Source organism: Enterococcus sp. AZ156 (genome assembly GCF_051714165.1).
Lineage (GTDB): Bacteria > Bacillota > Bacilli > Lactobacillales > Enterococcaceae > Enterococcus_B > Enterococcus_B pernyi.
The window spans coordinates 285,627-343,297 of the sequence record NZ_JBIORI010000001.1 but is presented as its reverse complement, the minus strand read 5'-3'; the positions used below and the strand labels follow the sequence as shown (position 1 = coordinate 343,297).

The 57,671-nt window shown below is 36.2% G+C and carries 55 protein-coding genes and 2 tRNA genes (2 of these 57 cut by a window edge); 7 read left to right on the top strand and 50 right to left on the bottom strand.

Annotated features, from left to right (window positions below; all coding sequences use genetic code 11):
* From IGJ95_RS01755 to fdrA, 6 genes are all read right to left on the bottom strand, one after another.
* Positions 1 to 1,831 carry the 5' portion of a beta-glucoside-specific PTS transporter subunit IIABC gene (locus IGJ95_RS01755; protein ID WP_153829948.1) on the bottom strand. The gene continues 11 nt to the left of window position 1, outside the view, so only the first 1,831 of its 1,842 coding nucleotides appear in the window; the start codon lies at positions 1,829 to 1,831; the stop codon falls past the left edge of the window.
* Positions 1,832 to 2,034: 203 nt separating this feature from the next.
* Positions 2,035 to 3,249: a dicarboxylate/amino acid:cation symporter gene (locus IGJ95_RS01750; RefSeq protein ID WP_010736497.1), complete on the bottom strand. Its 1,215-nt coding sequence runs from the start codon at positions 3,247 to 3,249 to the stop codon at positions 2,035 to 2,037.
* 6 nt (positions 3,250 to 3,255) lie between these two features.
* Positions 3,256 to 4,194: a carbamate kinase gene (arcC, locus tag IGJ95_RS01745; RefSeq protein WP_077151204.1), complete on the bottom strand. Its 939-nt coding sequence runs from the start codon at positions 4,192 to 4,194 to the stop codon at positions 3,256 to 3,258.
* A 22-nt stretch (positions 4,195 to 4,216) separates the two neighbouring features.
* A complete protein-coding gene (locus tag IGJ95_RS01740) occupies positions 4,217 to 5,461 on the bottom strand; it encodes an MFS transporter (protein ID WP_023519001.1) in 1,245 nt (414 codons plus the stop codon).
* Positions 5,431 to 6,306 carry a DUF2877 domain-containing protein gene (locus IGJ95_RS01735; RefSeq protein ID WP_010736500.1) on the bottom strand — a complete coding sequence of 292 codons (876 nt, stop codon included), beginning with the start codon at positions 6,304 to 6,306 and terminating at the stop codon, positions 5,431 to 5,433. The genes IGJ95_RS01740 and IGJ95_RS01735 overlap by 31 nt, the downstream gene beginning before the upstream one ends.
* On the bottom strand, positions 6,299 to 9,310 hold the full coding sequence (gene fdrA / locus IGJ95_RS01730) for a DUF1116 domain-containing protein (RefSeq protein WP_153829949.1): 3,012 nt from the start codon (positions 9,308 to 9,310) through the stop codon (positions 6,299 to 6,301). The genes IGJ95_RS01735 and fdrA overlap by 8 nt, the downstream gene beginning before the upstream one ends.
* A gap of 121 nt (positions 9,311 to 9,431) precedes the next feature.
* Between fdrA and IGJ95_RS01725 the strand changes: the two genes are divergently transcribed.
* Positions 9,432 to 11,027 carry a PucR family transcriptional regulator gene (locus IGJ95_RS01725; protein WP_438761356.1) on the top strand — a complete coding sequence of 532 codons (1,596 nt, stop codon included), beginning with the start codon at positions 9,432 to 9,434 and terminating at the stop codon, positions 11,025 to 11,027.
* A complete protein-coding gene (locus IGJ95_RS01720; RefSeq protein ID WP_153829950.1) occupies positions 10,999 to 11,823 on the top strand; it encodes an alpha/beta hydrolase in 825 nt (274 codons plus the stop codon). Before IGJ95_RS01725 ends, IGJ95_RS01720 begins: the two co-directional genes overlap by 29 nt.
* Before the next feature lie 120 nt (positions 11,824 to 11,943).
* Here IGJ95_RS01720 and IGJ95_RS01715 read toward each other — a convergent pair whose 3' ends face one another.
* The 19 genes from IGJ95_RS01715 to rlmH form a co-directional block, all read right to left on the bottom strand.
* A complete protein-coding gene (locus IGJ95_RS01715) occupies positions 11,944 to 12,564 on the bottom strand; it encodes an AAA family ATPase (protein ID WP_041684352.1) in 621 nt (206 codons plus the stop codon).
* 1 nt (position 12,565) lies between these two features.
* The gene (locus IGJ95_RS01710; RefSeq protein ID WP_023518997.1) at positions 12,566 to 13,435 is read right to left on the bottom strand and encodes a class II fructose-bisphosphate aldolase; all 870 of its coding nucleotides are present in this window, start codon (positions 13,433 to 13,435) and stop codon (positions 12,566 to 12,568) included.
* A 23-nt stretch (positions 13,436 to 13,458) separates the two neighbouring features.
* A complete protein-coding gene (locus IGJ95_RS01705) occupies positions 13,459 to 13,851 on the bottom strand; it encodes a hypothetical protein (protein ID WP_023518996.1) in 393 nt (130 codons plus the stop codon).
* A gap of 19 nt (positions 13,852 to 13,870) precedes the next feature.
* On the bottom strand, positions 13,871 to 15,160 hold the full coding sequence (locus tag IGJ95_RS01700; RefSeq protein ID WP_023518995.1) for a PTS sugar transporter subunit IIC: 1,290 nt from the start codon (positions 15,158 to 15,160) through the stop codon (positions 13,871 to 13,873).
* Positions 15,161 to 15,185: 25 nt separating this feature from the next.
* Positions 15,186 to 15,488 (bottom strand): PTS sugar transporter subunit IIB, encoded by a 303-nt coding sequence (locus IGJ95_RS01695; protein WP_010736508.1) that lies wholly within the window; start codon positions 15,486 to 15,488, stop codon positions 15,186 to 15,188.
* Positions 15,489 to 15,506: 18 nt separating this feature from the next.
* Positions 15,507 to 17,588: a BglG family transcription antiterminator gene (locus IGJ95_RS01690; protein WP_062805823.1), complete on the bottom strand. Its 2,082-nt coding sequence runs from the start codon at positions 17,586 to 17,588 to the stop codon at positions 15,507 to 15,509.
* A 276-nt stretch (positions 17,589 to 17,864) separates the two neighbouring features.
* A complete protein-coding gene (locus IGJ95_RS01685) occupies positions 17,865 to 18,509 on the bottom strand; it encodes a DUF998 domain-containing protein (RefSeq protein WP_023518993.1) in 645 nt (214 codons plus the stop codon).
* A 191-nt stretch (positions 18,510 to 18,700) separates the two neighbouring features.
* Positions 18,701 to 19,441 (bottom strand): sugar isomerase domain-containing protein, encoded by a 741-nt coding sequence (locus IGJ95_RS01680; RefSeq protein WP_010736512.1) that lies wholly within the window; start codon positions 19,439 to 19,441, stop codon positions 18,701 to 18,703.
* Positions 19,442 to 20,683, bottom strand: coding sequence for a PTS ascorbate transporter subunit IIC (locus tag IGJ95_RS01675; RefSeq protein WP_153829951.1), 1,242 nt, complete (start codon positions 20,681 to 20,683; stop codon positions 19,442 to 19,444). It abuts the gene before it with no gap.
* A gap of 4 nt (positions 20,684 to 20,687) precedes the next feature.
* Positions 20,688 to 20,969: a PTS sugar transporter subunit IIB gene (locus IGJ95_RS01670; RefSeq protein WP_010736514.1), complete on the bottom strand. Its 282-nt coding sequence runs from the start codon at positions 20,967 to 20,969 to the stop codon at positions 20,688 to 20,690.
* Between the two features lie 12 nt (positions 20,970 to 20,981).
* The gene (locus tag IGJ95_RS01665) at positions 20,982 to 21,413 is read right to left on the bottom strand and encodes a PTS sugar transporter subunit IIA (RefSeq protein WP_010736515.1); all 432 of its coding nucleotides are present in this window, start codon (positions 21,411 to 21,413) and stop codon (positions 20,982 to 20,984) included.
* Positions 21,410 to 23,050 (bottom strand): BglG family transcription antiterminator, encoded by a 1,641-nt coding sequence (locus IGJ95_RS01660; protein WP_010736516.1) that lies wholly within the window; start codon positions 23,048 to 23,050, stop codon positions 21,410 to 21,412. The genes IGJ95_RS01665 and IGJ95_RS01660 overlap by 4 nt, the downstream gene beginning before the upstream one ends.
* Before the next feature lie 229 nt (positions 23,051 to 23,279).
* Complete coding sequence (gene sstT / locus IGJ95_RS01655; protein ID WP_034691300.1) at positions 23,280 to 24,515, bottom strand: serine/threonine transporter SstT; 1,236 nt, start codon at positions 24,513 to 24,515, stop codon at positions 23,280 to 23,282.
* A gap of 492 nt (positions 24,516 to 25,007) precedes the next feature.
* Positions 25,008 to 25,601 carry a hypothetical protein gene (locus IGJ95_RS01650; protein WP_010736518.1) on the bottom strand — a complete coding sequence of 198 codons (594 nt, stop codon included), beginning with the start codon at positions 25,599 to 25,601 and terminating at the stop codon, positions 25,008 to 25,010.
* A gap of 200 nt (positions 25,602 to 25,801) precedes the next feature.
* A complete protein-coding gene (locus IGJ95_RS01645) occupies positions 25,802 to 26,140 on the bottom strand; it encodes a DUF4176 domain-containing protein (RefSeq protein ID WP_010736519.1) in 339 nt (112 codons plus the stop codon).
* A 19-nt stretch (positions 26,141 to 26,159) separates the two neighbouring features.
* Positions 26,160 to 26,726, bottom strand: a complete 567-nt coding sequence (locus IGJ95_RS01640) for a hypothetical protein (protein WP_153829953.1) — start codon at positions 26,724 to 26,726, stop codon at positions 26,160 to 26,162.
* Positions 26,723 to 28,030: a hypothetical protein gene (locus IGJ95_RS01635; protein WP_194179650.1), complete on the bottom strand. Its 1,308-nt coding sequence runs from the start codon at positions 28,028 to 28,030 to the stop codon at positions 26,723 to 26,725. The genes IGJ95_RS01640 and IGJ95_RS01635 overlap by 4 nt, the downstream gene beginning before the upstream one ends.
* Positions 27,960 to 28,355: a hypothetical protein gene (locus IGJ95_RS01630; RefSeq protein WP_153829955.1), complete on the bottom strand. Its 396-nt coding sequence runs from the start codon at positions 28,353 to 28,355 to the stop codon at positions 27,960 to 27,962. The genes IGJ95_RS01635 and IGJ95_RS01630 overlap by 71 nt, the downstream gene beginning before the upstream one ends.
* Before the next feature lie 355 nt (positions 28,356 to 28,710).
* A complete protein-coding gene (rlmH, locus tag IGJ95_RS01625; RefSeq protein WP_010736523.1) occupies positions 28,711 to 29,190 on the bottom strand; it encodes a 23S rRNA (pseudouridine(1915)-N(3))-methyltransferase RlmH in 480 nt (159 codons plus the stop codon).
* Positions 29,191 to 29,618: 428 nt separating this feature from the next.
* Here rlmH and IGJ95_RS01620 point away from each other — a divergent pair, with 428 nt between their 5' ends.
* Positions 29,619 to 30,923: a S1C family serine protease gene (locus tag IGJ95_RS01620; RefSeq protein ID WP_010736524.1), complete on the top strand. Its 1,305-nt coding sequence runs from the start codon at positions 29,619 to 29,621 to the stop codon at positions 30,921 to 30,923.
* A gap of 49 nt (positions 30,924 to 30,972) precedes the next feature.
* Here IGJ95_RS01620 and ytpR read toward each other — a convergent pair whose 3' ends face one another.
* The 5 genes from ytpR to pepA form a co-directional block, all read right to left on the bottom strand.
* Positions 30,973 to 31,578 (bottom strand): YtpR family tRNA-binding protein, encoded by a 606-nt coding sequence (gene ytpR / locus IGJ95_RS01615; protein WP_010736525.1) that lies wholly within the window; start codon positions 31,576 to 31,578, stop codon positions 30,973 to 30,975.
* The gene (locus IGJ95_RS01610) at positions 31,575 to 31,796 is read right to left on the bottom strand and encodes a hypothetical protein (protein WP_010736526.1); all 222 of its coding nucleotides are present in this window, start codon (positions 31,794 to 31,796) and stop codon (positions 31,575 to 31,577) included. The genes ytpR and IGJ95_RS01610 overlap by 4 nt, the downstream gene beginning before the upstream one ends.
* Before the next feature lie 51 nt (positions 31,797 to 31,847).
* Positions 31,848 to 32,303 (bottom strand): universal stress protein, encoded by a 456-nt coding sequence (locus tag IGJ95_RS01605; RefSeq protein WP_010736527.1) that lies wholly within the window; start codon positions 32,301 to 32,303, stop codon positions 31,848 to 31,850.
* A 21-nt stretch (positions 32,304 to 32,324) separates the two neighbouring features.
* The gene (locus IGJ95_RS01600) at positions 32,325 to 32,645 is read right to left on the bottom strand and encodes a thioredoxin family protein (protein ID WP_023518982.1); all 321 of its coding nucleotides are present in this window, start codon (positions 32,643 to 32,645) and stop codon (positions 32,325 to 32,327) included.
* A gap of 123 nt (positions 32,646 to 32,768) precedes the next feature.
* Positions 32,769 to 33,848 (bottom strand): glutamyl aminopeptidase, encoded by a 1,080-nt coding sequence (gene pepA / locus IGJ95_RS01595; RefSeq protein ID WP_023518981.1) that lies wholly within the window; start codon positions 33,846 to 33,848, stop codon positions 32,769 to 32,771.
* Between the two features lie 201 nt (positions 33,849 to 34,049).
* Here pepA and IGJ95_RS01590 point away from each other — a divergent pair, with 201 nt between their 5' ends.
* A complete protein-coding gene (locus IGJ95_RS01590; RefSeq protein WP_019724280.1) occupies positions 34,050 to 34,400 on the top strand; it encodes a PepSY domain-containing protein in 351 nt (116 codons plus the stop codon).
* 138 nt (positions 34,401 to 34,538) lie between these two features.
* The gene (locus tag IGJ95_RS01585; RefSeq protein ID WP_062805833.1) at positions 34,539 to 35,498 is read left to right on the top strand and encodes a glycosyltransferase family 2 protein; all 960 of its coding nucleotides are present in this window, start codon (positions 34,539 to 34,541) and stop codon (positions 35,496 to 35,498) included.
* 38 nt (positions 35,499 to 35,536) lie between these two features.
* Here the strand turns inward: IGJ95_RS01585 and IGJ95_RS01580 are convergent, their stop codons facing one another.
* Entirely contained in the window at positions 35,537 to 36,994 is a 1,458-nt protein-coding gene (locus tag IGJ95_RS01580; protein WP_010736532.1) for an NAD-dependent succinate-semialdehyde dehydrogenase, read from the bottom strand.
* Between the two features lie 214 nt (positions 36,995 to 37,208).
* On the opposite strand from IGJ95_RS01580, the gene IGJ95_RS01575 reads away from it, so the two are divergent.
* Entirely contained in the window at positions 37,209 to 37,589 is a 381-nt protein-coding gene (locus tag IGJ95_RS01575) for a PH domain-containing protein (RefSeq protein ID WP_010736533.1), read from the top strand.
* Between the two features lie 98 nt (positions 37,590 to 37,687).
* Here IGJ95_RS01575 and IGJ95_RS01570 read toward each other — a convergent pair whose 3' ends face one another.
* From IGJ95_RS01570 to bsh, 9 genes are all read right to left on the bottom strand, one after another.
* Entirely contained in the window at positions 37,688 to 37,888 is a 201-nt protein-coding gene (locus IGJ95_RS01570) for a hypothetical protein (RefSeq protein WP_010736534.1), read from the bottom strand.
* Between the two features lie 135 nt (positions 37,889 to 38,023).
* The gene (locus IGJ95_RS01565; RefSeq protein ID WP_010736535.1) at positions 38,024 to 38,203 is read right to left on the bottom strand and encodes a hypothetical protein; all 180 of its coding nucleotides are present in this window, start codon (positions 38,201 to 38,203) and stop codon (positions 38,024 to 38,026) included.
* A gap of 271 nt (positions 38,204 to 38,474) precedes the next feature.
* The gene (locus tag IGJ95_RS01560; protein ID WP_010736536.1) at positions 38,475 to 39,830 is read right to left on the bottom strand and encodes a glycoside hydrolase family 1 protein; all 1,356 of its coding nucleotides are present in this window, start codon (positions 39,828 to 39,830) and stop codon (positions 38,475 to 38,477) included.
* A 57-nt stretch (positions 39,831 to 39,887) separates the two neighbouring features.
* Positions 39,888 to 41,219 (bottom strand): PTS sugar transporter subunit IIC, encoded by a 1,332-nt coding sequence (locus IGJ95_RS01555; RefSeq protein WP_023518975.1) that lies wholly within the window; start codon positions 41,217 to 41,219, stop codon positions 39,888 to 39,890.
* 170 nt (positions 41,220 to 41,389) lie between these two features.
* Complete coding sequence (locus IGJ95_RS01550) at positions 41,390 to 42,100, bottom strand: GntR family transcriptional regulator (RefSeq protein WP_438726102.1); 711 nt, start codon at positions 42,098 to 42,100, stop codon at positions 41,390 to 41,392.
* Between the two features lie 450 nt (positions 42,101 to 42,550).
* Positions 42,551 to 42,751 (bottom strand): hypothetical protein, encoded by a 201-nt coding sequence (locus IGJ95_RS01545; protein ID WP_438761351.1) that lies wholly within the window; start codon positions 42,749 to 42,751, stop codon positions 42,551 to 42,553.
* Positions 42,752 to 42,973: 222 nt separating this feature from the next.
* The gene (locus tag IGJ95_RS01540; protein WP_438761349.1) at positions 42,974 to 44,269 is read right to left on the bottom strand and encodes a hypothetical protein; all 1,296 of its coding nucleotides are present in this window, start codon (positions 44,267 to 44,269) and stop codon (positions 42,974 to 42,976) included.
* 1,054 nt (positions 44,270 to 45,323) lie between these two features.
* Positions 45,324 to 45,397 (bottom strand) — tRNA-Ile (locus IGJ95_RS01535).
* A gap of 564 nt (positions 45,398 to 45,961) precedes the next feature.
* Positions 45,962 to 46,939: a choloylglycine hydrolase gene (gene bsh / locus IGJ95_RS01530; RefSeq protein ID WP_438761347.1), complete on the bottom strand. Its 978-nt coding sequence runs from the start codon at positions 46,937 to 46,939 to the stop codon at positions 45,962 to 45,964.
* A 162-nt stretch (positions 46,940 to 47,101) separates the two neighbouring features.
* Here bsh and IGJ95_RS01525 point away from each other — a divergent pair, with 162 nt between their 5' ends.
* On the top strand, positions 47,102 to 47,359 hold the full coding sequence (locus IGJ95_RS01525) for a hypothetical protein (RefSeq protein ID WP_438761345.1): 258 nt from the start codon (positions 47,102 to 47,104) through the stop codon (positions 47,357 to 47,359).
* 471 nt (positions 47,360 to 47,830) lie between these two features.
* Here IGJ95_RS01525 and IGJ95_RS01520 read toward each other — a convergent pair whose 3' ends face one another.
* The 10 genes from IGJ95_RS01520 to IGJ95_RS01475 form a co-directional block, all read right to left on the bottom strand.
* Complete coding sequence (locus tag IGJ95_RS01520; RefSeq protein ID WP_438761343.1) at positions 47,831 to 48,589, bottom strand: Panacea domain-containing protein; 759 nt, start codon at positions 48,587 to 48,589, stop codon at positions 47,831 to 47,833.
* On the bottom strand, positions 48,589 to 49,236 hold the full coding sequence (locus IGJ95_RS01515) for a hypothetical protein (protein ID WP_438761341.1): 648 nt from the start codon (positions 49,234 to 49,236) through the stop codon (positions 48,589 to 48,591). Before IGJ95_RS01515 ends, IGJ95_RS01520 begins: the two co-directional genes overlap by 1 nt.
* Before the next feature lie 94 nt (positions 49,237 to 49,330).
* Positions 49,331 to 49,404: transfer RNA gene (locus IGJ95_RS01510), tRNA-Met, on the bottom strand.
* Positions 49,405 to 49,846: 442 nt separating this feature from the next.
* On the bottom strand, positions 49,847 to 50,278 hold the full coding sequence (locus IGJ95_RS01505; protein ID WP_438761339.1) for a DUF4231 domain-containing protein: 432 nt from the start codon (positions 50,276 to 50,278) through the stop codon (positions 49,847 to 49,849).
* A 220-nt stretch (positions 50,279 to 50,498) separates the two neighbouring features.
* Positions 50,499 to 51,503 (bottom strand): N-acetylmuramoyl-L-alanine amidase, encoded by a 1,005-nt coding sequence (locus tag IGJ95_RS01500; RefSeq protein WP_438761337.1) that lies wholly within the window; start codon positions 51,501 to 51,503, stop codon positions 50,499 to 50,501.
* Positions 51,496 to 52,008: a phage holin family protein gene (locus IGJ95_RS01495; protein WP_438762185.1), complete on the bottom strand. Its 513-nt coding sequence runs from the start codon at positions 52,006 to 52,008 to the stop codon at positions 51,496 to 51,498. Before IGJ95_RS01495 ends, IGJ95_RS01500 begins: the two co-directional genes overlap by 8 nt.
* Before the next feature lie 79 nt (positions 52,009 to 52,087).
* On the bottom strand, positions 52,088 to 53,812 hold the full coding sequence (locus IGJ95_RS01490; RefSeq protein WP_438761335.1) for a BppU family phage baseplate upper protein: 1,725 nt from the start codon (positions 53,810 to 53,812) through the stop codon (positions 52,088 to 52,090).
* Positions 53,802 to 56,009 carry a phage tail spike protein gene (locus IGJ95_RS01485; RefSeq protein WP_438761333.1) on the bottom strand — a complete coding sequence of 736 codons (2,208 nt, stop codon included), beginning with the start codon at positions 56,007 to 56,009 and terminating at the stop codon, positions 53,802 to 53,804. The genes IGJ95_RS01490 and IGJ95_RS01485 overlap by 11 nt, the downstream gene beginning before the upstream one ends.
* Positions 56,006 to 56,764: a distal tail protein Dit gene (locus IGJ95_RS01480; RefSeq protein ID WP_146897181.1), complete on the bottom strand. Its 759-nt coding sequence runs from the start codon at positions 56,762 to 56,764 to the stop codon at positions 56,006 to 56,008. Before IGJ95_RS01480 ends, IGJ95_RS01485 begins: the two co-directional genes overlap by 4 nt.
* Positions 56,761 to 57,671: the final stretch of a phage tail protein gene (locus IGJ95_RS01475; protein WP_438761330.1), read on the bottom strand. Its footprint extends 1,210 nt past the window's final position; 911 of the gene's 2,121 nt are visible here — the last part of the coding sequence; the start codon falls outside the window, past its right edge; it ends in the stop codon at positions 56,761 to 56,763. The genes IGJ95_RS01480 and IGJ95_RS01475 overlap by 4 nt, the downstream gene beginning before the upstream one ends.

Genomic DNA, 57,671 nt, shown 5'->3' with positions numbered 1-57,671 from the left:
AAGCAGAAATCATCAATAACTCAGTTTCGGGTGTCACTGATTGATTTTCTACTTGATGATCGATGTGATACTCCTTCTGATTGGTCACGACCACCACAACGACTGGATCAAATCCTGCTTGTTTGATTTTTTCAATATCAAACGCAAGCAAACACTCGCCTGGTTGTACCATCTGACCTTCTTTAACAAAAGCCTGGAAGCCTTCACCTTGTAACTTGACTGTATCGATTCCTACATGAATCAGTAATTCTACTCCGCTCACCGTTCGTAAGCCGATGGCATGACCTGTCTCAAATAGCATGGTCACTTGTGCTTCTTCAGGAGAAAAAACAATACCTTCTTCTGGAATGACTCCGACACCTTCGCCAACCATCCCACTAGAAAAGACATCATCTGGGACTGTTTCAAGAGGAATCACTTGACCTTTGACTGGGCTCACGATACCCCAAGTTCCTCCCCTACGACTCTCGTTCTCTTCTTGTGAAGTTGCTTCTTCTTGATCTTTAAAAAATACCAAGCCACCTACAAACGACACGACAAAAGAAAGAGCTGTACAGACAAATGCCCAGACAAGGTTCATCGGTTGATCTGCACTAGCAAACATCGTGATACTCGCAATCCCTGGTCCAACCAATGCGAAGGCTTCTAAAGCCATGATCCCGGCAAATATCCCGCCGATGAAACTAGAAACCATCACGATACTCAATACCCGTTTGTGTAAGATCGTGACCCCATATAATGCGGGTTCAGTGATACCAAATAAAGCTGAGATTCCTGCAGAGATCGCTGTTTGTCGCAATTTTGTATTTTTTGTCTTTAAACTTACGGCAAAACATGCACCAGATTCAGCGATATTATGTGCCAAAGAAGCCGGTAAATAGAGCATCTCTTTTCCTAACTCTCCCATTGAAGAAACAGCATAAGGAATCATCGCTTTGTGCATGCCAGTAACGACCATCAATGGTAGAACTGCGGCAAGTAAGCCTGTCGCTAACCAGCCTAATCGTTGATATAACTCGACGATCAAATATGAGAATGCGCCACCAACGTTATAGCCTAACGGTCCTAAAATCAGCAGTGCAACTGGGACAGTCACTAATAAAGCAACCATCGGAACAAAGAAAATACGAATCGGCTTCGGAGAAATTTTCGTGACATATTTTTCGACGATACTGTAAAACAACACCGTTAAGATTGCTGGGAAGACTTGAGAAGCATACGCAATATTTTCAATTGAGAACCCTAGAAAGGAGGTTCCGTCTGCTAGAAGGGTTGCCATTTCTGGTAAAAGCAAAGCACTCACTGCTGAAACAGCTACGATTTCATTGACTTTTAGCTTTCTTGCCGTCGTCATCGCAACTAAAATCGGTAAGAAGTAAAGAGGCGCTCCTCCGATCAAATTCAATAGCAGGTAAGTAGATGAGTTTGCATCCATCACACCCAATAAAGATAAGAGCAGTAAAAGTGATTTTAAGACACCGCCACCTGCAATCGCAGGGACCAACGGTTGAAAGACTGAAATGATAAAATCAAGTAAAATTGTTCCAATAGGTTTCTTTTCTTTGTTTATGTTCTGATCTGCCGAAATTTCTCCGATCAGTTTGGCTAATTCGTCATAAACTTCCACTACTTCATTCCCAATGATTACTTGGAATTGAGCATTGCTCCGAACACCAATGACCCCATCTAAGCGTTCTAACTCTTCACGATTTGTTTGTTTGACATCTTTCAACGTAAAACGAAGTCTAGTTGAACAATGTTCCAAATGAATGATATTTTCTTTTCCGCCAACGAATTGTAAAATATGCTTTGCTAAAGTTTGATGATCCATTTTTTCCACTCCTTCTTTCGTTTTTCTTTTTCGCTGCGCAGACAAAAAAGAAAAAAGCAGGCAAGACCATAAGAAATAACAACAAAGGATTCTTTGTGTGTCTTTCTTTAGGTCCTGCCTGCTTTACCAGTCACATGCCTGTTTTATTTACATTTACTATAACAAGTATTTTTTAAAATTGCAACCCCTTTCTTTTTATTCATTTAGCCACGGCTAAAAATCTCATAATCGATTTCATCGACTGATTTCGCCACGAGGATTGCTGAATACACATCAGAATTGACATTCAAAATCGTACGCAACATCCCTACCAACCATTCAACACCGCCAAAAATGGCAATACTTTCAATAGGTAACCCCATTTGCGGCACGATGATGGCTAAAGAAACGAGCCCCGCACCAGGAACTACCGCATTGGCTAAAGAAATAAAAGTGGCTAAAATCGCAAGATAGACCATGGTCGTCCATCGAAACTCTACTTGGTACATCTGGGCGATCGTGATCACCGTCAGTGCCATGTGCATTGCTGAACCATTACTGTTCAATGACATTCCTAATGGTAAGACTAAGTGACTGATTCGCTTACTCAACCCTAATTTATGTTGTGTTTCTTCTAATTCGATTGGTAAAGTGATGGCTGAAGAAGTCGTTGCAAGTGCCATGATCGACATATTCTTCATATTCATGATCAATTTTAACGGATGTAATCGGCCGTATATACTGACAACAACTAACCATCCCAGTAAGAACAATACTGTAGCTAAGCTATACACCAGTAGATATTTTACCATTGGCAGAATGACTTGTGCGCCTAATTGGCTGATACTGCTACTCACCAAGGCAAATATCCCAATAGGGGCAAAATGCATCACATATTTGATGACTTGGATAATCACTTCGTTAAAATCAATGATTAGTTGAAACAACTTCGATTGGGGCTGTTTTTGTCCATATTGATTCAAGGCTAGGCCAAAAAAAATCGCGAAAACAATGATTTGGATAATCGAACCTTGCGTAAGGGATTCAAAAATATTTTTAGGCACAAACTGGAGAAACGTTTCTTGAATCGACAGCTCTTGCGCCTCGATCGTAGGACTTAATCGCTCTATATGTTCCATGCCAGATCCAGGCGTAAACAAAACAGCCAATAACACACCCCATAAAGCTGCCAATAAGGAGGAAATCCCAAAGATGAGCAAGGTGCGTGTCCCAATACTTGCTAATTCCTTCAAATCAATACTACCTAAAGCTTGAATGATCTGACCAAGAATCAATAATGGGATCGCCATCTGCATCAGTCGTAAAAATACTTCGCCAATCGGTTTTAACACAGACGCACTCATTGGCCAGAACATCCCAACCAAAATACCTAAAGCCAATGCAAGGCTAATTTGAATGATCATGGCATTTTTTTTCATCACTCGTTACCTCGTTTGTTGGATCACTGTTCCCGCACCTTCAGTCAAATGGTTCAATTTTTCAATGGAAGTAATGACTGCTTGACGTTTTGGATCACTTGCAACAAAACGGACCGCTGCCTCTACTTTTGGCAACATACTTCCAGCTGCAAAATGACCACCAGCTACGTATTCTTTTGCTTCTTCGGGAGTCATCGTCTCTAAGGCTTGTTCTTCTGGTTTTCCATAGTTGATATAGATATGCTCGACACCAGTTAAAATGATCAAACGATCGGCACCCACAGCGTCTGCCAATACGGCTGCTGAGAAATCTTTATCATTGACCGCTTCCACGCCTTGATAAAGCCCAGATGATTCAATTACTGGGATACCACCTCCACCTGCACAAATCGTGACAACATTAGCTGCTACTAACGCTTGAAGTGCTTCTTTTTCCACAATTTCTTTTGGTTGAGGAGATGCAACGACTTTACGGTAACCACGTCCTGCATCTTCCACGTATGTTCCTTCATTTTTTTGTACCGATTTTTTTGCCTCCTCTTCTGTATAAAATGGTCCAATCGGTTTCGTTGGCTTCTGAAACGATGGATCATTCGGATCAACTAACACTTGTGTCACGATGGAGACGACCGGTTGGGTGATCCCATGTTGCGTAAACGCATTGGTTAACGCTTGTTGTAACCAATAGCCAATACTTCCTTGTGTCATTGCGACACATGTATCCAAGCTCATTGGAGGATTTTTTGCGCTTATTCCTGCTTGTTGCTGCAATAACAAATTGCCAACCTGCGGACCATTGCCATGACAAAGAATGACTTGTTCTCCTTGTTCAACAAAAGCTGCGATAGCTTCAGCCGCCTGTTCGACTACGGCTTTTTGTCCTTTATCGGTTGGATCAGTTTCTAAAATAGCATTCCCACCTAAAGCAATCACATTTAATCCCATGTCTTTCCTACACCTCTTTCTATTACTTCAGCGTTTGTGTACGATCCTCTTTTGCCAATAGGGCAAAGAGAATCAACCCGATGATCAACAAGACACAAGAGAGGTAAAAACCAACTTGCATCGAACCTGAAGTATCTGCTAAATAACCAGTAACGTAAGGAGCTAAAATCGATCCTGACATCCCGATAAAATTATACGCACTTAACGTCGTTCCTAAGGCTGCTCTTGGTGCATGTTTCGTGACAAACGTCACCATGATCGGGTCAAGTGCTAATTTCCCAGTCAATCCATAAAGAATCAGCACTGTGATCAATAAGGTACGATTGGTAACAAAAGCGATAGCAAAAACCGAAACGATTGCTAATGGAACCAAAACAAAGACTAGTTTCTTCGTCGCTCCTGTCTTATCATTGATCCGTGCAAAGAGTAAGGCGCCTGGTATCGATGCCCAAGGGACTAAAGAAGAAATAAAGCCAACACTCGCTCCAGTAAATCCACGTTCTGCAATCAAAAACTGCGGCAACCAAGTAAGAATCACAAAATTAGCATAAATGCTGGTAAAACATAAAATAAAGGCTGCTACTAAGTTACGATTTGTAAAAATCTGCTTCAAAGAAATTTTTTCTTTTGGACCTTCTTCCACTTCTGCTTCTTCACCCGGACGGATCACTTTTTCTTTCAACAATACATAAAACAAAATGCCGACAATCAATGTAGGAATCGCCATCAGATAAAATGGCTTGCTCCAATCATCCCCGTTTTCTAAGACCAATTTACTTGATAGAAGATAACCGCCTGATGTTCCAAAAGCCATACCACTATTAATGATGGCATTTCCAATCGTCCGTTTACTCTTTGGAATCGCTTCTGTCGACAAGGCAAACTGTGGACCGTAGTAAGCACCTTGCCCGATCCCAGCGATGGCACGAATCACTAAGAATAAAATAAACGTCGTGGCTAATCCGGTGAAGTATGTCGCTACTGCCAAAAGTAAAAATCCCACTGTGATGACTAACTTTCGTCCAATTTTGTCTCCGACGATCCCAAAAGGAATCTGAGCGATGGCATATGTCAGAAAAAAGATACTATTTGCTAAGCCTAATTGCGTATTGCTTAAACCGAATTCTTCCCCGACCACTCCCATGATCGGGTTAAAAATCGTTCGTGTGGCATACATCAAGATCCAACCAATAAAAAAGATTGCTACTACTTTGATCCAGTAAGTATCACTGACTCTTACTGCTTGTTTTTGTTTACTCGCTTCCATGTTTCACCCTCACTTTCTTCTCCTTCGATTGCTTGTAGCGCCAACCAAATACCAAAAGCTAGATCCTTTCCCGAAGAATGACCAATTCTCATGATTTTCTCTAACTGTTCTTCTATTTTCTCCTCTTGGTTTTGTGCTAAGTCTGAAAATAATTGATACACTAGTGAATTGGCGTACCCCTTTGTCGCACAAGTTAGATATGCTTGGCTGATTGCAGTCGTTGCCGTTTGGGCTTCTCCCAGAGCAACCGCTAGCGCGATTCCTCTGGGATCTGAAACAGTCCCTAAAACAAGCTGATAACCCATCAATAGGTCATCACCACTAGGCGTCAACCCTTTGCCTCTGCCTAAAAGATAACCAACGACTTCTTGCCATTCAGTTGTCGTCCACTCTCTGTTTGGTTGTGCCATTCGAGCAAACAGCGTGGATGCACGTTTATCTACCGGTAACCCGATTTTTGTCTGCCAGTTTTTTTCAGCCAAAAATGGTTTCAATAAAAGTAGTTGTTTTTTCGATAGCCCTAACGTGAAGACGTTGAGAGGAACCAGCCGACACGGTTTTAATGTCACTTGTCTGACACTTGAAATACTGTAAATCGTCAATACATCATCACTTATTTTTACACGATTTCCTGTTTGAAGAGCCGAAGCAAGTGTGTTAAATCGATCTTCAGGAAGATTGATACCAAAACTAGATAGATAGTCATGAAAACAGGCGATATTGATCAATTGTTGCTTGATTTCAACATTAAAGGAATGCTCAAATACGCTGTGGATCACACCTATTTTTCCAAATTGCAAAAGTGGAGATAGATACTCGCTCATTTGAATTTCTTGATTACTCAACGTTGATCCCTAGCTCCTTAGCATAGGCCTCTAAGGCTTGTTCAAAGCAAGCGAGTGGTGCCCGAACTGTACCTGCGCCAATTTGCCCCACTCCAGCATTTTTGTGCGCGATCCCAGTATTTATAACAGGAGTGATTGCTGTTTCCACCACTTTGCGAATATCGATTCCTAAGCAAGTTCCTTGAAAATCCCAAGTTGGTATCGAAAACGTTGGGTTATGCCCTTCGCAGATTTTCGCCATTTCATTTGAGGTTGCTAACGCATCTTCAAAACCACCTGCACCAACAAAACGGGTCACACCTGGTGCTGCGACCATGGCCATTCCACCTACACCGACAGTTTCAGTGATAGCACTATCGCCAATATCGGGATTACCATCTTCTTCATTGAATCCTGTAAAGTACAAGCCCTTTGGTGTATTTACAGGCGCTAGATGCCATGTATCGCCTGTTTCTGCGATTCGGACACCAAAATCGACACCATTACGTGTCATCGTTGTCACGATTGTTCCTTTAGTCCCTTGGCGCGCACCATCGACGATTGCTTTTCCCGTAGCCATCATGATATTCAAGAAAAATTGATCCGTATCTGCTAAGAACTTGATTACATCATATTTTTGTTCTTCAGGAATCTCCGTTTGAATGATCAATGGAGCGATTTCTTTCAGGAAATTCAAAGAAGCAGCAATATTTCTTTGATGGAATTCATCCCCCATCGTAATCGACCGGGCGATCAAAACATTTAGATTCAATCCTTCCTCGGTGAATGCCAATGCTTGATGGATTGTTGGTCCTAGTACTTCTTTGATCCAATCTAAGCGATCAACGACTTCTTGGGAATACGCACCAAAACGTAATACCTTACCGATACCTTCATTCAAGATACAGAAGGCTTGATTGCCTTCTTTCCGGTTTTCAACAATGAAGACCGGCATATCACCAGAAGTGATCCCTCCCATCGGTCCTACTGCTTGTACATGATGACAAGGAATGAATCGCACTTTATTTGCTTCAAAAAGTGCTAATGCTTCTTCTTCGTTTTCTGCCCAACGTTCGAATAACGCTGCACCTAGACACGCGCCTCGCATCGGTCCGGTCATCGCCTCCCAAGTGATTGGCGGGCCTGCATGCAATAGTGTTTTTTGCTTTGGATCATTTAATTCAGGAATCACCGTTTTTGCAGGGACCACATCGACCAGAAACGGCTGTGCGTTCTTGATTTTTTCTGTCACTTTCTGATTTTCTTCATCAATTTGCTCCTGATGCTCTTCCAACGCATCTAAAATTTTGATCATTTTCTTGTTACCGCTCGCGCGAGGCCGCCAATCCAACTGGACTGTTTGTCCACCATAGGTGACAATCGATTCGTTGAAGCTTTTCAAACCGACATTCACTACACGCGGTTTCGTCGTCAACAACTCCATGACTTGCTCACTCGGTTGTGGTACAGAAACTGTTTTTCCATCATATGCTAAGACTTCTTTATCTGCTTCATACAATCTGATGCCTTTTAACAACAACGCCAGTTGAACCGCTTTAGCATTACTCTCTGCGACAAAAACACCTGCTTCTTTCAAACGTTCCACTGATTTTTGGTAGTCTTGTGGATCATTCTTCGTCCCACACACTGTCGCCACGAAATAAAGTTCACGTCCTGCTTTTTCCGCTTCTGACTGCACAGATTGGATCGTTGGTAACAATGCACCCACCATGTCTTCATGGGCACCATATCCTAAAACAATATCAAATAAGATGACGCCAGTTTCTTCTTCCTTGGCGTACTCTTCTATTTTATGGATCCGGACTTCCGGATCGATCATTGGATGTGGTTTACCTTGTGTATAACGATCATCTCCTAAATCAATCACTTCATACCCTTGAGATTTCAAGATATACCCATCTTCTTTGACCAGACCACCTAAATCTAATGCTTCTGAAATCAGCATGCCTGCTTCAGCTGCGAGCGTTCCTCCAGAATATAGCCCTTTGACGACTTTTTCTTTAGCAAGCGTCAAGACACCCGGCTGTTCTAGTGCTTCAAAGTAATTTTTTTTCACTGTTGCTTCGTTTGCTAAATCCACAGCGATACGGGCAGTTTCCTCTAACGTGTGTGCCAGATAGACTTTTCCTTCGTGATTCGTTGGTTTTTCTCCTAAAAATATAGCGACGACTGGTTTTGAAATACTCTGCAATAATTGCACTACCTCGTCACGTACCTCTTTTGCAGGTGGCTTAGAAATCACACAGATCACATCTGTTGGTTCATGGTTTTCAAGTGCCACGATTGCATCTTTGACCGTTATTGCTCCCACCTTGTCGCTCAAGTCACGACCACCGGTACCAATGGCATGAACCACACCTCCACCTAGACGATCAATGATTGTCGTCACTTCTTGGATACCCGTACCAGATGCACCAACTACGCCAATATTTCCAGGTGCGACAACATTCGTAAAAGCAATTGGGATACTCGATAAAATACCTGTCCCACAATCTGGCCCCATCATCAGTAATCCTTTTTCATGCGCTAGTTTTTTCAGACGGACTTCATCTTCGATCGCAATATTATCCGTAAATGAAAAAACATGCAGATTATTCTTCAACGCACGTGCCATTTCTGCTGCGCCGTATTCCCCCGGAATACTAAACAAGGCGACATTTGCATCTGGTAATTGTTTCAATGCTTCTTTCCACGTGGTCACTGATTTATTCGGTTGTGCTGTCTCTTTTGCTGATAGATCCGCTAAAAAATCATCAATCATTGGCAGTACCTTTTCCATGATTGATTCATCCTCACTCTCTACCACGATCATTAAATCGTTCGCAGACGCAGTTTGTGCCTTTTCTGTTAAAAGTGACGTGTTATTCAAAATATCTTTATTAGCATCCGTTCCCATCATGATCTGGCTCATGTTGACTTCCTCAAGCGAATTGATTTGATTAGTCAATAGCATCAAGTTGATGGAATCTTGATAATTATTTGGTAAAACAACCGTTTCTAACATAATGCCCCTCCTTATTCATTCTTACACTGTCATTGTAGAAGATTAAGAAAGTGTTTTCATCGGACGTATTTCTAAAAGAATGCTATACTTTTTATCCATAAAAGGAAAAAAGGAGAATATGATGAAATTAAGGGAGTTATTATTGCTAGGTGAACTAAAAAAAGGGAAGATTCTAACGAATGAGATTGGTTTAGATAATGAAGTCGAAACTGCAATGGTCTTAGAAGCCATTGATATCGAAAATTGGAGCAAAAAAAATCAGCTGATCCTGACCTCGTTTTATGCATTGAACGACTTGTCAGAAAAAGAACTGGAAGATTTTTTCATCAAGATGTGTCAAATCGGGATCAGCGGTCTTGTGTTAAAAACCGATCGTTTTATCAAGGTGATCCCCGAATGGTTTATTGAGTTATGCTTCAAATATGAAATCCCATTGATCAAAATCAGTCAAGAGATCAGCTATGAAAAAATTCTATTAACGATTTATGAGCCGTTACTCAATGCACATGCCCATACTTTACGAACCTACTATGAAGCACGCCAAAGATTCAACCGTCTAGAAAAACAGTTTTCTTCTTTAGAAACGATCATGCAAGAGTTTTATCAAATCATCGAACTTCCTTTTTCCTTAAAATTGCTTGATAAAGAAATCGAAATTTGCGAAGGGATGATTCCAACCGATGCCATCGTACTCTCACGTGAATCGCTGCCACAAACAGATTTCATGAAAAACGATTATTCTTTACTGACACTTTATGCTCAAACAGACTCGAAAAAACGCTATGCATTAGAGATTGCGATTTTCAATAACTATTCTCTCAATTGCTTATTGCTTGTTTATCTGAACAACCAACAAATCAAAGAAACCGACCTAGTCATTATCGAAAATGCCATTGACGCCTTGCAAGAAAAATTCAATACAGAAAGCCTATTGAAAAAAGAACGCTATACTCGTTTAAATAATTTAGCTGATGCGATTTTACAAAATACACCACGAAATCCTGAAGAACTAGATAGCTTGCTACAAGAAGCGCATATGCAGTCAAAAGATACTTACCAGACAATCGTCTTTTCAACTAAAGAGATGCAAACGCAATTAATGAAAAATCGCATCCTTACACTTTTACGGACACTGAAAAAAGAGGCGATTTTCTTTGACCAACATCAATATTCAGCTGTTTTATTCAACTTTGCTCAATCGGAAGGGCCTATCACTAAAGATCAGATTTCACGTCTGATGGTAGAAATACTCGCAGAAAATCAACAAGTAACATTTGCCATCAGCCAAGCAAAACCACGACAGGAAATCAAGGAATTGTTGTTTGAATGTTTGGATATTTTGAATTTCAATACCTCATTTTACAATGGCCCTGTTGTGACATCCGAAGATATCGGCATATTCAAACATTTTATTCGAGAAAATCAGATAGCAACATTGCAAGAAGCAATCCCTCTAAAATTGGCGCAGTTGGCTCAAACAGACTATGACTTATTTGAAACTTTTTATTGTTTTTTACAACACAATCGGAATTACAAACAAACAGCAGAAGCAATGTTTTTACATGCTAAAACGATTCGTTATCGTCTCCACAAAATTTCCAATTATCTATCAATTGATTTAACAAATCCGTTACAAATGATCAATCATGAGATTGGCGCCTATATTATCAAAATGAGGAGACAGGCAAATGAAAGAAACCAAACAACTACTCGATGACATTACAGTAACCATTTATCCTGCTCAGAGTGATACACCGAAATATATCCTTTATTTGCATGGTGGCGGATTGATTTACGGATCAAAAGGTGACATACCCAATAGGCTAAAAGATCTCTTTTTAGCTCATGGCTACACTCTGCTAGCTCTTGATTACCTGTTGGCACCAAATACATCTGTAACAGAAATCATTGCAAAACTAAATGAAAGCTTTGATGCCTTAAAAAAGACAATCATTCATGAACACCCCTTTGGTATTTGCGGGCGTTCTGCCGGAAGTTATTTGATGTTCCACCTAACCAAATATTTGTGTGTGGATCGAGGGCTTTCACCCAATTTCCTAATCAATTTTTATGGCTATGCTGATTTTGAATTTCTGAAGAAACAAACCACTCCCACCACACACACATTAACAGAAGAAATGCTTATAGACATTGATCAACAAACACCCACGGCAGACGATCCACTGATGGGTCGCGCCTTACTTTATTACTATGGACGACAACAAGGAATCTTAGCCTATTACTATCGCTTACCGAAATCACTGGATTGGTCGGATTATGCCATTAGTGAAACAGAACTTGCAGTTTTTCCTCCTTGCTATAGTACCGCCAGCACCTCAGACCAAGAAGTACCTTTTGCTTCAAGTAAAAGGATAAGCAAACAGATCCCGAATAGTCGATTCAAACCTGTTTATGATCTAGAACATGACTTTTTGAAACAAACAAACGAGCCCCAAGTCCAAACAGTCTTAAAGGAATTATCAGATTGGTTATCCACCAAAGAGTCACTTTGACATATGGCACAAAAATCTAGTAATAAAAATGAAAAAGCCTATCTCTCGATAAATAGGAGGATAGGCTTTCACTTTTTACGATTCATTCAAAACTTGAATCAATCAACTAGATATTATTTTTTATTGGTCATTCGCCACTCGCCACTCTAACTCGTTTAACAGTGGCGTATAATCCACTTTGGTGAAATCAGTCACATCGAATGTATAAAGCGTTCCAAGTTCAAAGTGTTCATACTTTCGATCATTTATAACAGCTCTAAATTCTTCTTTGGTGATATGATTGGTTCCTAACGATCGATCGTCCAACGTATCCCCATAATGATAATGGTCCATGATATAACTCAAATGACGTTCAGGATCACGATCTCTTTTATAACGTCGTTGCCATAGTACATCAAAGTCTGCGTGCAAGCGAATCGTGATCACTTCATATCCATATTTTTTTGATAACGCTCCTAATGGTCCTTTTTGTTTGTCACTGAAAGGATACTCTGAAACAATCACTTTCTTCCCTGCTTCCATGTACAGTTCCAATGCCTGATAAAAGAATGGATACACCTTGTTTTTTTCTTGCTCTGCTCGTTCAGCTAAATTATCGAACCCAATTGATTCAGCGTAATACTCTTTGACTTCATCTAAGGTAAGACGATACATCGTTGGAAAACGTTCGAACAGTCGTTCCATCAAATAAGTTTTTCCTGTCCCAGGACTTCCTGCCAAAAGAAACAAATATTTTTTCATTTTAGCTCTTTCCTGCATAGATCTCACTTCCTGTATTCAAAAACAGGCCGATTTTATGTTTGATGATTGCCTTTACTGCTTCGTTGGCTGGAATCACGTTGTGGCGTAATGATCGGCTGACTTCTGTTTCCCCAAAGCTTTCTTTTGCTGTTTTCGTCCAGTTAACAAGTAGCTCTGTCCCAACATTGAATTTACGGATTCCATGGTTGATCAACTCTGGATAATCTTCCTCTTTCACTCCAGTACCGCCGTGGATGACCAAGGGAACATCGACTACTGCGTCGATTTCTTTCAGGAGTGGTAGATTGACTTCTGTTTTTGATTTGAATTGTCCATGATTTGTTCCAATAGCAATTGCTAATGCGTCTACTCCAGTTGCTGCTACGAATTCTACCGCATCTTCGGGTTTCGTATACACTTTATCATCTTCTGCCACATGGATTCCTTCTTCCGTCCCACCAATCGTCCCTAGCTCCCCTTCCACTGAGACACCACGAGCGTGGGCGTATTCAACGACTGCTTTTGTTTTCAAGATATTTTCTTTAAAAGGTAAATGGGAACCATCATACATTACTGAAGTATAACCGCTATCGATTGCTTGCTTGATATCAGAGAAATCACGCGCATGATCCAGATGAAGAACAGCGTCCACCATTTCTTCTTCAGCGATCGTTTTCACTACATTGACTAAGACATTCATCCCAATATATTTCGCCGTATCCACACTTGTTTGGATAATGATCGGCGCACCCATTTCTTTGGCTGCTCGTAACATTTCTGGCAACATCTCTAAGTTATGCGTGTTGAATGCGCCCACGGTAAAATTCAAAGCTTCTGCTGTTTTTGTTACCTCTTTTAATGTCGTATACATTTTTTTTATAGCCACCTTTATTCTTATTTATTCCCTGTAATCGTAAGTTGTTTAGCAATTTGTCGCATCTCGTCCATTTTCCCCATATAATGATCAATTCCTTGATCGTCCCCAGCTCGTGCAGCTTCTGCTCTTTTTGCATTATATAAAGACATCAACTTCTTGTACCCATCATTGATACTTTTCTTCAGTGATAAACTTTTCTCAAGGTGTTCGATTGCCTGATCGTTATCCCCTAACTCAGCGAGCTTTAGTCCTACTTGTTCAAAAAGAACCGCTCGTTGGTCTGTTTCTTCTGTCTGGTCGATATCTTTCTTTAGTCGTTCGATCGTTGTTTGAAGTTCTTCTTTTTCTTCGATGGAAAGCGTCTGTATTGCTTCAGGTTGCTCTTTTTTCTTTTTCAAAAAACCAAACATTATGCTCCCTACTTTCACATTAGAATGCTTTTAAAATCGGACTTAAGATCCAAGCGTACAGTAGCGCTACCACTACTGTATCGACATCTGTCGCTGTCGCACTAACAAATCCCATTGAATTGAAAATCGTTACTAATAATGCTGGCAACAAGGTAATAAAGAAGCCATGAGCGATTCCACCAATGATTGCTCCTCGTCGTCCCCCAACTGCATTACCAAAAATACCCGCTGTCCCCCCAGCAAAGAAATTCGTCAACATCCCTGGCAGAATCATCGCTAATCCAAACATCGGCAACGTAAACATCGCAATGACCGTACCGATCGTTGTTGTGATAAACCCTAAAATCACTGCATTCGGACTATAAGGGAAGAACACCGGACAATCTAACGCTGGAATCGCATCAGGAACTAGTTTCATCGCAATCCCACGAAACGCTGGAACGATTTCGCCTAGTAATAAACGTACCCCTGAAAGTAATACGTATACACCAACAACAAACTGGATGGCTTGTAAAAAGGCAAACATGATATAGTTTTGACCTCCTGATAGCTCAGCCGCAAACGTCTCTCCTGCAAACAACACAGTCACGATATAAAGTGGCACCATCACCACCATGACTGATAAATACGTATCTTGTAAAAATTCAAAGTGAGCAGGCAATTTAATGTCTTCAATCGATTTCTTGTTCTCGCCTCTTTCACCAAAGATTTTTGCTACCCCAGCCTCAAATAAATAGCCGATCGTACAAAAATGCCCTAAAGCAATATCGTTTGAACCGGTGACCTTACGGATGATTGGTTGCGCCATCGCTGGCATCGCAATAGCAAACACTGCCCCAATGAAACCACCAACTAAAATCAAGACAAACCCACGTAACCCAGCGAAGTACCCAAATACAGTGGTCATCGTCGCCATCCATAAGATTGCTTGACCAGTCAAGAAGATATATTTCCACTTCGTAAAACGGGCAAGTAAGATATTAAAGATAAAAATAGCTAAAAAGGTTAACGCGATATCTCTACCTAGACCAAGTTCATTCATTGCTTGACCATTGATTGCTTCAATTGACGGGATGATCCCTTCCATTTGGAACCCTTCGGTAAAAATTTGCCCAAAATACGTCAAACTACCGACGATGATACTCGAACCCGCACTTAAAACTTGAAAGCCTAGCAATGTTTTCAATGTACCCGAAATAATTTGACCCGTTGATTTCTTTTGCAGGATCAGCCCTAGCATCGCAATCAAGGCAATCGTGATCGATGCTTGAGTCAAAATATTTTCGATAATAAAATTGATAACGCCCATGTTTTCTCCCCCTATTTTTTCTTGATTAGATAGCTCCCTTACTTTGTAAAACTGGTGTTAACTTCTCTTCGATCTCAACTTTTGAGACGATATTTTTCAAGTAAATCATGGCTGTTGTCGGATCAATGGTAAATTTTTCAAATTGTGAACGAAAATTCTCTGCGGTAATGATCACATCTGGCTTCATCGAAACGGCCGAAGAGATATCGCAGTGATCCAGCTTAGCTGTTACGCCTAATTTATTCAATACATCCTCGGCTGACATTTGAGCGGCAAAACTACTTCCTAGTCCTGCGCCACATACAAATAAAATATTCAATTTGTTCATTCCACTCTCTCCTTTTAGCTACTTAAATAGTCGTTTTTTAAATAAATCTACATTTGGACTTTCGATCAAACGAGTCAATTTCGTTTCGTCATTGATCAACTCGATCAACTCCTTCATGATGGTTAAATGGGAATATGAATCTACTGCTGCTAAGCAGAAAATGATTTTTACTGGGTCCATCTCTTCATTGCCAAAATCAACTGGCTGACGAATTGTCGCGACACTCACGCCTAACTTATTGACGCCATCTTCTGGTCTGGCATGGGCTAATGCCAGATTCTTGCCAATAACGATATAAGCGCCATACTCTTCTACTGCACGGACCATCGCATCAACATAACTTGATTCAACGATATTTTCTTTCAACAATGGTTTAGCCACTCGTTCAATCGCTTCTTGCCAATTGTCTACGTGTTCTTGGATCAATATATGATTATCTGTCAAAATGTCTTTTAGCATTGGTTGGATCTCCCTTTTATTGATTTCTAAATGATTTTGCTCAAATAATGTTTCTAATTTGGTGTAGATTGGCCGATCAATCTTGCCTCCACTTTCTTCCACGATCCGCAAGACGTCGGTAAACAATTCTGTTTGCCCACTCTCTGTCGGAATCAGTCGTTGGACCTTTTGGTGAGCATTTAAAAAATCTGCAATGATCGGACGATTCGCATCGGTTAAAATAGGCTCCAACACAAGCAGTGGTTTGTTCTGATCTGATAATTGGAACGTACTGAAAATCAAGTCGACATCTAACTTATCCACCAACTCCGCTTCTTTAGAACTCAATACCACGACAACTTCAATTTGTGGGAACTTCTCTTTTAAATTTTCTGCTAATAGATTGCCTGTTGCCAGTCCATGGTGACAAACCACCACTGATTTATACATGTACATGACATTCTGTTTGATCGTGCTAGCAATCGTCGAAAAATGGATCACTAGAAAAGCAAGTTCATCTTCGATTATCTCTCCACCAATGACTTCCTCGATCGTTGGGACAAATAATTCAACTGCTTCATAGATGGGGCGGTAATTGGCCCGAATATTTTCTTTCAAAGGATTCGTGACTTGGATTCGATGTTTGATGCGAATGATCAAAGCCGTCATATGTTTATAAAGATTTTCACACAGGATTTCTTCTTTTAAGTGAAATGGGATACGGGTCTGTTCCTCGACGAACTGGATCAGTTGGATCGTCAACAGTTGGGCTTGGACCCATTCCAACGAATTACTGATATCTTTTGAACTGAATGTCTCAATCGTAAAACGAAGGTAGTTTCTTTCAACCGGTGGAACGTCTGTCAAGCGAAACTCAACGATGACTTTTTCAATAAAATCAGTGAAACAGTCTTTTTTTTCGTTATTATTTTTCCAATTGATTGCTGAAATAAGTTCATGCTTTCTGACTCGCTGGACCCAGATCATTGTAAACAGCAACAGTTGATTTTTGTAGATATCATCTTCTTGTCTGATCATAGTATCTGTATAGATGGCTTCGAGCTTTACAATCTCCGAAGGTGAAAAATACTGTTGGAAAATTCTTTGAGCCGCAGTGATTTTCGTACCGTTTCTTGCTGAAAAATCAATTCTCCCTAGATTTTTATTAATCAAGTCATAAATCATCGTGCGGATGGAGCGCTCCGCTCCTTTATAGACCAATCCCTGTCTGCCAAAACTCACGATTTCGATACCGTATTTGATCAAATCCGCTCGCAAACGACGCATATCTTCGTCCATCGTACTTTTCGAGATCATGAATGCTTCTTCCTTACGATTCAAATAAACTGGCTGTTGCTCATAAGCAATTGATAACACTAAATCAAAGGTCCTCTCGTCACGATTCAACAACTCCTCTTGATAAGTCACCAATGCTTCTGTCAGTCTTTTTTCTTCCTCATCGCTTAAACGCAACAGAAACCCTTGCTTACGAACCGTTTGGATCTCTGCTAATTGATTGGCTCGCAACCAACTGTTGACATCCAGCACATCTTGACGAATCGTTCGTTGACTGACTTGATACTCTAAAGCTAATTGTTCCGCTTTGATTGGATAATGATATGCTCTAAATCTTTGAAGTAACTCAATCGTTCTCGTTTTCATATGATTGATTTTCCTTTCTGAACCAAGTATATGTTTGCGCTTCCAAAATAAAAAGTAGAGATTTCTGCCAATTAAGTTGGCAGAAAAGTAAGAAAGCCTGTACTAATTTTTCAAGCAAGAATGTAGCAGAAGTACCTACTTTCGAGAAATGAGCCGCACAAGTCGAAAATAGTCTCTCCTATTTTTGGCTTGCGCGGCTCATTTCTCGAAAAAATCCTCTTCAGGAAGCTCGCTTATTCGATTGTTTAGAAATAACCATTTCGCTCACCCAAACAGCTATTTTGTCACTCGTTTTAGTTGGTTGGTACCTACTGATATGATCGTTAAATAATTGAAGAAGTAACTCAATCTTTGACAAAAACCTAGTTTATCTAATAGTGGAAGGTGATTCAGCACTGGGATCCTTGCCAGTCCGTAAATCATCGCACTCAGCAGACTCAAGCTGATTAAAACGATATACACTCGACTGATTGGTTGATTCGCTTCTTTTCGATAGAGCAATAAAGCAAAAACCGGAAATAAAAGAAAGCCACTATAACCTAAACTAGAACCAACATTATGTACCCACGTTGAGAAATCCCACGAAGTAGCTTGGGTGTTAAGACTAAACAATCCTGTAAAAAGGCAATCGCCTATCGCATAGAAACCTAGTGAAACAACCAACCATTTCGCTAAATGAGTAGATACTTTTTCAAACGAAGAATACAGCGCAGGTAAGGATAAGCTAAAAAAGATGCCTGAAAAAACAGAACAAACAAGAAAGAATGTTCTCACTGGACTTGTGACGTCACCGAATACACTGATTGGCAGCCTTAATTGATCTAAACCTGGATAGAACAAGCCCAAAATATAAGGTGTTGAAAAATCACTCAACACTCCTAGAAATAAAAAATAAAGCCCATAACGTCGTAAAAAAACCATGTACTCCTCCAAAACACTTTTATTCTTATATACAGAATAACATTTTCAATTTAATTGCAAAACAAAAAATCCTATTGATTCTGTCACATTCAGTGGTTTAAAATCAAAGGATTTTTTGCTTTGATAGAGCTTATTAACTATATTCTCAAAAAAGTTATCATTTTAAAATCAATGGTTCACGACGAGCTAGTTTAAGTGAATGGATAATGAATGACCTCTTTGTACGTTTCAAATAATTCAGCATTCAATTGATCGCCACCGTCTATATTGGCAGAATAAAAAATCGGTGGGTGTTTCACTCCCTCAGAAATCAACTGTTCACAAACTTCTACGATGATCGTATTGAGAATGGTCCCTCCAATCACCGTAGAAGAAGGCCCGACCTTTTGTGATAGCCCTGTTAGTTCACAACACGCATCTCCGATATCGCCGTGGTTATCGATCACGATATTCGCAATTTCAAATAATCGTTCCCCTGATGAATGGCGACTAGTTACAGATTTCGAGTAGGATACATTTGTTAGTGCGATGATTTTTACTCCTTTTTCTTTTGCCACTTTAGCTAAATCAATAATGATCGGGTTTCTGCCAGATACTGAATGAAGAATTAATACATCATTTTCTTTAAAAGGAATCGTTCCGGCTAGGGCCATTCCATAGCCTTCTAATCGCTCCATTTGACTCGTAAAGGTTACTGGATTTCGATCCAACATCACTTCTCGTCCAAATATTGCATTGATCGTCATCATTCCTCCAGCACGGTAATACATTTCCTCTGCTAAAATACCCGCGTGGCTGGCACCAAAAATATAAATAGAATGTTTTTGTAAATTTGATTGAGTCAATAATTCAATCGCTTCTCCAATTGATTGCCTTTCTTTTTCTTCGACAATTGTTAATAGTTCTCTGATTTTATCCATGTAACGAAACATTTAAAACCCTCCAAATAAACTGCTGATTCCTCGTCCAATCATTCCCCACAATGACAAATCGTTTCCGCCAAAAATCAAGATCCAACTTTGGATCGTTGTACTGAAAATCATGGCAGAAAAACCAACTAAAGCAACCATTGTGACAGATGCTGCAATCGTTCCGAGAACTGCCCCACGAAAACCGCCTTGGCCTTCACCAATGACTGCGGCTCCACCACATTCAAAGAAACTTGTAATGACCAATGGTACGATCAGTACACCAAATAACTGGAATGAATTTGCTAAGACAACTAAAATCGTTGAAGTGATCATCGCAACGATAAAACCAATAATGACCGCATTCGGACGATAGTTGAATAGGATCGGGACATCAAAAGCAGGTTTCGCACCTGGTACCACTTTTTCAGCAATCCCTTGGAAAGCTGGAATAATTTGATTAATCAATAAACGAACACCATACAACATGATCAATAATCCAGCACCGAAATTCAACCCAGCTTCAATGGCAAACATAACAAGATTCCCACCTTCTGGAATCAAAACTGGTGCGATGATCCCCACTACCACATTCATAAGAAACATGACCAATGCTCCCGTGATCGAAATTTCACGAAAAAATGAAAGGTTCTCTGGAACATTGATCTCTTCTGTCGATTTTTCTTTATTTCCCACACGCTTTGCCACAAATCCTGAAATCAATGATAAGATCCCTGTCGGATGACCGATCAAGAAAGAATCATCACCGGTAGCATCCCAAACATATTTGCGCATGATCCATGGCATGAATGACCAATAGCAAGCAGACAATAATGCACTAATCCCAATCAGTAAAGTACCAGTTAGACCAGCCTCTACTCCGGCAGCTACAAATACAAATGGGAACCACCACAGCATATGTCCAGTCAGAAAAATCGTTTTGACTGGTGTAAAACGAGCAATCAACAAATGGATGATCAATCCTAAGAACATGGCTAAACCGACTGTACCACCGTATTCTGCTGTAAAAGTCACATCAGATAACCCTTCAGTAACTTGCACACCTAATTGTGTCTGGACCGCCGTATTTATAGGAGCTATCGTCCCTACCAACATATTTACACCAGCCGTTAAAGCCACCATCCCAAAGGCTGCGGTCAAGGAACCTTTAATGATTTCTGAAAATGACTTTCGTTGGATGATCAAACCGATCAGGGCTAAAATAACAGGTGGATTTTTCAAAATATGATTGCTAATAAAATTCATCAGTCTAGCCCTCCTTATTTGCTAAATATTGTTCTAATTGTGCCTTTACTTCATTTGTATCCATATATTTTTTGATTGGATAAACAGGCGCTTTGACCGAAGCTTTAAGTTCTGGTAGTAATTCATTACTAGTAAAATAAACATCTGCTTGAGTCACTTTTGCTGAGGATAAATCAGTATTCTCTACTGTAGCTTTGAGCCCTAGTTCTTTGATCACCTTATCAATCGACATTTTTAAAACCATTGAACTTCCAACACCAAATCCACATACTGCTAAAATTTTCATTTTTTTTCCTCCTTAGGTTAGTAATTGGATTATTTTTTCCTTATTTCCCGATAAAATAGTTTGATACTTCACTTCATCCATAAATATGGACATGATTTCTTGCAATTTATCCAGATGGCTCTCACTATCTTTCGCAGCTAAGATCAAAAATATTTTCACCGCTTTGTCTTTCATATCTACTACATTTTTTACGACTAAAAGACTCATGCTTTGTTCATTCACTCCTACGCCTGGTTTGGCGTGCATGAGGGCAAAATAGTCGGTTAAAACCATATATGGACCATGCTCTTCTACACTTTTGATCATATTATCCATATAAGTATGCGTTATCATTTTGCTTTTTAACAAAGGCTCACTTGCAATCTCAACGGCAGTCTCCCAATTTTCCACTGTATCGATTACTTGGATCTGCTCTTTTGCCAATAATGGATCAATTCTACTCATTCTTTTACCTCCAACATTTTTGAGATGAACCAGTTTTTATCACCTATCCCTTGCATGATCAGTTTCATCACTGCTTCAACTTCTTTCACATCTTCTTCTCGGATCATCAATAATACGATGATATCTGCTTTTTGATTTCCCCAATTAACTGGTTTATCCGCTACTAATATCGCAATAGCAGTCTCTTCTACGAATAGCGGATTACCATGAGGAATCACAAAACCGTTATCGAGATAAGTAGATTGGATTGCTTCTCGGTCAAAAACCGACTGGGTGTATTGTTGTTTCTTATAGTCATTTTTAAAGTTTTGCTGCTCCATCAGAAAATGGATTGCTTCTTCTTTTGACCCATAATGACCAAAATAAATATTGGACGCAAGCAATTGTTTTGTTTTTTCAGGTAAGATCCGCCTTTCTTTCATATGCTCATGATCAATCACTAAATCGATATAATGATTCATGATTCGTTTCATATCGCGACTAGTCACCATGGGTGAAATTCTGACGACAGGCTTTGATTGCTTGGGTATATCGACTGTAGAAATAATAAAATCAATTTCTGATAGATCCATGTAAGTCAACTTATCAATAGAGGCAGTTTCAATGCTGTCAATATCAGGTAAGATTCTTCGTATTTTGGCTGAAACAAATGAACTTGTTCCAATGCCATTCGGGCAGACAAATAATAATTTGTTTAATCGTTTGATCCTCTCGATAGCAGCTTGAAAATGAATGGTGACAAACCCAACTTCATCCTCAGATAGATTCACTTCACTTGGCCAACGAAAATCTTTTAATGCAAACCATACAACCCCATAAATGGACGGATAATTTTGTTTGATTCCATCAATCAATGGATTGACGATCGTTGTTTGCGCTTCAATTCGTAAAAGTAATTGATACAGATGTACTAGAAGATCTTCTTCTAGACGGTTATCTTGTGTTAAATCAATCTGGATACCTTCGCTAACCTTTTGGATCAATTGTCGAATTTTCCCGCAAAAAGCAAAAGGAATATTTTCACTTTTCATAAAGAATTTCAAGCCACTTCCTACGATAATGTAAGTTAAATATTGGACCTCTTCTTGTGTGAACTGATAAATTTTCTGGTCCTCTAATTTTTTTAATAGTTCATACACCAGCGGGTACTTATTGAACTCCAAGAAATATTTTCCATACTGATTCTTACCGATCAAATCTATTTTTTCACCCATTTTTGAGCGTTGGATAATCAATAAAATTGAAATCACAATGCTTTTGAAATAACTTTCTGGAATCTCCATTTGTTTTTCGTTGATTCCTTGACGAAAAGCTTGCTCGATTCTTCTTAAAATCTGCTGATCTATTAGTTCTGCTACCACTTCTAGTTCATTGAAATGATTAAGGATGGTCCGCTTCAACACACGTTGGATTTGAATTTCATTTCCTTCAAAAAATGTTCCCGAACGATCAAATGTCAAATTCAATCCTTCTTTGGTAAAAATATCTTTCACATAAGAAAGATCATTGGCAATACTACTTCGTGAGACAAAGTATTCATCAGAAAGCTGTTGGTAACTTAAGTGTTCAAAATTCAACAGTCGATTGAGAATGGTTATTCTGCGCATTTTATTTTCCTGATAGTGCATAACTTTCATTTTCCATCACCTTCTATGTTTACTATAATTTTTCAAACAACCGATTAGAAGACCACAAAAATCATTAAAAAATAATGAGATAGTCTGCACATTACTAATCGAAGTCTTTTTTTAGTATACTCAGAAACAACTAAATAATTCTACTCACAGTAAAAAATATGAAAAAAGCCAACAGACGATTGCTGTTGACTTAAAAAATGTAATTTGAAATGATGGTAGAAAGATGCCTCTATTGCAATTCACTCAAACGACTTTTGATCGAAACATCCTCGCCATTTCTTTTTCTAGCACCCAATTCACCAATTGCGGTGAATAGTAAGTCACTGGAAGAATTTAAAGCTGTCTCAACTGAGTCTTGGATGACCCCAATAATAAACCCGATTCCTACCACTTGCATCGCAATATCATTTGAGATACCAAATAAGCTACAAGCCAAAGGAATCAATAGTAATGAACCCCCAGCTACTCCAGATGCACCACAAGCAGCTAAAGCCGCCAAGATGCTTAAAATCAATTTTAAGGCGAAAGAAGCTTCGATACCTAGTGCTTGAACAGTCGTTAACGTCATCACTGTAATCGTCACTGCTGCTCCCCCCATATTGATCGTTGCTCCTAATGGAATCGAAATAGCATAAGATTCTTTTGTTAATTTCAGTTTTTCTGCCAACATCATATTGATCGGAATGTTCGCCGCAGAACTACGCGTAAAGAAAGCAGAAATTGCACTTTCTTTTAAACAAAAGAAAATTAATGGATAGGGATTTTCTTTGATAAACAAAAAAGTAAGTAATGGATAGATGATCAAAGCAACAAAGAGCATCGTACCTACTAACACAAGAACTAATTGGAGATACTCGGTCAGTCCAGAAAGACCTGTTGTTGCAATTGATTCATAAACTAACCCCAAAATACCGATCGGAGCGAAAGAAATAATCAATTGAACCACCTGTGACAATGCGACCGAAATCTGATCGATAACTTCTTTCGTTGCTTCCGTACGTGCCCGCAATGCCAATCCTAATAATACCGCCCAAAATAGCACACCTAAATAATTAGAGTCAATAATTGCTTGAATCGGATTTTGCGTGACATTGGTCAGCATCGTTGATAAAACAGTCCCAATATTTTGAGGCGCTTGTTCCGAAGCAGTTTCCTGCAGAGTGATCGGTACCGTAAAAATCGAACTAGTGATCACCGCCACAAAAGCCGCGAAAAAAGTCCCCCCTAAATACAATCCTAAAATCGGTTTTACAAATGTCTCATTCCCCATTTTATGTTTTGCAATTGAAGCTGCAGTCAAGAAAAACACTAACAGCGGCGCAATCGCTTTTAAACAACTAACGAACAACGTTCCTAATAAAGCAATAAATCCCCAGGTCGGTAAAAAAATACCTAATATTATACCAATTAAAATACCGCAACCAATACGTTGAACTAACGACATGTCCAAGAATTTCTCTAACAAACAATCACCCCTTTATAGTTTAACAACCATTTTAACATCTTCATGAGAGAAACAAAAGAGTAATTTTCAGAAAATTCTTATTATTCCGCATATCTATGTGTCCCTTAAAAAAATAACGAACGATTTTGAATTGGAAAAATAAAAAACATCATTGTAATCTTAGGCATAAATTACGAATCCTCTTTCTCAATCCCCCACGATGATACCTTATCAAATAATTATTACAAGATTCCTATGGAACAATGAATGATTTCCTAATTTTTCTTTATTTGGTAGGATTTCTTGATAGACACTCAAAGATACAGCACCTATGTTCCTAAATACTTAAAGGTGGACTAAAAAATAAATACACATTCTATATAAACTTAAATTTTGGAAATTCTAGTAGTCATATTCTTTCTTTTCAAACATTCTTCTGTTTATTCCCGTAATAGATTAGAATAATGGTTTCAAATGTACAATCATTTCAATTGATAATCTTTCATGTGATTTTTATCTTTTTTCAATTTGATATTTAGAAGATACATCTGGGACTTCTCTAAAATTTGATATGATTTTTCCAAATATTAATGAAGTTGTAGGTGATACTAACAAAACAAAAATAACCTCCCAAAAGTCACCTGATAAAATTGCTGATATAAATAGGTAGCCTACAAATATACCATATACACATGAAAAAAAATTACTCTGAACAACATAGATTTTTGACCTTTTATTTTCAACAAGTACTAACTGTACAATTGTCGTATCTTTAACTAGTTCTTTCACTTTCTTATTGTTATGTAATAGTCGACAGGTTGATATTATTCCATATGTACTAAGAAGACTAGCAATCAATAGAGCTAAATATATTGATTCAAGATAGCCCAAAAATATAAGAAAAGGACTAATTACAAAAACACCGAAAATCCCATAAGATTCAGGAACATAAAATTGTATTTCAGGTGTTTTTTTACCTTCAAAAATTTCTGCTGATCCAGTTACTTTATATGCAGTCCAACTTTCTTTCGGAGCGTTGTTGTAAAAGGTACTAAACGGAAAAAAGTTTCTCAGCCTCATTAACTTAAAATAATCAACAATGTACAATCTATCATTTAATTCCAGTAAATAATATCTGCTATTAATTCTTTTAATCTCTTGGGCACAGTTGTTTCCTATCCTCTAAAGCCACCTTCAAGTTTCTCAGTTGATTCTGAAAAATTTAGCACTATAAGCTATTACTTAATTAGTTTCAAAACAGTTCTATAGTATTTTATTTCTGTTATTCCATATTAATAACTAAATTTTTAAAACCCAAAAGTTTCTGGTTCCTCTTCAATCTCTCTTTCAATCACTAATTTAGGATAAGGTATGTTTTTTATGTTTTCTTCGTAAGAATCAGCAAACGCTACTTCTTGCTCATCTCGATATCCTTCAAATAAGACTTTCTTTATATCTTTATCATTAAAAAATGCAAAATTGGATTCCGCTATTACACCTTGCGGATAACCTAAAGCAGAATAGTCAAAATAACCAATCGCTCCTTCATTATTAAAAAGCTGTGCCCGTCCAACAATAATAAGTTTGATATCTCCGCCTTTTAATAGCACTACACTTCCTAATGGTAAAATATGTTTATTGATCATGAAATTTTCCTTCCTTTATTTATTTTTTTAGTATTCCCCCTGCTTTAATTCCTAAAATAGGCGGTACTATTTTTCTTAAACTTGCTAAACTAAACACACCAAATAAAAGTTCTATAAAATCTTCACCTTTTAGCATATGATCAAAAATCGAAATAATAGAAACAAAGAGTATTCCTATAGTCAATAAAAACTCGACAAACAACAATATCCAAAACTTTGGTGAGTTAGATACAACTCCTTGAATTTCATTGGGAGAAAAATTTCTATATTCTTTTTCTCCCAATGAATTAGTTATCATTATTCCTATAAAAACGTGTGCTAACACATATCCTAGACACCACACAAGAAGTAAACTAACTAAAACTGGAAAAATAAGTAATCTATCTAAAATGGTTCCAAACGTCACCATTCCTACCATAAGAACTTGACTTGTCCAAAAAGTTCTACTTTTAGAGTAGCTTTTTCCTGCTGTTTCCGTATAAGCCCCTTTAAAATGTTGTACATATGGAGTGCTCTTTTCAAAATCAAAATATATTGATGAATTTCCTGATATTTTCAAAAGTGGAATAATCTTCTTCTTTTTCATCCGAATATACTCCCTAATGATTGCCCAAAACCGGCAAAGACTTTACCAACATCGTTTTTCAAACTGTTTATTCCTAAAGAAATAGTTTTTCCAATATTATCAAAAGCTTTTTTAGCTTTCCCCGTTTCAATCCAATCATATACATGCTCTCCAAAACTCCCAATACCAGCTCCAATAACTGCGCCTAGTACGGATCCTGCACCAGGTATTGGTATCAAGGTTCCAAGAATGCCCCCAATATAAGCCCCCATAACTTTGCCACTAGCATCTATTATCGTATATGCAACTGTATTTCTAGTTGCTCTTTCAATATCATTATATTTACTCATTTGAGTATCATAATCAAAAGCTATACCTGCAATCGTACCAGCAATCCCTATACCTTTCCACATATTATTACTTCTTACAATTTCCACTGAATCTAATAAATCATCACTAACACTCTCTAATGTTTTAGCGTACCTAGTTGTACGAGAGAACGAATAATTAGAAACTGACTTAGACCCAAGTCTTATTGCTTTTACTTTAGTTGCTTTACCATATTCTTTGATGACACTTAATGTAGTGTTCCCTATAGAATGGGCATAGTCTATCTTCTCAGTCAATTTCTCCAATATTTGCTTCACCTTATTATCAGTTCCAACCTCAGTAAACCACTTTTTATTTATCCCCTCGGGTAACAAATATGAACCATCTGTCCTCACTCTCGTATTCTTTAACACTAATACACCCTGCATTGCCAGTTTCAATTCATCCAAACTATGACTGAATAATCCACTAGTTTGAGAATTGAAATTATGTAATTTTTTTAGCTTATTTTGTAATTGATCAATATCTTGTTGAAAGCTCTCTGACATACGTTCTAGATATCGTTGGACATTTAGCAATGTTTCGAGAATGCCGACGAACGGATTACTTTGTGCTTTGGACTGAACAAAAGCAGAAGTCGTGTCTACTGATGCTTTCATAACTCGCGTCGTCGCCAGTTGCTGGTTCAGTTTGTTCTCATCCAAGTATCCTTCCATTGCTACAATCTGATCCGAGACTTTATACCTTTGTAGCTCCTGTTCAATTTTTTCAATCGCATTCGTTGTTCGTGTAATTGTCGGAATGATCAATTCACTAAATAATCCTTTTCCTGCTGTATATGCTGCACCAGATAATTCGTTTCCGTTAACAGCTGACACGACTTTTTGACTTCCTCTCTTTAGTTGATTGATCGTTTCTTTACTACTAGCTAAGTTCTTCTTTAACGCTGACATAAATTCTGATGATTCCCCACTTAAATGTTCTCCTTTCTGCAAACAACTCTTCTCTTTCTACTTCTAATCCTTGTAAAGTTTTCCTGTACGAAAAATCAAGTTCTTCATGTGCCTGATGAAATTGTTGTTGAAATGTTTGTTGCTTTGCTTCATACTCCTTCTGCATCCAAATTGCATTGGTCATACCTTGTTGGATATCTTCATGATTCAATTCAGATAATTGGCGAAAACCTCTTTGAAGTTCTTTTTCTAATTGAAGGAGCTGGTTTTCTAACCTACGTTTCCCATTTACTAATTCGTCTTGTTGCTGTTCCACTTTCCAAATTTCTTTTTGATTCTCATAGATCATTTCATTGTCTATTGACATTCGTTCACCTTCTTAGATATTTGATGGTTGATTTCTTGCAACATTCTTTTTCCTAAACGATAGCTTTGCTCTTTAGATACTGGTCTTCTTAAACTAAATACGAATTTTTTCTGAATTATTTTCATATTTAAAACGATTAAAGCGATTTTTATTATTTCATAAAAAAATGAGCCCTTTGATCAAATAAAATAACTGATAAAATTAATTTTACACCTTCGACATATTTCCATTTTAATATAATAATCAATTGAAAAAATAAAATATATCATAAAACATCGTTTTAGTCTCATAATCGTTAAAATAACAAAAAAAGACCGCCATTTATTGACAGTCGATCTTGATATGGATAATTATTTCATTTGTGGTACGGAGCCCCAGTATTGATCCGAAATGCGCGATAAATTTGTTCAACGAGGATCAGGCGCATCAGTTGATGGGGGTAGGTCATTTTGCCGAAAGAGATTTGGGCATTGCTGCGTTGCATGACGTCATCGCTTAATCCTAACGAGCCACCGATGACAAAGACGAGCTGGCTTTTTCCTTGGATGCCTAATTGATCAATTTGCTTTGCAAAGGCTTCACTAGTAGGATTTTCGCCTTGGATCGCTAAAGCGTAGACAAATTCATGATCTTTGATTTTTGCGAGTATACGCTCGCCTTCTTTTTCTTTGACTTGGCGCATTTGAGCTTCGCTAAGATTTTCTGGTGCTTTTTCGTCAGGTACTTCTATTAGTTCGATTTTCCCGTAGGCTTTAAGTCGCTTAACGTACTCATTGCTTCCTTGAATCAGATATTTCTCTTTTAATTTTCCTACTGAGATGATTTTTATATTCATAATTATTTCCTTTCCTCATTCTTCCATGTCGATTTATTCCTTCCTTATTATAATTGAGGATGCTTATTCAAGAAAGTGATTTAAAAAAGTTTTCCCACATAGTTATACACATCTTCCACAGGTTTATCCACAGTTTATCGTGGTTTTATTACTTGTTTCATAAGTATTTCTTAAGCAAACATATGTTTCGCACAGATTTTTCCACTTTTCCCACAAGTTGTTGATAACTTTTATGGACAATTATACGCATTTTTTACAAATACTTTTCCACAATTTCTGTGTATAAGTTTGTATTTAATTTTTTCATCTGAAAACAATTATTTTTCCTAATGTTTTTCATAAAAAGTTCACAGTCTGGAAGTAGACTAAATCTAGTAAATAAGTCTATACTTAACTTATCTAGAAAATAATAAATGGAGGCAGATCACATGGACAGAAGAGATGTGACACCAAAAATGAAAAAAAGAAAATCTAATGGCATTTGGCGAAAGCTAGGTCTTGGCGTAGTTGGTGGCGTGATTGGCGGATTACTGACTTTCGGTATTTTTTATGCAGCAACTGGAGGTGGTAACTCAGTAACGACTTCTTCTAGCAGTGGGACACAAAATGCATCAGGCGAAACAGTTGTCGAAAATGTAAAAGTCAATGTAGATTCAGATATCACTTCTGCAGTAGATAAAGTACAAGGAGCAGTTGTTTCTGTTATCAACCTACAAAAACAAAGTTCATCATCTGACCCGTTTGGTTCATTATTTGGCCAACAACAAGAAAGTAGTGGCGAAGATGGCGAATTGCAAGCTTACAGTGAAGGTAGCGGTGTGATCTATAAAAAAGAGGGCGGTTCCGCTTATATCGTGACGAATAATCACGTGGTCGATGGACAACAAGGGTTAGAAGTTTTATTAAAAGATGGAACAAAAGTGAAAGCAGAATTAGTCGGTACAGATGCTTACACTGATTTAGCTGTGTTGAAAATCAGTGCTGACAAAGTCGACACTGTTGCTTCATTTGGCGATTCTGCTTCATTGAAAGTCGGCGAACCTGCGATTGCGATTGGTTCTCCTCTAGGTTCTCAATACGCGAATTCCGTAACATCAGGGATCATTTCTTCCTTGAATCGCCAAGTGACAAGTACCAATGAATCTAATGAAACGGTCAATATCAACGCGATTCAAACAGATGCAGCGATCAACCCGGGGAACTCTGGTGGTCCACTAGTTAATATCGAAGGACAAGTCATTGGTATCAATTCAAGTAAAATTGCATCGACTTCTGATTCTTCAAGTGTAAGTGTTGAAGGAATGGGCTTTGCGATTCCAAGTAATGATGTCGTAAATATCATCAATCAACTTGAAAAAGATGGAAAAGTAACACGCCCTGCACTGGGTATCACAATGACCGATCTTTCCGCCGTTTCTACACAACAACAGGAACAGATCTTGAAATTACCATCTTCTGTAACAAATGGCGTGATCATTCGTTCGGTTCAACCAGCAACGCCTGCGGAAAAAGCTGGCTTAGAACAATATGATGTCATCACAAAAATCGATGATACAGAAGTCTCATCTGGTGTTGAATTACAGTCTGTGCTTTATGGTAAAAAAGTTGGTGACACTGTGAAGATCACTTATTACCGTGGCGAAGAAGAAAAAACTGTAGATATCAAATTGACAATTGATAATACTGCATTAAATCAAGGAAATTCAAATAGTTCCAATGGCTCAAATAATTAATAAAAAAAGACGACTATCTCAGTGGAGGTAGTCGTCTTTTTTATTATTGCTAGTTTTTGAATGCTTCGCCAACTATCGCATCTTCAGGTAAAACTAAGATGCCTTTTTTCTCTGGGGCGTTAGGTACGTGAAGTTCCTTTGCAGAGCAAATCATTCCATCACTTTTGACCCCTCTTAATTCTCCAGGCCAAATCATCATACCGTCTGGCATCATTGCACCAGGTTTGGCAACGACTACTTTTTGACCTGCTTCGATATTTGGTGCGCCACAAACGATTTGTAAAACTTCACCACCATCTACTTCAGTTTCAGTTACAGATAAATGATCTGAATCTGGATGGGGTTCACAAGTTTTGACGTAACCAACAACGATTTTCGGCTGGTTGTCTTTTTCGAGTGTTTCTTCAAAGCCAGCTTCCTTGATCAAACGGTTCAATTCAGCTAGTTGTTCTTCTGAGATTGTTACTTGGCCGTTGCCTTCAATTGTTAGATGATCTGAGATATGGAAAAAGTTCCATGCAACGATTTGGCCAGATTCATCTTTGATCTGCGCAACATTCCATTTGCGAATAGCGGTATTTTCCGTCCCTTTATCGTCGGCTACGATCACCATTAGTGTGTCGCCCACATGTGCGCGATTATAAGCAAAAATCATTTTGTTTCCTCCAATATCATTTGTTGAAGTTGTTTTTTATTTATGGCAACTGAATACATCGTACTTTCGGGAAACCCCACATAGTCCAGCGCCAAACTCTCTTGCTTTATCTTAACAAAAAAAGGCGGTTCTTGCATGATAAATTCTCTTAGAAAAGCTTGCCGGAATAAAAAGAAAGCACGGATCACAAAAAAAGACGAGGAAACGAAATGCACCATCTTTCGTTTCCTCGTCTTTTTTGTTCAAGGATCTGCCTATTGAATCAAAAACTAGGCTTCTCTTGGTTCTGAAACGACTAAGACATCACACGGAGCTTGTCGAATCACATAGCTTGCCACACTACCAGTCATAAAACGTTCAACGGCATTTAACCCTGATTGACCAATCATGATCAAGTCGATTTGATATTTCTTTGGTAGTTTTACTGCCATAGATTCTCTGACCGAACCGTAAGCCACAATACCTTCTATTTTTTGGTAGTCAACGGATTTGCCGTAATTTTTACATTCTTCAATCAATTCTTTTGCTGATTCAGTCTGTTGATCGATCAAGGATTGGTCAATAGGCGTATACCCCATAAATTGATAAAATTGTTGGTCGATCACATTCGTCGCATATACTGTGCCTTCATTTCTACGAGCTACCTCAACGGCTTTTTTGAATGCAGCAAACGCTTGCTCGCTTCCGTCAATTCCAACTAATATTTTCTTATATGCTTGTTCCATTTTTCCCACTCCTCTCGTTTCTCACTGCTGAATCGTTTTTTTTAAAAATTGTTCGATTTCTTCTTTTGTTTTACGATCTTTATTGACCAGACGACCTAGCTCTTTCCCATCTTTGATGACAATAAAACTTGGAATACCGAAAATATTCCATTCTGCTGCTAAGTCGATATACGCATCACGATCCATTTCGACAAATGTCCAATCTGAAAAGCGACGCTCGATCTCTGGCATTTGTGGTTTGATGAAGCGACAATCACCACACCAATCGGCAGTAAAGAAAAAGATATGATTGCCTTTTTCAACATAACCGGCTACTTCTTCAAGACTTTTAGGAGTAATCATAGGTTTACACTTCTTTCTTATTCTATATTTTACTTAAATTATACACCTTTACAAAAAACTGACCAAACTATATCTAAAAAATAAAAAACGAGCAAAAGCGGATAGCCTTCACTCGTTGATTACTTATTTTCCGTAAACGATCGTATTCACCGTTGATTTATCTAAGCCCTTCAATGTTTGGATCAACATTTCTCTGGCTGCTTCAAAGTCACGGATACTAAACATCGTTTGATGCGTATGGATATAGCGCCCAACCACACCGATAACGGTACTTGGGATTCCTTCATTTTGTGTATGAGCAGCACCCGCGTCGGTACCACCTTTTGATACAAAGTATTGATATGGAATATTGTTTGTTTCAGCAATATCTAGTAAATATTCACGTAAACGTGGCAACATGATCAATCCTGGATCTTGGATACGCATCAAGGTGCCTTCTCCTAGATGACCAAATGTGCCTTTTTTCGTTACTGTATCATCTGCTGCAGAGCAGTCTACCGCAAAGAATAGATCAGGTTTGAATTTGTTCACTGAAGCTTTTGATCCACGTAAACCAACTTCTTCCTGGACGTTAGCGCCGGCGATCAGCGTATGACCTAATGTTTCTTTTTCTAGGGCTTCTAATGCTTCCAAGACCATCGTACAACCGTAACGGTTATCCCATGACTTACTGATAATATTTTTGCCGTTTGCTGTTTTGATCGTTTCTGCATAAGGTACGATCGTATCTCCTGGTAGGACACCAAAACTCATTGCTTCTTCTTTTGATTCAAAACCAGCATCAAATAAAATATCTGTTACTTCGACTGACTTTTGACCGCTTGTACCACGTAATAAATGTGGAGGCACGGAAGAAGAAATACATGGGTAATTTTTCCCTGTTGATGTCTTCAATGTAAAGCGTTGAGCCGACACTACATAAGGATTCCAACCGCCTAGCGGAACCACTTTGAACAATCCGTTATCTTGGATTTGTGTCAACATAAAACCAACTTCATCCATGTGTGCTGCCACCATGACACGAGGGGCATCCGCTTCTTGGTGATGGCGCAATCCAAAGATCCCACCTAATCCATCTAATTGTAATTCATCAACTAGTGGCTCCATGTGTTGTTCCATGTACGCGCGGATATCTTGTTCAAAACCGCTTGTTCCTTGTAATTCTGTTAATTCTTTGATACGTTGAAATGTTTTTTCATCCATAATAATGATCGTCTATAATTCAGACTTGTCTCCTTTCAATCTCAGCTTTGATTTGTCTTAAAAAAATAGCATCTGGACAAATCTATCGTGATCATTATACCGTATTTTATTTCAAAACGGTTATTTATTTCAAAGAAAATCCGATAGTGTGGTAAAATAAAGCCAAAGAAACTTGTGTAATTGTAAAGGAGGGCAAGCAGTATGTATGAAGAAAGTGAACAGGCCTATTTCAAAGGTGGTTTAGCTGTCGGACTTGGTTTAGGATTATTAAGTGGCGTGGCAACTGCACTATGGTACAACCGTAACAAAACGATGTCCGCTGATGAAGTCTTAGCTACCATCAAAGAAGCATTTTTAGACGAAGGCTCGATTGAAGGCTCCTGGATCTCTTTTGAGAAAGAACCGACACGTAAATTTGCAATCCATTCAAAAGCTTATCGTGGTGGGATTTCTCGCATAGAAGATGGTGAAGTCGTCTATTATGAATTTTTAGCAGATGCCTATACTGGTACTGTTTTAGATATTTCTAGAAAAAAAGGAACAGATGCTTGATTTCATTTTTAAAAGATTCTCTTAGAAATAGGCTTTCCTATGGATAAGAGCTTCTTTTTTTGCGTAAAAACTGGTATAAACGTACATGATAGGTTATGCTTAGTTTAAACTTTTTCAATTTATTTAGGAGAGTGAAAAATGAATCACACAGAAAAAATTGCTGTCCTGATTCCTTGTTATAATGAAGAAGCAACGATTCCCACAGTCATTGCCGACTTTAAACGAGAGTTACCAGAAGCAGATATTTATGTATACGATAATAACTCAACGGATAACACCTACGACTTAGCAGTTGCCGCGGGTGCTATTGTAAAAAAAGAACCTCGTCAAGGTAAAGGAAATGTCATACGTCAAATGTTTTTTGACATTGATGCTGATTATTATTTGATGGTAGACGGAGATGATACATATCCAGCCGAAGCCGTACATGGACTTTTAGAAAAATTACGTTCTGGCGAAGCTGATATGGTTATTGGCGACCGTCTTTCTAATGGCACTTACTTTGAAGAAAATAAACGCGCCTTCCATGATTTTGGCAATAATTTAGTTAAAAATACGATCACTCGTTTATATAAAACAAAAATAAGAGACGTGATGACTGGCTATCGCGGATTTAATCGTATTTTTGTTAAAAGCTTCCCAATCATGAGTGCGGGATTCCAAATCGAAACGGAATTGACCATTCATGCCTTAGATAAAAAATTCAAATTAGTTGAGCTCCCTATTGATTACCGTGATCGCCCAGAAGGTAGCGAATCAAAATTGAATACCTTTTCTGATGGCTTCAAAGTCATTATGATGATTATTAAAATGTGTAAAGATTATAAACCTATCCTATTTTTCAATATCTGGACAGTCATTTTCTTTTTAGCTGGTCTGTTCACTGGGATTCCTGTCATTCGGGAGTTTATGTTGACGAGCTTTATTACTAAAGTCCCTTCAGCCATATTAAGTACAGGATTGATGATCCTAGCTTTACTTTCACTAGTTACCGGTATGATTTTAGATACGGTCGTTACAAATGCAAAGAAAGAGTACGAACTGAACCTCTATCATGTTTATCATGAGTATCATCAAAATAAAAAAGAAGAGAGATGATTTTATGCAATCATCCCTCTTCTTTTTTATCTTATCATTTATTTCTCTGATGCAATCGTCACAAACTTCACTTCGACATATTCTTCTACCCCAAAAGTTCCGTTCTCACGGCCAAATCCTGAATGTTTGACTCCCCCAAATGGCGTCGCAGAATTTGAGATGGCCGTGTCATTGACGCCAACCATGCCATATTGCAATTTATTGCTTACATTGTGGATCGTATGGATATTTGTCGCAAAGAAATACGATGCTAAACCAAAAATCGTATCATTGGCATCTTTGATTACTTGTTCTTCGTCTTCAAATGTAATGATTGGAATCACTGGTCCAAATGTTTCATTGTAGAAAATATCCATTTCCTTTTTTACACCATCTAATACTGTCGGTTCAAAGAAGAAGCCATTTGCATATTCTCCGTCCGTTAGACGATGACCGCCAGCCAAGATTTCTGCTCCTTTAGCTACTGCATCTTCTAGTTGTTCTTCAACTTTTTTTACGCCTTCTTCATTGATCAATGGCCCCGTAGTTGGATCGTCTAATCCATTTCCAACAGTCACTTCTCTGATTTTTTCCACAATCAATTTTGTTGCTTGTTCTTTGATTTCTTTATGGATAAAAATTCGATTTGGTGACGTACATACTTGTCCATTGTTGATAAATTTCGTTTTGATCAATGTATCGACTGCTAATTCTACATCAGCATCTGGAAAAATAATAAATGGCGCATGTCCACCTAGCTCCATGGAAACTTTTTTCAAGGTAGGTGCTGCTTGTTCATTTAGAATTTGTCCGACTTCTGTTGAGCCTGTGAATGTGATTTTTTGGATATCATCCGATTCAGATAAAATCTTCCCGATCGTTGAGGAATCACCCATGACGATATTTACAACGCCATCTGGAAAGCCAGCTTTGTGGAATAGTTCCATCAGCGCAAGTGCTGATAAAGGTGTTGATTTTGCTGGTTTTAAGATAACCGTACATCCTGCGGCGATTGCCGGTGAGATTTTACGAATGATCATATTAGAAGGAAAATTCCATGGTGTGATGGCACCGACGACACCAATTGGTTGTTTACGTGCTTGCCATTGTTTTCCTTCAGGTGAAGGAATGATTTCTCCCATGATTCGTTGACCTTGCGCTGCATTCCAGCGAAGGTTCTCGACATTTGTTTGGATTTCTGCCGTCGCTTGAGCAAGCGGTTTTCCTTGTTCCATCGTCATGATTTTTGCTAAACGTTCACTGTCTTCTTCTACAAGATCAGCCATTTTATTCATTAATTTTGCTCGTTCGCTTGGTGCTGTTCTTGACCAATCTTCGAAAGCCTTGTTGGCAGCCTTGATTGCTTCTTTTGTCTCTTTTTCGCCACCTTGTTGAACGCTTGCTAATGTTTCACCAGTTGCTGGATTGACGACATCAACTGTTCCTTCAGAGCCTTCAAGCCATTTGCCATTAATATAAAGATGAGTTTCTACTTGCGGTAAATCATATTTCCCCATAGTTTTCCTCCTCTATTCTTAATTACATAACAACCGTAACACTAATAAAGTCAAAGCTCAAACCATCTGTTTAGTATGAATCGATCCAACTTAGACCTACATCTTCAATTTTTTCGTTCTTTTGAAGAATAAATTGATCGTTCATTCAAAACCTTTGTTACAATGAAATAGAAGTATCACTATAATTTTATCCTACGACTAAAGGAGTGCTTTTATGGGACTATTTGATGGCTTGATGGGAAATGCTACCCAAAAAGATACAACCAATATCACAAGAGAAGTTCAAGAAATCCTGATTCCAATGGAACAGGTAGAGTTAGCGTTCAAATTAGTACGTGATTTGATTATTTTTACCGACCGTCGGATGATTATCGTCGATAAACAAGGAATGACCGGTAAAAAAAGCGAATATAAATCGATCCCTTACCGTTCGATTTCACGCTTTTCGATTGAAACAAGTGGGCATTTTGATTTAGATGCCGAATTGAAAATTTGGATCTCTAGCGCAGAATTACCCGCTGAATCGTTACAATTTAGAAAAGATAAGAATATCATCGCTGTACAACAGGCACTTGCTGCAGCTGTTTTATCTTAAACTTACGATCATCACAAAGAGCCTCCACATCCAAAACTTGAAGAATTTTGGGTGTGGAGGCTGATTGTGCATTGTTGACGACTTATGCAAAAACGCTTCTAGAGACTTAAAATTTTATAATACATAGCCTTCATTTTTTGATCTTTTGTTCTTTTTTCTTTAAAGTCCATTTTTTCTAGTTTAAGTTTCTTCATATTTTTCTCTTTGATTTTATTGATTTCTGTAAAAGAACGTTGTTTGATACCCTCGATTTTTTGTCTTCTTTTCTCTTTTAACTTTTCTAGATCTTTTTCTCTCATCACGCTCTCCTTTCTTTCGAAGAAGTTTGGTTTCTAAGATTCACTGTGACCATACAAATCTAGAAAGTAGTATCAATCGAACAGGATGGCGGGACGTCCAAGTCTCTTCTATTCATATTCTAGATTTTTGAAAATTTATCTCTCTTTATTTTTTTCGCTTTGCACAATAGTCTGAGAATCACCACTGTGTAATACTTCTTTACTATCTTTAGTTACTTCTTTATTTCTGTCGACTTCATTTAATGCTTGCTCTTTAACTGATGCTAATTTACGCTGTTTTCTTTCTCTAAGCCCTTCCAATGTTTCGTGTTCCATCGTAATTCCCCCCTTTAATAATTATTCTATTGGATAAATGTCGAAAGAATGAATCAATTTTTTTTTGAAAATAAAAAAAGTATTTCCTTCAAACTATAAAGTAAAAAATCCCGCCTAGATAGTCGCTTGTGAACATTCAGCAGACTAACTGTATTATTGATTCATCACTTAACTCTTCAAACAAATAAGAATATACAAAAAAAACTGCATGTATCCACTTGATCCAGCGAATACATGCAACTATCTATTTTGCTATTATTTACTCATCCTATCAGCCTTGCTCTTTTTGAAGAAATTCCTTGAACCAATAGAAGCTTTTTTTAGGTATGCGTTTCATATCACGTAGATCATGATTTCCTCTATTGACGTAAACCATCCCGTATCTTTTTTCCATATCACCTTTTGAGCTAGGTAGATCAATTAATCCCCAGCCAAGATAACCTAGTACTTCACAGCCGTCAATGCTCATTGCATCTTTCATTGCTTTAATATGTTGTTCATGGTAATAAATGCGGTAGTCGTCTTCAATAGGTGTATGGCCATCCCAATTTTCCTGCGTGCCTATCCCATTTTCAACGGGAAAAATCGGTAGATTGTATTTTTGATACATCTTGTTGATGATATCTCTAAAGCCAAGAGGATCAATTCCTAGATTCCAGTCATTCATCGAAACAAATGGATTTTCTACTTCACCATACGTCAAATAATAATTTGGTGCAACGTCTGCTGGAATATTTTTATGACTGATACTTCCTGTACAATAGTAACTGAACGCTAAATAATCACTTGTTAGTCTTCCGATTTCAGTAAGTTCTTCCTCTGTCATGTCTACATTCAAATACTGTTTTTCAAACGTCAAAACTTGTTTCGAATAACTACGCCCACAAAAAGCATCCAAAAGATTCTGGTTGATAAACTCATCCCATTCTCTCGCAATTAATACATCTTTGGGGTGATTTGTCGCAGGGTACATATTGGAATAGGCTAACATCCCACCGATTTGTCCATCTGTCGTTTCATGGATATAGTTGGCGATTTTGGCATGTGCGACCATGATATTATGCGCGATTTGATGAATGTTATCCGTTGTATTTTCAGTATTCAATGTTCCCCCGTATAATAGTGCCAACGGTGTTGAATACAAGTTTTGTTCATTGAAAGTTACCCAATACTTGACTTTATTCTTGTAACGATCCACCATTTTTTTCCCATATTCCACAAAAGCATCTACGACGTGTTTACTCATAAAACCATCGTAATTTTGTGCAAGATGGAGTGGCATATCAAAATGATAGAGACATAGCATGGGTTCAATATTCCGTTTTAGCATCGCATCGATATAATGATCATAAAATAAGAGACCCTCTTCATTGAATGCTCCATCACCTGTAGGATTGACACGTGACCAAGAAGTTTGAAAGCGATAAAAATTCATACCCATTTCTTGCATCAAATCAAGATCTTCTTCATATCTATGATAGCGATCAATCCCATGTTTCCAATCTGAAGTAGTTTCAGTCGCTTCACGAACGTCATAAACAGACAATCCTTTTCCGCCTTCCTTCCAAGCACCTTCAGTTTGCATACTTGAGGAGGAATCTCCCCAGAAAAATTTTTCCTTTACCATCTTATCATCCCAATCATCGTTCTATTTATCATTTGTCTATTTCCCTTTAGCAATCGTTTAAGAAAGACTCATCTCAGCATTTATACGAGCAACCCGTTCACTGATTTTCAAGAATGGAAGATAGAAGAAGACTAACGCAACGATAATAACTGCTTGAACAACAATTGCTCGCCAATCACCTGCTGTTGCTAAAAATCCACTTAAAAATGGTGGTGTCGTCCATGGAATTGGAACCACACATTGATTAACTAGTTCCATCGATGTTGCTAAATAGCCAATGGTCGTACCTACGATCGGTGATAATACAAAAGGAATGATCATCGGTAAGTTGAAGACGATCGGTAATCCAAAAATCACAGGTTCATTGATGTTGAAAATATTAGGGCCTAACGCCAACTTAGATAAATCTTTATATGCTTGATAGTGACTAAAAATCAATATTGCTATCACTAAAGCAATGGTCGAACCAGTTCCCCCCATCAAAGCGCCATATACTTGGTGGAACGCTGAGTTGATGATGTGAGGAGCAGCCTCACCATTCGCAGTAGCTGCCATATTCTCATTCATATTTACCATCAATAATGGATCTAGGATCGGACCAGTGATGACAGATTGGTGAATACCGAAAGAAAATAGTAAGTTGCCAAAACAAACTAAAAATAAGTAACCAATAAATGAAGTACCTACACCACGTAACGGTTCTTGGATGAATTGCTCAATGATTCTCATAAAATCATTTCCTGTTAGTTGGATCAAAAATGAAGCAAAGGCAAACAATGAAACGACAATGATCAATGGGAACATCGTGTTAAAAGATTTTCCTACTGCTGGCGGAACACTATCTCCTAAGTTGACTTGCAACTTTTTAGAACGTGTCAGACGAATGTATAGCTCTGTTGCCAATAATCCAGTAATGATTGCAGCAAATACTCCTTTTGAACCAATATTTCCGTAACTGATGACTCCACTGATTTCCACAGCCGTTTCCGCATTGATCGGTGTTGTCTCGATCATTGTTGGGAGTAACGTCAAAAATGCTGGAACAACAGCGATCACAACGCCGATTGGATTATCAAACCCTCTATTTTTTGACAAGAAATAGCCAATGGTGAGTACAAGAATAATCCCAGTGATATTAAGGGTCGAGTTCGTAATGATCGATCCCCAGTTTTGCCAAGATGCCATTGTGTCCGCGCTAATCATATTTTGGAACCAACCTGACGGATCTAACACTACCGAATTAATTAAAATAGCAATACCTGCTAAAATAAATAAAGGCATGATAGTAGCAAATGAATCACGCAGTGTTCTTAAATAAATTTGATTGCCGATTTTTTGAGCTGTTAAAACAAATCTTCCCATCAAAGCTTCCCTTTTTTTCTCATCCATTTATTTATGCCTCCTGAATTGTCTAAAGTTGTATATCAACTTCTAATACAGAATATCACCTGCAATAACTTTTGTAAATACATAATCAAAATTAGTATATACTTATTTGTCGACGAAAGAAAAAAGACCACACTTGATCGTGACAAGCACAGTCTGTTAAACATTATGATCTAATTGATGTTTGCTACTATTTTTCCTGACGTATAGGGATATCTTGTCTTAGATAGATCAAACGGCGTACCATCATCAAAAAAGACGATCTGATTGGTTTCCAAAATCGGGTCGCCTACCTCGATCTCAAACTCTTCACTATCTAAATGATTTGCCTTTGAAGCAATGATCACTCGACGGGCCGCACTAACCACATAACCTAACTCTTCTCTGATATAGTTATAGATGGACCCCTTTAAAATCTCTTCGTCCAAATTTTTGATGTACTTAAGAGGCATGATAGATGTCTCTATACTTCTCGCCTCTTCATTGACATATCTCACTCGTTTAATATCATAGACCGGATCAGTCGCCTTTATTTTCAATTCTTCAGACTCATAAGAAGTGGGAAAACGCACATCAAAGCGGATGATTTTACTAGTCACCGCCGTCCCTTCTTGAGCAGAAGTCCCAAATACGCTATTGATCTGGGTCACACTCTCATTGTCCTTTTTTATGTTGCTCCTAACATATGTCCCCGATCCCCGTCTTGTGTAAAGCAAAGATTCATCAATCAATAACTGTATCGCTTTTCTGACAGTTACTCGACTCGTATTATAGGTTTTTGCCAATGCTTCTTGGTTTGGTAATAGCTCGCCTTCTTTAAATTCACCCTCGATAATCTTATTTTTCAAAGAACGAGCAATTTCGATGTATTTAGGCATATTCATTTCACCCCCCCAAAAATTTGTATACACTTATTATATTAATAGAATAACAAGAAAATGTAAATAACCTTTACAACTTTAACTAACAAATAAACAAATGACTAGTCAGGAAGACGTTTATTCATTTATTAACATATCCGCTTTTTGGAATCCAAAAAAAGCCTTCAGAGAAGCCCAATTCTCTGAAGGCCAGGTGTCACTCAAGTCTTTGTCATTTGTTGCCTAATGATTTTATCATGTTATATCTAAGATAGGCGTACAACTATTTCTGACTTTTGTAATGAATGTTGAAGTACGAATAAAGATGATTTACTTTGCCAAACGATAGATGGCGCTCAAAATGAAAGTTGCTATATAAATATTTATCCCATGCAATAATATAATATCACACCAATATCACACCAAAATTCTCCCGGACAAATTGCTTTTTGCTCGTACATATCTTTTTTTTATTTAATCCTCGAATTGCCATTCTCTTTCAAAAGAAATGTCATCATCAAAGTCTAAAATATCTATAGTAAAATTTACAAAGAAACATATTCCTAAAATAACGAAAGTTACAAAAGGGAAAAGAACTTTTTTATTCTTTATTATCCCATGAATCAAAACTATAAATGCTAAAGAAAAAAATAGAATTGCAAAAAATAAGCTCAAATTACTACTTCCTTTTTTAATTTTATTATTCATGTTACTGAAAAAATTTTTTTCATACACATAAATAGACTATTTTTATAGATATCCTGGAACGGGTAGTTCTCATCATATAATTTAAGAGTGTATAACAGGACGACAATGTTGATTTTACTACAACTAAAATTAATATTTTCCCATTTTTTAATAATAGACAAAATATAATCATTTATGTGTAAATACATTCTACTTATGAAGAGCATCAAACATTGTTTTTTCACTGTATTCTTTATTTTTGTGTATTTCTTTTTTCATCATAGTTAAAGCATGTGGATAATAAGAAATTTGCGCTAATTCTTTTTTTAGTAAATCGATATTTTTAAAATCAGGATTCAATTTTTCAGCACAAATAGGATCATCTGATAATTTAGGAACATGATCATTCATTTTTTCAAAAACTGATCTTGATAAAATTGTTTGTAACTTCTTTTTAACAGTATCTTTTGCTCGACAATTTTTTAAATATAAATACGTATTAAACATATCTATTATACATGGTGTATAAACTTCCTTATTAAAATTCAATTGCTCAAACCTATCTAATAAAATCGCTGATAACTCCAAATAAATCTCCCTAGATGATTTTGTGTGAGGTAGTTTAACTTCACGTAAAAATGTAAATTGATCTCCTGATTCTTTATAATTAGTTTTAATTTTAGATAAAATAGAATATCTTTCTTGGCCTAAAGAAAACTTTATCGATGCTTCTAATTCTTTAGCTAAACAGTTGCCTAATAAATATTGATACGTACCAACCCTTTCTCCGTAATATTCATTAATAGCCATTTCACTAAGTTTTGTTAAAATTACTTCCTGCTTATAGCCGTCTAAATCTACCATATAAGATACTTGTTTCTTAGGGTTAATTAATCCCAAATATAAAATTTTAGCTAGTTCAAGAACCTTAGTTTCTTCTATTTCATAAACATAACTAACGATGCCCTTTTTATCTTGATATATATGTGAATTATATACATGATCACACACGTTCTTTCGACTTTCTATACTTATAGTAGACTTATCAATAATTTCAATCTGAAGCATATTTTCTTTTCTTTTAGCAATTACTCCAATTTCATGCAATCTAAAACTTTTTTTATCTTTAAAATAAAATGCTGTAGTTAGAGGTAAAATCAAAAAACTATCTTCATCATTTGATATTAATTTTTTTAATTTAAATTGTAATAACTCGGGTTCAATAGAAGCATATAAACTGTCATCCAACGATTGTTTAAGTTTTACTATATCTCTATTTTGAAATTTCTCTTCACTTATTGTTAAATAATCCTTATAGATTGATAATAACTCAATATTAGGTTTATATTCAGTACAATCTTTAGGTTTATAATGTGAACTATCTAAATTTAGTAATTGACTAAAAATCCTTAATAAAAATGAAGCGTACTTTTCAGAATTAACAAACTCTTGTCTTTTAATCTTCGCAACTGTTAATAAAAGTTCTTCTTTTCCATTATCATTCATATTTATAAACACTTCCTATTTATTTTTTTATAATGGTACCAAAATGAAAAATAGTTGTGCTGTTATTACCAAAAAAATAATAAATATAAAAAACAGAATACTAAGATATTTTGTTAGTATGTAATTTAAAATCTGTAGTGTACCTTCGCCGCACTCACTAATTCTTGATATCCATGCTGATTATGTGATCAAACTTATTAATTAATCATTCTATGATCTATACTAACAGAGCTGTATCCTTCTTCATCGTTTAAATAACCTATGACCACTTTTTTTAAAATTTCAGTGTATATTTTCTCAATTTTTACAGTAACAAATAGAAAGGTTATGAACCGTCTGTTCTGATCAACTGAGTTAAGAGAAAGAAGTTATTTCTCGGTCAGAATCGATTTCAAAAAAGTAACCCAGTCTAATAATACTATTAATTAATATATTCCGATTAAAATATTGTATTAATTCCCATTATGTAAAAATGAACAGAAAGAATCTATCTCTTTCTGTTCATTTTTATTACTACTAAAATAGATATAAAATTTATATTATTTTAGCAAGGTGCTGATGGCAAAGGAGAAACTACCCCTGGAATTGGAACTGGAGTAATTGGCCCCACCTGTTGTATCAGTTGGTTATAAAGTTCTTCCCAAGTACTAAACATAATATACACCTTCTTTGTAATAATAATAACTTTAGTATTTCAATGGATATATTTACGATATCAATCTCAATAACAAAATCTATGATATAATTACTTTATTATATTTAATTTGATAGTTTTTTTTATGAATTGCAATACTTAAAATAAAATATATTATAGATTATTCATTCTAGAATTTTTATAGAATAAACATCCTTAATACGTATATCGCTAACTACTCCCTAATGGTTACCTTGGTTACAATGATGGACAACATTACGATTATGTAAAATATTTTATTGAACCAAGAAGATATAAGTCAAAAAGCCACTCAAATGAGTGGCAATGAAAACTAAACGTTGATTTGTATGATATTCTTCAAAAAAATTCTAGCACAGAACTAACTAAATTACTATAGTATGTACCCTGTAGAACTCGAACCTACGACCGGACGGTTATGAGCCGTCTGCTCTGACCAACTGAGCTAAGGGTACAGGTTGTTGCCACCATTTATTTGCTTATTCATTTTAAAAGAAAGAGTTGGTGACAACAAACCTATTATCGCAGTAACTTAGATTGTGATTAACAATGGGTATAATGAACATGCGATAATATAATTATTTTATCGAACATGTTTCACTACTGTCAAATTGAATTTGAATATCTTTATTTACATATAATGGATATAAAAAAGAATCACCCGATTATATCCCATTGTTTCGATTTGTAAAAAGACTAGGATTTAATTCATCAGCTATTACGCTTAGCTTATATAGTTTTTGTAAAAAAACAATACAAAAAAAGCTACTCTTTCGAATAGCATGAACGGACATCATCATAACTTTACTAAAGAAAGTGGTGTTTAACTTTAAAATTCCTGAGTAAAAAAACTTCATCCAACGTGGAGCGTTACATAAAAAAAGAAGCGCCCAAAGGCGCTCCGCTGTTTAGAGCGATAAACATATTGGTAATTTGATTCATCAGCTATTATAGTTAAGTATTAAATATTATATTTTTATTGAAATTCAAAGTTACTGTAAATAAGAATATCCGAATTATTAATTAGCATATTTTATTTGCTGCTTTTCTATTATTGGGTAGCTAATCAATTTCTCACCATTTAAATCTTCCTTATTCATATCCACAGCAGTAATTTGACTGTCTTCATAGGTTCGATAATAATAGATTCCTTTATCAACATTGCAACAGGAAGAATAAATTGTATATTCATATTTTCCATCACCCACATCACATAAACCTTTTTGTTGTTCTACTGAACCTAAGATATGGAAAAATTGACTAACACTTTCTGATTCTGAACTACCGGATACTGAGTTCAGTTTCGTAAAAGTTGCTTTAACAAAACGAGAAACTGAGGATAAATCTCCAGGTAATCCTATCCCACCCATACCGCGACTGTAAGCATTCAAATTAATTTGATCTGAAAAATTATTTTTTGGAGTTTCACTCGATAAGACACGATAATTATTTAAATTGAATAATTGATAATCAAATGATGGATTATTAGTAAGAACGCCCACAGGGTTATCATATATATGAAGGCCATCTTTCATACTTTCGATTACAATTGATCTTTCTTTATCAGCTAATAACCAATGTAAAGGAGACAATGGAAGCTCATCACTATAATTTATATTTGCTAAATTGATATTTTCTAACAATTTCTCTGCTTCATCTACAGTTGAACATTGGCCCAAAATCCAAGGGATGAATTCAAACGGAGATACATTATCTTTCCCTTCTTGTATTTCTTTATAATCAGCATACCCAGAAAAATTTAGCCCAGCTATGCTCAATCCTTTTTCATTTGTGGCGTCGTAATAAAGAGGATAGTCAGCTACTATACCGGCGGCAATACCAATCATTGCATAATGAGTGTCCAAATCATTTACCTTTCGAAAATTTAACTTATAATTTCTTGGAGTAATAGTGACTACTTCATTGTAAGATATTTCATAATCAAAATTTCTCCCAAAATAATGATCTCTTGTTACATAAGTAATAGACGTACACATAGTTTATTCCTCCTAAATATTATTCTGTTCATGTTCATATTACTCCTAACCCTTTCATATATCAAAAGAAAAGTATATCATGCACAAAGAAGTATTTTTATTTGTATAAACTATATTAAAGTTCTATACTTAAATTACTAAATAAAGAGGGCGTGAAGATAAATGTCAAATTTAGAAAACAAAGAAGAAAAAGTTCTAAACAAAATCGTTGCTGCAATCAATAAACTGGATATAGAATTAAGCGAACTTGATACGTTATCTGAAAATCCAGAAAAAAAACATAAGCTTAAAAAATGGTTAGTTGAACGTAAGGTGATTCATGAAATAAAAAAAATCCTTCATGAAGCTGATAAATATGATAAATATGATGAAAAAGAACTTGATAAAGAATTTAAAGAAATTAATGATTTATCACTCTGATCTATTAAACGACTCATTATGAGTCGTTTTTTTATACAAAGAAACTATCTAGAGGTGATACAAATATAAATATTGATTGCAGTACAAAAAAGAAGCGTCCGAAGACGCTTCGCTGTTTAAATGCGTAAAAAGATTGGGAAATTGATTCATCAGCTATTACGATTATTATAATCTCATCCTGTAAAAAATCAATACTAAAAAAGCTACTCTGTCGAGTAGCTTCAAGAGGCAAAGAGTCGAGGTAAATACCAGAAGATCTGGTAAGAGTGTGAAGAATTTTACCTCGACATTTGCTCTGTGCTACATATTGAAGGATATAATGCGAACACGACATATAATATTTTTTTAATTATATAGCACAATATAATTATAATCTATGAAACTAAGCTTTTTTATTCAATTTTGTTATAGCTGATATAAAAAATAACCACCCGAAGGTGGCTGAATAATTGGTATTTATATCTTGAAAATTTAATTCAATTTTTCTAATTCTTTATAATGATATTCTTTTATAAACTCATCCTTAATCACTTTACTTCTTGAAAACTCATCATAAGTTAAATCCCATGGTCCACCATCAACATGTGAAATTTCAACCAGTCGAGAAGCACTTAAATTCCAATACTTTTGAACTGTTTCTGCTAAAGATGCTAATATTTCAACCGCATCTTCATTCAATGCGATTTTAGCAAATACCAAAGGAACTCTTATATCTTTAAGCATGAATTTTTTTTCAGTTTCTTGTTCAATTTTTTCTCTTCCATATCCCTTGTATAATTGGTAAACCTCTTCAACTACAGGACCATACTTATAAGCAACAATGTGCTCCTCAAATAATTTTTTACCCGTATTTTTTAAATAAGTTGCATATGCAAAATAAATTAGTTTTTGCAGTTTCAAATTAGTTATGGATTCTATTGACAAGAAAAACTTAGCAACATCCTCAACGTGCATCTTTTTATCCGCACTAAGCAAATCAAAAAAATCATCCATATCTTCGATTATTGATATATCTCTAAAAAAAGAATCTTTTTCTATAACACTTTTCCAAGTTTTATCTTCAGTAATTAGTTTGTGAATACCAAACTCACTTTTAGACAACCTATACTGGCTTTGTTCAAAAAAATCTTGAATAATAGCTTTATCTAGATTGTCATTAGAAGCATAGTGCCAACCTATCCTTTTACCTCCAGCGTAATAACTTGCTATAGCAATAAAATGATACGCCATTATTCTTCCTCCTTTAAACTAGCTGTCTTATATTGCTCTGGCCAAATAATATAGTTACGTTTAGCCTTATGTATCTCATGAGAAATTTCATTACTACGAGCATAGGCTGTATTCCATATTTGTAATTCCCAAGGAAAATAGAAATTACTTACATTTTTAAAATAAATATGCGTTCCTTTATAATCCTCTTTATTTCTAGTATACCACTTCATCAAATTTTGTTCATATTTTATATCTTCTAAAAAATTTTGAATGTCTAAAGAATTAAAGTTAAAATCATCAATAATTAACCTAAATCCTAATAAATCATTTAAACATTTTTGAATTGGGCTCTCTCCGTTGTTATGATTGCATAGATAATGATGAAGTTTATTTATAACTGACTCTTTTTGCTTAATTCTAATCCGTGCGTCCCATTCTGAATAATCATATTCAAAATTAGATGAAATTAGAGCCGTATTTAATCCAATATAATATTCATCTATATAATCTAAAAACTCTTTAGAAATTTTGGAACTATTTTCCACTACATCTTTCACACAAATACTTTTTAAGTTAAAAGAATTATCAATAAGATATACTCTAGATATTTCTTTATGTAATTTATTAATATCACATATTGCATTTTTCAATCTAAAAAAATCCATGATATTCTCCTAACTAAAAAATACTACAAAACATTTTATGAAATATATAGAGTACTGTCAATAACATTTTTCTACAGTGATTATAGTAAATTTATGTACCCTGTAGGACTCGAACCTACGACCGGACGATTATGAGCCGTCTGCTCTGACCAACTGAGCTAATGGTACAGGTTGTTGCCACAAGTAATAATTAGGTGATTTACTTAAAGGAATGGATAACATTGTGACAACAATCCTGTTATCTCAAAGCTAAAAGTGGGATAATATTTTATTATTAAGCATGAGATAACACGCATATTGTATATAATAATATTTAAATTTGTCAATGAGGAGCTTTTTTTATAAAGTCAACCGGTATGAGAGTTGCTATTGACAAATGACTCTCGAACAGTGTTCATAATTCACCTATAAAAAGTCGTTGACTTCTAACTAAATCAAGTAAAAAAATATAGATAATAAATTTTAAATCTATTGTTCATAATGTTATTATTAATTTATAGCATTAAGAAAAAAGATAAGACTCTACATTCCTAAAAAAATGTAAAATCTTATCTCTTTTCTTAATTGCACAATTAGTACTATCTGTACTACTTTCTAATTAAATAAACTTTTAGTTATTAACTTGATTAAAATCAGAGATAATATCATTTAATTCAGTTTGAAGGGTTGTAACGATTAAATGGAAATTTTCTTCATCCGTTTTATTATATGGAGATGTTTTCGTTATATATAACAACTTTTCTTTTTTGATTTTCATTAATAACTCTGTCGAAGTCTGTACTTTATCTTGATAATGAAATGCAGACATCCCACTTTGTATAATTGTAATTGTTGCTGAAGCAATTGAAACAATCAATAGTAAGGACCTGTGTTCAGAAGCCTGATCAATTAATATTGGAATACTAGCTGATAAAACTATTTTTATAATATTTCCGATACCAATCACTCTACTATTAAATCGAATTTCTTTTTTTAATCTATTGATTGTAGAATCAATAGATTCGATAAATGCTTTTTGATCCATCATTTTCTCTCCAATCATTTTATTAAAATCATTAACAAAAATATTATAAGAGGATTTAAGTAAGTTCTAATTAACCGCACACAAAAATAAAAAACAATTGTATTTTAACAAAATTTTAATATACTTGTCAATTTGTGTACTTCTGCAGAACATTTACTTTATTGTTAGATAAGTGGCTCATGTTTATAGAATCTAAATAATAGATTTTTATGTACTGCCCCTCAACGAGGAGCTATTTTTATCGTTTTGGAATCGTCAACGCTAAATCTTTGAAGTGGAAATCTTGATGGCCACCCTTTGTATTTCCTGCTGGATCATTCGTTCGTCTAAACATAATATAAACATTCTTTCCGACAAATTTTTTCATGTCAAACTCACCTTTCATCCCATATTTTAACCCCTTGGCAACGCCTAAGTGTTTGTTGACATCTTCTCGAACGATTCCAGGAGTCGCAACTCTAGCTAATTCTTTGCCTGTTTGTTTATCCATTAAGAAAATATAACCGTATCTGTGATTCCCTGCTCCTTGCCAGCCTTGAATCGTTAAAATCCCTTTCTCAACTTCTTTCATCAATTCTAGTTTGGCTTCTTGCCCATTTGCTTTCTGAATCGGGCTTTCTGTCACATATTCATCGTGTGTTTTTGGCTTAGATGAGCTATTGGCATTTGTATTGTTTGAAGAAGATACTCCCAAAGATTCACCAGTAATTGCTTCGATTAATTCTTTCGCTACTGCATCAATGTTATCAACTAATTTCTTTACATCATTTGCATTAGAGATGAATCCTAGTTCAACTAAGCGGTATGGAATTCCACGATTAGAAAATACATTGCAGTTTAGCAAATCTGAACGTCCAAATGTTCCTGTTGGCTTTGATGATCCCCACAATCCAACATATTTCTCAATCACTTTTGCAATCGCAAGATCATTACTGTCCGCTTTAAATCGAGCATTGATAATCACATGACCATTTTCAGCGCTAGGATTGCTTGATCCATCTAAATGAAACTCTGTCACCGAAGCATAACCATTTACGTCATACGCGCCACCTCCAGCTTTTGTTTGTTGATACATATCTAGAGACTCATTGTAAAAATCAATCTGATTATTTTTTAGTTTTGCAGCCCATGCTTTTAGTTTTGGTCCTAAAATATTACGGGTAAACGTTGCTTCCTGATAGCCATTTCCCAGTGCTCCGGGATCACCTTGGCCATGTCCAAACACTACTAAATGTTTACTCATTTTCATCGTCTCCTTGTAAATGATTTGTTGGGAAATATTTTTCTTTTTTTACTTCAATTTCATCTTCTAGCCACTTAATTAGCCACATTGGAAATTTATCTTCCCAACCTAAAACAGCGATATTGGCCATCAAACTATAGAAATTATGGTAAATAAAAGCGAAGATAAACAAACAAAAAATAATGGAACCAGTACCTAACAAATAATCAAAGCCATAGGCAATCATGCAAATCACCAAGATTACAAAATCTCGAATAGCTGAATCGATCAGAGTCGTACTATTTTTCTTTTTACTTGTCGATAATTTGGCTAAACTAGAACCCACAGCCCATTCCATAAGAAAAACTGCTAATAATATTCCAATAACAACTGCATGCTCAATGCCTAATTTCTTTGACGTAATCCAATCAGGAAACACAAAAGAAATTCCTCCACCAATTGCACCGAATACCCAACTACCGTCATGACTCATTTTTAAAAGTTGATTTTTCAACAGTTCTATCATTGTATTCACTTATTTTCTTCCTTTCATAAAAATAAAAAGCGCACTCATTTGAGCACGCTACTAAATGATTTTATTTTCTTCAATCTAACCAATATGAAAATGTATCTAAATAACAATATTTAACATCTTTGCCACTGTCATTTCCTACGTATAGATTTCCTGCGCTAGTGACAGCTATTCTGCATGAAGTACTCAATGAATTAGTTGTCCCTAAGCCCATTTTAGTATCAGAAGGGGTGAGTTCATCTGGCAATGTAGAAATAATATGTTGTTGTGTTTGACTAGGCAATGTATTACTTGTTGTGGTTACCGCACCTCTAAATGATAGTTTTTTATGACCATCTATTGTGTCAACTCGATACTTAGGACTAGTTCCGTCTCCTCCTTGATAACCTTCTGTTAGTGATAAATCTTGCCATTCCCCTAGAACATAAGTATTATTTTTCATCCAAACAACATTCGCCGTCACTACTCTTAAGTCATCAATTAGCATTGCAATATTATTAGTATTTGTTTCCACCTCTGTTTCCTTAGCAAAATTTGCTTCTATATATTCAGAAGTCAAATCCCAGACAAAGTCATTTGGATTGTCACTATCCTTAATTCCTGTACCAAAATATTTGTACATTCTTTCTCCCGTTACTTGTTTTGATAGATAAAAAGGCGCAATTAATAGATTGGGCTGGTATGGTGTAGCTGATTCACCTTCTTCAATTTTAAGTTCATTTTTAATTTTGATAGTACCTGTAAAGCCATTTAATAGTAATTGTAACCAGGCACTCGTTATCTCAGAAGGATCGAACGATACTTCATGTTGATTTGCCATTGTTTCTACTTCTACCCACTCATTTAATGGTAAATCACTTAACTTTATATGCAAATAAGAAAGAGAATCACTTTGTTTATTTAAGCGGTAAAGCAAATAGTTATTTGATGAAGCTGGATTATCTAAAAACACTTTGGTACTCATCGTGTATTTTTTATTTGGCGACAAAATTGGTACTTCTGTTTGTACATAAGCATTAGGATTTGTAGTGCTATCGGAAAGCGTGAATGTCGTCGCATTTTCTTCACTCCCTTTTGTTACTCCCGTCCCAACAATCCAGTTACTTGAGTCCATATTTCTAAATAAATTGGGATTTCCACTATAATCATAGTCTCCAAAATTAATACTATCACTATACACGACGGATAAATTCTCTAAGTTTTCAACTATATGTTTCAGTTCAGCTACCTTATCTTGTAAACCTTGCAAATCTATTTTTGTATTATTAATTAATTCATTGATTTCAGTCATTCTTTCCGTAACCTGTTGATGGAATTGCTCATACTCTTCAGTAACTCTCTCAGCAGTTTGAGTATAAAGTTCATGAAGTTGATCAATTAACTTATTGTATTCTGTGATAATCGATTCCGCCTCTTCAACATCAATATCTGTATTTCCTAAAACAATGACTTTGAAATCACCGGTTGTATTTCTTTTACCTTCTTTTTGAAAAGAAAAATACGCTCGTTTATATATTCCTTCCATAGAAAATGCTGCGCTAGGAAATGTGTACTCAAATGTCCCTTCAAGCAACTTTTCAGGATCTGCTGTGATTCCTTCGGAATCTATAATTTTTGTTTGACCGTCTGAAATCAATCCCTCGAATGCAAGAACTCCGTCTCTTAAATCGATTGGTTCATTAAAATTACTCAAATGTACAGTAATTGTCTGTAACCCATTATCTCCAACTCTTCCATAAATAATAACTGGTGCTACTGGAGATTTAGAAAAATCCAAATTTATGCTTCTATTGCTCATCTTCTACAATCCTTTCAATGATTTTTTCTAATTTTTTTATACGTTTCTCTTGTACTTCAATCTTTTGAATTAATTGCTTATTTGTTAAACTATTCAACATGATTTGTTTATTTACATCAATTCTTAAATAGTTATCTTCTTGTTGATCAATATCTGAACACAGAAAAGGTGTATATTGTGCAATCAATCCTAGCTCTCTTTTTTTATTTGGTTGTGCTTGTTTATTTTTATTTTGGTAATCTTGTTTACGATTAAACTCTACAAAATTTAGTTTTTTTGTTTCTTCAATCCCATCAATTTCCGAAGGAACAATATTTTCTTTTAATCGAATATCTGATTGATTTAGGATAGGATAACCATTCATATTTAAAGAAGAATAAAAATTAACTGGAGAATTATTTGGGACTTTTAATCCCGTTAACCAAATATTACGAATAACTTTGTTATTTCCGTTCATATCTGTAGCTAAAGTAGTTTGTGACAAGCTGATTTCTCCTGTATTGCCATCTACTTTTAAAGAACCAATATGTCCATCTGTAGCACGATCATATCTACCAAGCCATAGATCCGTCCCTGGATAAGCAGATAGATTTAAATATTCTCTATTAGTTGCCTCATGAAATGTACGATATAAACCACCTAAAACATCTTTTCCATTGGATTTAAACAGACGGAAGGCGCCGCCGGTCGTTTCAGAAAAAAGATTTCCTTTCCATAAATTTTTAATGGCTCCATCATCAATTACAATCTGACTATCGCCATTTTCAGATACTATTGAACTACCTCTGATAGCTACACCAATGATGTCAATTGCTCGTAATGTACCTGCAGTAATCCTATCAGCAACAATCGCCCCATTAGATGTCATAGCTAGGCCATAAGTCCCATTGTAACCAGTTGAACTAAAACCTAAACCACCATCATTCCAGCGCCAAACATCTTTAGCTGTTTTCACATCTGTCGTATCCATAATTAAAAATTCTTGTGGATCTGCTAAAGAAGGATAAATAACTACATGACCCTTCCCTGGATTTTTTATAATATCAGATGCTTCTTTTTGTGCTTCATCAAGCCACGTAACTTTCTCTATGATCTTTTCTGTTTCATTCTTTGATTCAGCAATGATACGTGCAAAATCAGTCCGAGCATCTCCTAATCCAATTGATTCATAACGATCCAATGCTACATTCCAAACAGTCTTAATAATTTGTGTAGAAGTATTTATATTTAACTGATTAAATGTGATTGTAATCCAATCACATAAGTCAATCATTTCAAGATTCTTTAATTGTTCATCTAGTGTAGAACTTGCTAGATCAACATAACTTGCTTGGATACTTACTTTCGGAATTCCCACTCGATTATTCTTAATATACGATTTCACTAAACTTCGTAATTCATCAACATCTTTGGGTTCCTTGTCACTAAAATCTACCATTTGAATACGGCGCTCTGAATAGTTATGGACATAGTCGCTATCAATATAAATTTCAGGCAGGATAATTAATTTCTCGTCCTCCCCTGTTCCCGTTTTTGCCCAACCATAAACGGAGGTATACGTACTTTCAATCGATTCTTCTTGTGAAATATCAGTTAAATTTTTGCCGTAGGCAATAACGATATTCGTTCGTTTACCTGCTTCAGATAATAATTTTACTTGATGATTATCAAATAAATATTCTCCACCAAAATTATCTAAAATTGACCCAGATACACCACCTAATACAGCTTGTGCATTCTGAAATTTTGAAGGATCTGAAAAATCAATAGATGATTTAGTAACGACGTCACTATAAAAACTAAAATCGCTTTTTGGTTCCATTTGTATTCCTAATTGATTAAGAGCGGCTTGTGCCGTAATACCGGTAAATTTTGTTCCTATTTTAACTATAGATCTCAACAGTTTATAGCGATAGTGTTCACAATAAACCGTCACGATCCCATTGATTGGCTTTGTAACTCTTGCAATTTCAAAACGCTGACTACGAGCTACGTGTGTTGGTCCTGCATCTGCTACGATCCAAAAACCACTCTTTAACTCTTTAAAAAGTTTGCCAGATACAGGGTATTGAAAAGTTAATTCATAAATCCCGTTTCGTTCTCTCGTCACCATTGGAGAAATTGCTTCAGTCAACGGTCCTAACCCTAATGAGTGCCAATTCGTTTCATCTTTTTCATGTAAAATAATTACACTCATACTGCTAATGTCCTCCATTTTGGTTTGATTTTTAATTGATCAATATAGGTATAACTGATTTGGTTTCTTCCAGGATTTAACACTAACGGTTGATATCCATCACTATTTAATAAACAATACTTTGTAACATTCACACCATTCTTATAGGCAATACCATTTTCGCAATCAAGTGTGATCATTCCCTCACCCGCCTCTTTTGCGATTTGAAACTGTTGCCCATTGATATAAATATGACTGTCTTCTGTACTAGTGGTTTTATTAAATGTAATGACTGGTAAACTTTCAAAAGCTTCTGGATTAATAATGACTCCATTATTTTTAATTTCTCTTTCCTCATTCCCATCGTGTCGGAATACGAAAGGTTGGCACTTAAAAATAAAATCAATATCTAGCCAATTTCTTTTCTTGTCTTTCGCAGAAATCTCACTGTATCCTAAAGCTTGATAATAATATTCATCGTATTCACTAATTATCAAAGGAGAATATACTTTATCTAAATATAGCCATGCAGCGATTTCTCTTAACTGCATGGCCATCGTTTTTTCTTGATTGCTGTATATACTCATCGGTATTATTTTTTCAATATCTTTATATTTTCCTCTGTCATATATAATATCCGAGTTCCTGCCATCTACATTTATGAACTCCAAAGACGACTCTGGAAGATTGAAACTTATACCATCTCTAATGATCATTCCTAATTCAATGGATTTTTTACCTCTAAACTGAAAATATGGATATTTTAATAAATTCAAGCCAATCTCCCTCTCAATTGTTGTTCTGTTAATATAGCCAGCTTTCGAGCCGTTTCCTCAATAGATTCTTCATTAGATAAAATTACTTTTTCTATAGTGATATAAACTTTTGGCGTATCACCGTAGTCTTTTCTACTTCTAAAGTCAGTATTATATGGGTTTGATAATTTTTTTAATGGTAAATCAAAACTAGCTATATCTGAGATTTCATAAGATAGTTTGTTATGCCATAAACCTCCAGTTAAACGATGGATATCCATATTATCTGAAATAATTCTTTGAACTTCATCAACAATAGAAGTAACACTGTTCTTCACAGTGACAAATTGACTCAATAATCCTTCATTTAATCCTTTCATAATAGCATTACCCGCAGGGATCAATAACTTTCTATCGTAACTCAACGGTCCTTTATTTTCTTTAATCCATTCTGCAATCCCACTAACAAAACTTTTGACTTTTTCAAATCCTGCTTCTAATCCTTTTAGAAAACCCTCTATAATTGCCCATCCTGCGTCTAATAAAGCATCTGGAACAAATACACCTAGAATAGCATCCAATAAATTAAATGCTGCATTTCTAACGATCTCTTGGCGATTTCTAATGTTATCAGCAAAACCATTCACAAGATTAATCACAGCATCCATCAATCGTCCTTGGGATTGCACAACTCCACGTACCATTGCATCAACTAAATCCATCGCTGCATTCACAATATCTGGAATTTTATTGGCAATTCCTTTCAAAAATTTAACGATTAAATTAACAGCGGCGTTAATTATCTGACCTAAATTATTTGCGATTCCGTTAACAAAATTCACAATCAGTTTAGCGGCTGTACTGATGATATCTGGCATTCTAGAAGCTAACGTATTCGTAAAATTCACCATTAAATTAACGGCTGTAT

Coding starts and splice junctions, on each gene's coding strand:
- IGJ95_RS01750 (WP_010736497.1), bottom strand. CDS start 3,249: ATGAAAAAAAATGCCATGATCATTCAAATTAGCCTTGCATTGGCTTTA.
- arcC (WP_077151204.1), bottom strand. CDS start 4,194: ATGGGATTAAATGTGATTGCTTTAGGTGGGAATGCTATTTTAGAAACT.
- IGJ95_RS01740 (WP_023519001.1), bottom strand. CDS start 5,461: ATGGAAGCGAGTAAACAAAAACAAGCAGTAAGAGTCAGTGATACTTAC.
- fdrA (WP_153829949.1), bottom strand. CDS start 9,310: ATGTTAGAAACGGTTGTTTTACCAAATAATTATCAAGATTCCATCAAC.
- IGJ95_RS01725 (WP_438761356.1), top strand. CDS start 9,432: ATGAAATTAAGGGAGTTATTATTGCTAGGTGAACTAAAAAAAGGGAAG.
- IGJ95_RS01720 (WP_153829950.1), top strand. CDS start 10,999: ATGAAAGAAACCAAACAACTACTCGATGACATTACAGTAACCATTTAT.
- IGJ95_RS01715 (WP_041684352.1), bottom strand. CDS start 12,564: ATGAAAAAATATTTGTTTCTTTTGGCAGGAAGTCCTGGGACAGGAAAA.
- IGJ95_RS01710 (WP_023518997.1), bottom strand. CDS start 13,435: ATGTATACGACATTAAAAGAGGTAACAAAAACAGCAGAAGCTTTGAAT.
- IGJ95_RS01705 (WP_023518996.1), bottom strand. CDS start 13,851: ATGTTTGGTTTTTTGAAAAAGAAAAAAGAGCAACCTGAAGCAATACAG.
- IGJ95_RS01700 (WP_023518995.1), bottom strand. CDS start 15,160: ATGGGCGTTATCAATTTTATTATCGAAAATATTTTGACTCAAGCATCG.
- IGJ95_RS01695 (WP_010736508.1), bottom strand. CDS start 15,488: ATGAACAAATTGAATATTTTATTTGTATGTGGCGCAGGACTAGGAAGT.
- IGJ95_RS01690 (WP_062805823.1), bottom strand. CDS start 17,588: ATGAAAACGAGAACGATTGAGTTACTTCAAAGATTTAGAGCATATCAT.
- IGJ95_RS01685 (WP_023518993.1), bottom strand. CDS start 18,509: ATGGTTTTTTTACGACGTTATGGGCTTTATTTTTTATTTCTAGGAGTG.
- IGJ95_RS01680 (WP_010736512.1), bottom strand. CDS start 19,441: ATGTTTCGTTACATGGATAAAATCAGAGAACTATTAACAATTGTCGAA.
- IGJ95_RS01675 (WP_153829951.1), bottom strand. CDS start 20,683: ATGAATTTTATTAGCAATCATATTTTGAAAAATCCACCTGTTATTTTA.
- IGJ95_RS01670 (WP_010736514.1), bottom strand. CDS start 20,969: ATGAAAATTTTAGCAGTATGTGGATTTGGTGTTGGAAGTTCAATGGTT.
- IGJ95_RS01665 (WP_010736515.1), bottom strand. CDS start 21,413: ATGAGTAGAATTGATCCATTATTGGCAAAAGAGCAGATCCAAGTAATC.
- IGJ95_RS01660 (WP_010736516.1), bottom strand. CDS start 23,050: ATGAAAGTTATGCACTATCAGGAAAATAAAATGCGCAGAATAACCATT.
- IGJ95_RS01645 (WP_010736519.1), bottom strand. CDS start 26,140: ATGATCAATAAACATATTTTACCATTAGGAAGTGTAGTGCTATTAAAA.
- IGJ95_RS01640 (WP_153829953.1), bottom strand. CDS start 26,726: ATGAAAAAGAAGAAGATTATTCCACTTTTGAAAATATCAGGAAATTCA.
- IGJ95_RS01630 (WP_153829955.1), bottom strand. CDS start 28,355: ATGTCAATAGACAATGAAATGATCTATGAGAATCAAAAAGAAATTTGG.
- rlmH (WP_010736523.1), bottom strand. CDS start 29,190: ATGAATATAAAAATCATCTCAGTAGGAAAATTAAAAGAGAAATATCTG.
- IGJ95_RS01620 (WP_010736524.1), top strand. CDS start 29,619: ATGGACAGAAGAGATGTGACACCAAAAATGAAAAAAAGAAAATCTAAT.
- ytpR (WP_010736525.1), bottom strand. CDS start 31,578: ATGATTTTTGCTTATAATCGCGCACATGTGGGCGACACACTAATGGTG.
- IGJ95_RS01610 (WP_010736526.1), bottom strand. CDS start 31,796: ATGGTGCATTTCGTTTCCTCGTCTTTTTTTGTGATCCGTGCTTTCTTT.
- IGJ95_RS01605 (WP_010736527.1), bottom strand. CDS start 32,303: ATGGAACAAGCATATAAGAAAATATTAGTTGGAATTGACGGAAGCGAG.
- IGJ95_RS01600 (WP_023518982.1), bottom strand. CDS start 32,645: ATGATTACTCCTAAAAGTCTTGAAGAAGTAGCCGGTTATGTTGAAAAA.
- pepA (WP_023518981.1), bottom strand. CDS start 33,848: ATGGATGAAAAAACATTTCAACGTATCAAAGAATTAACAGAATTACAA.
- IGJ95_RS01590 (WP_019724280.1), top strand. CDS start 34,050: ATGTATGAAGAAAGTGAACAGGCCTATTTCAAAGGTGGTTTAGCTGTC.
- IGJ95_RS01585 (WP_062805833.1), top strand. CDS start 34,539: ATGAATCACACAGAAAAAATTGCTGTCCTGATTCCTTGTTATAATGAA.
- IGJ95_RS01580 (WP_010736532.1), bottom strand. CDS start 36,994: ATGGGGAAATATGATTTACCGCAAGTAGAAACTCATCTTTATATTAAT.
- IGJ95_RS01575 (WP_010736533.1), top strand. CDS start 37,209: ATGGGACTATTTGATGGCTTGATGGGAAATGCTACCCAAAAAGATACA.
- IGJ95_RS01570 (WP_010736534.1), bottom strand. CDS start 37,888: ATGAGAGAAAAAGATCTAGAAAAGTTAAAAGAGAAAAGAAGACAAAAA.
- IGJ95_RS01565 (WP_010736535.1), bottom strand. CDS start 38,203: ATGGAACACGAAACATTGGAAGGGCTTAGAGAAAGAAAACAGCGTAAA.
- IGJ95_RS01560 (WP_010736536.1), bottom strand. CDS start 39,830: ATGGTAAAGGAAAAATTTTTCTGGGGAGATTCCTCCTCAAGTATGCAA.
- IGJ95_RS01555 (WP_023518975.1), bottom strand. CDS start 41,219: ATGGATGAGAAAAAAAGGGAAGCTTTGATGGGAAGATTTGTTTTAACA.
- IGJ95_RS01550 (WP_438726102.1), bottom strand. CDS start 42,100: ATGAATATGCCTAAATACATCGAAATTGCTCGTTCTTTGAAAAATAAG.
- IGJ95_RS01540 (WP_438761349.1), bottom strand. CDS start 44,269: ATGAATGATAATGGAAAAGAAGAACTTTTATTAACAGTTGCGAAGATT.
- bsh (WP_438761347.1), bottom strand. CDS start 46,939: ATGTGTACGTCTATTACTTATGTAACAAGAGATCATTATTTTGGGAGA.
- IGJ95_RS01525 (WP_438761345.1), top strand. CDS start 47,102: ATGTCAAATTTAGAAAACAAAGAAGAAAAAGTTCTAAACAAAATCGTT.
- IGJ95_RS01520 (WP_438761343.1), bottom strand. CDS start 48,589: ATGGCGTATCATTTTATTGCTATAGCAAGTTATTACGCTGGAGGTAAA.
- IGJ95_RS01515 (WP_438761341.1), bottom strand. CDS start 49,236: ATGGATTTTTTTAGATTGAAAAATGCAATATGTGATATTAATAAATTA.
- IGJ95_RS01505 (WP_438761339.1), bottom strand. CDS start 50,278: ATGATTGGAGAGAAAATGATGGATCAAAAAGCATTTATCGAATCTATT.
- IGJ95_RS01500 (WP_438761337.1), bottom strand. CDS start 51,503: ATGAGTAAACATTTAGTAGTGTTTGGACATGGCCAAGGTGATCCCGGA.
- IGJ95_RS01495 (WP_438762185.1), bottom strand. CDS start 52,008: ATGATAGAACTGTTGAAAAATCAACTTTTAAAAATGAGTCATGACGGT.
- IGJ95_RS01490 (WP_438761335.1), bottom strand. CDS start 53,812: ATGAGCAATAGAAGCATAAATTTGGATTTTTCTAAATCTCCAGTAGCA.
- IGJ95_RS01485 (WP_438761333.1), bottom strand. CDS start 56,009: ATGAGTGTAATTATTTTACATGAAAAAGATGAAACGAATTGGCACTCA.